The sequence below is a fragment of the Alloalcanivorax marinus genome (assembly GCF_016785095.1).
Classification (GTDB): Bacteria; Pseudomonadota; Gammaproteobacteria; order Pseudomonadales; family Alcanivoracaceae; genus Alloalcanivorax; species Alloalcanivorax marinus_A.
Genome location: NZ_JAEKJB010000002.1, coordinates 284,966 through 342,453 on the forward strand (window position 1 = coordinate 284,966; position 57,488 = coordinate 342,453).

Below are 57,488 nucleotides of genomic sequence, written 5' to 3' on the forward strand. Positions count from 1 at the left end.
GCCGCCAGTTGGCGCGTCGTTTCGGTGGCGTGCCCTCGGAAGTGAACGACCGGTTGGAGGCCGCCAGCCGTGGCGAGCTGGAAAACTGGATCGACCGTCTCTACGACGCCGCCACCCTTGATGAGGTGTTCCAGTAGCACGACATGGGGCTCGGCGTAAGCCGAGCCTGCGCAATGAGCCCATCCGCTCTGCAATTCTGATATATCAATATCGTTTCCTTTCCTCTTTGCTTGGTTCGCGCTTGAAAGCGCGGACCGCCCGTTCTTGAACGATAGGATTATTATGCTGAATGGACCTTTCCCGCCCTGGCCTTCCTTTAGCCAGGAAGAGGCGGACGCCGCCAGCGCGGTGCTGCTTTCCAATAAGGTGAACTACTGGACCGGCCAGGAAGGCCGCGAATTCGAGCGCGAGTTCGCCGCTTTCGCCGGCACCGAGTACGCCATCGCCGTGGCCAACGGCACCCTGGCGCTGGATCTGGCCCTGCGTGGTCTGGGCATCGGCCCCGGCGATGAGGTGGTGGTGACGCCGCGCACTTTCCTGGCCTCGGCCACGGCGGTGATCAACGCCGGCGCCACGCCGGTGTTCGCGGACGTGGACCGCGACACCCAGAACATCACCGCCGAGACCGTGGCCGCCGTGCTCACGCCGCGCACCAAGGCGGTGATCTGCGTGCACCTGGCCGGCTGGCCCTGCGACATGGACGCCCTGATGGCCTTGGCCGAGGCCCACGATCTGTTCGTGATCGAGGATTGTGCCCAGGCCCACGGCGCCACCTGGAAGGGCCGCTCGGTGGGCGGCTTCGGTCATGTGGGTTGCTGGTCGTTTTGTCAGGACAAGATCATGACCACCGGCGGGGAGGGGGGCATGGTTACCGTCAACGACCGTGATCTCTGGTCCCGCATGTGGAGCTTCAAGGATCACGGCAAGAGCTGGGAAGCGGTCTACGAGCGCGAGCACCCGCCCGGCTTTCGCTGGCTGCACGAGAGCGTGGGCACCAACTGGCGCCTCACCGAAATGCAGTCCGCCATCGGCCGGATTCAGCTTCGCCGGATGCCGGAATGGACCCGCCGGCGCCAGGCCCATTGCCAGGCCATCTGGGAAGCCGCCCGTGCGCTGCCCGGCCTGCGCGTGCCGGAGCCGCCGCCGGAGGCCGGCCATGCCGGCTACAAATGCTATGTGTTCGTGCGCCCGGAGACCCTGGCCCCCGGCTGGGATCGGGACTGCGTGATGAACCGCATTGTCGGCATGGGCGTGCCGTGCTTTTCCGGCTCCTGCTCCGAGGTGTACCTGGAGAAATGTTTCCAGGACCTGGGGCTGGCCCCCGACGAGCGCCTGCCCACCGCCCGCGAGCTGGGCGAGACCAGCCTGATGTTCCTGGTGCACCCGACCCTGGAGCCCGCCCACATCGAAAAGACCATCGCCGCCCTGCAGGCGGTCATGGCCCGCGCCACCCTCGCCTGACCGGACCTGATGTCCCTTCTCTCCCGCTTGCACACCGCGCTGCTTGCCGGCTTCCTGGCGTTGCTGCTGGTGGTGCCGTGGACCTATTACGCGGTGCCGCTGTTGGCGGCGGTACTGGTGCCCTGGGCGCTGGCGCGGCCCGCCGTGGCGCCGGCGCCGGATCGTGAGGATGGGCTTTGCCTGGCGGCGCTGCTGGTGTTCGGCGGGCTATGGTGCCTGGACGTGTGGCGCACCGGCTCCTGGCCGGTGGGGGAGGGCAACCAGGGCCTGTTCCTGCCGTTGTGGCCGTTTCTGGCGGCCTGGGTGGGGCTGGCCTGGCGGCGCGGGCCGCCGTCCGCCAACGGGCTTTGGGTGGGCGCCGCCCTGGGCGCGGCGCTGGCCGGCGGCATCGCTGGCTACGAGTTCGGCTGGCTGGGCCGGCACCGGGCCGACAGCGGCATTAACGCGATTCCTTTCGGCAACCTGGCGTTGTTGTTCGGCGGCCTTTCCCTGGTGGCTTTCCTGGCGCGGGGGCGCCGCCGTGGCTGGTTTCTGCTGGCCGGGGTATTGGGCGTGCTGGCGTCGGTGTTTTCCGGTACCCGGGGAGGCTGGGTGGTGTTCCCCCTGTTGTTGGCGGTGTTGGCCTGGGCGTTCGGCGAGGGCCTGCCGCGTCGCCGGCTGTGGCCGTTGGCGGGCGTGCTGGCCGCGCTGCTGATCGGTGGCGCGCTGTTGCCGCAAAGTGGCGTGCGTGAACGGGTGGATCAGGCCGTGGACAACCTGCAGGACTATGCCCGGGGTGACGCCGCGTCGTCGTTGGGGGCGCGGCTGGACATGTGGCGGGCCGGGCTGCGGCTGTTCGCGGAGCGGCCGGTACTGGGCTGGGGCGAGGGCCGGCTGGAGGCGCGCCGCGATCAATGGGTGGCGCGCGGTCAGTATTACGCGGGCATCAGCCGCTATGACCAGCTGCACAATGATTTGATCGATACCGCCGCCCGCCGTGGTCTGGTGGGGCTGGCGTCGTTGCTGGCGCTGTATGGCGTGCCGTTCGCGCTGTTCGCCCGGCACCTGCGCCGCCGCCAGGATCGGCGTGGGCGGGCCCTGGCGGCGGCGGGCTTGATGGTGATCACCGCCTTCGTGGGTTTCGGGCTAAGTCAGTCGATGCTGCGTGATGTGCGCGGGTTGTCCTGTTATCTGGGACTGTTGGTGGCTTGTTGGTGCCTGCTCAAGTCCACCGCGCCGGACCGTTCCCCCCCCCAATTGGGGGATGACGTCCCGGTGAATACTTCATCAATATCTGGTAACGTGATGTTCATCAAAAAACGCTACATCTCTCTCCTCCGGCTTCACGACAAGGAAAGGTCGTAATGTCTTCTTTTTCGGAACACCGGCTGCTGAACGCGGTTCTGGACAGCGCCCGCTGGCAGAAGCGCGCCATCATGCTGGCAGTGGATGGTCTGGGCCTGCCGCTGATGTTGTGGGCGGCCTACGCGTTGCGTTTCAGCACCCTGGACGTGGCCATCGAGCCCTGGTGGTTGCTGCCCGGCGCCGTGCTGATCTCTCTTGCCTGCCTGTACATTTGCGGTTTCTACCGATCGATCGTGCGTTACCTGGGCGCCGAGGCGGTGTGGTCCATCGTGTTCGGCATGGGCGCCGCCGTGGTCACCCTGGCGGGCATGGCCTACATGATGAACCTGGAAGTGCCGCGCTCGGTGTTCGTGATTTTCTGGGTGCTGTCGGTGTTGTACCTGGGGGCCAGCCGCTTCGTGGCCCGGCGGGTGCTGTTCCGGCTGGTGTCCGGTTACTTCAACCGCGAGCCGGTGGCCATATACGGGGCCGGCGCCGCAGGTGGCCAACTGGCCGCCGCCTTGCAGTCCGCCGGCGAGCTGCGCCCGGTGCTGATCGTCGACGACGAGCCGGGCAAGCAGAACATGCTGCTCTCCGGCGTGCCGGTAAGCGGGCGTGGGCGGCTGGCGGAGATGGTCCGCGAGGGCAGGGTGCGCACCGTGCTGCTGGCCATGCCTTCCATGCCGCGCCACCGGCGCATGGCGCTGGTCACCTGGCTGGAGAAGCTTGGCGTGCGGGTGCAGACCGTGCCCAGTTTCGTGGACATCGCCAGTGGCCGGGCGCGCCTGGAGGAAATCAAGGACGTGGCCATCGAGGATCTGCTCGGCCGTGATCCGGTGCCGCCCCGGCGGGATCTGCTCAGCCGCTGTATCGCCGGTAAGAACGTGCTGGTTACCGGGGCCGGCGGGTCCATCGGCTCGGAGCTGTGCCGGCAGATCATCAAGCTGGGGCCCTCTTCCCTGGTGCTGCTGGAGCAGAGCGAGGTGGCGCTCTACGACATCGAACGCGAGCTCAAGGCGGCGCTGCGTGCCGCCGACCTGGACATTCCCATCGTGCCGATGCTGGGTTCGGTGGTGAACCGGGGCTACGTGAAGCGCCTGTGCGAGAACCACGCCATCGACACCCTTTACCACGCCGCCGCCTACAAGCATGTGCCGATCGTCGAGGGCAACCCGGCCGCCGGCGTGCGCAATAATATTCTCGGTACCCTGGAAACCGCCCAGGGCGCGGAAGCCGCCGGGGTGAAGCATTTCATTCTGATTTCCACCGACAAGGCGGTGCGGCCCACCAACGTAATGGGCGCCACCAAGCGGTTCGCGGAAATGGTGCTGCAGGCGATGGCCGCCAAGGGCAGCGCCACGGTGTTCTCCATGGTGCGCTTCGGCAACGTCCTGGGCTCGTCGGGCTCGGTGGTGCCGCTGTTCCGCGACCAGATCGCGCGGGGCGGGCCGGTGACCGTGACCCACCCGGATGTGATCCGTTACTTCATGACCATTCCGGAGGCTTCGCAACTGGTGATCCAGGCCGGTGCCATGGCGCGGGGTGGGGAAGTGTTCGTGCTGGACATGGGCGAGCCGGTGCGCATCGTCGATCTGGCTTACACGCTGATCCGCCTGATGGGGCTCACGGTGCGTGACGAGAGTAACCCGGAAGGCGACATCGAGGTGGCCTTCACCGGCCTGCGCCCTGGCGAGAAGTTGTACGAAGAGCTGCTGATCGGCGAGTGCAGCACCCACACCGAGCATGAAATGATCATGCAGGCGAGCGAGGAAATGCTCGACCTGGAGGAGATGCTGCGCGCGCTGGAGGCGTTCCGGGGCGCCCTGGAGCGTGGCGACAGCGAGGGCATCAAGGCGCTGCTGCGCGCCTACGTCAACGGCTACATGCCCCGCCTGCCCGGCGACGAACCCGGCCCGCCCAGGAAGAGCCACACGCCGCTGCGTGAAACCGCCACCCTGGGCATGGCGCGGCCCGGCGACGCGGCCTCCATCGACAATACGCCCGGGTCCGTGCACTGACGCATGCCGCGTCCCGGCTCTCCCACCTGGCGTTGCCTGTGCCTGCTGTGCTGGGTGGTGGGCCTGGTCGGCATCTTCGCGCCACAGAGCACGGTGCGCCCGGTGGCGGAGCTGGGGCCGGACGTGTTGCTGCACGCCCTGGCCCTGGCCGCCATGGCCGGCACCGCCCGGCTGGCCTTGCCGGGGGCGCCGGCACGCTGGTTCTGGCCCTTGCTGCTGCTGATCGCGATTAACCTCGAGGTGTTTCAGCACCTGATTCAACCGTCCCGTTTTTTCAGTGTGTACGACCTGGTCGCCAACCTTGTGGGGGTGGGCCTGGCGGCCCTGGCGCTTGTCGTGCTCACGCGATTTTTCCGCTTTTCTGATAACTAAAAAATCTTCCTTCCTTTTTTTCTTTTCTGGGGTGTGTGATATGCAATTGATCGACCTCCTGGAGGGCGTGACGTTTATGCGTACGTCCTTCCACGGCGATGTGTTTCTGGATTGGCTGAAACAGGCCAAGGAAAAACCCAGCCTGATGGCCCTGATCAGCGGTTGCCTGCATCACCATGGGCCGGGCACCGATGCCGGTTGTGGCTGCACGGCGGCGACGCCGTTGTCCAGCTACCCGACCCCCTGCTTCATGGCCCTGGTTCGCTCCCAGGTGCTGCTGGCGGAGCTCGATCTGGGGCTGCCCTATCTGGAAGCCCACGCCGCCAACTATCTTCGCCGCCCCGGTCAGGACATCGAACAGGCTTTTATCGAGTGGCGCCACGAACGCCTGCGCGCCGGCCTGGCAACCCTCACCGGCTGGTGCGCCGCCCTGCATCAGACCGTGCTCACTCTCCCGTGCGAGGATTTCCCCATCAGCCGGGTTCAGGAACGCGACCTCGCCATCCTCAAACGTCTCAACGACATGGCTGCCTGATAACCTTTCTTGTTGCGATTCGTTTTTCTTTTATTGGTCCAATAACCCTTTGAATTTATTGAAAAAAATAAACAATGGGCTGGTAAGTCGCGGCGGCTGGAGGCATACTGCGCGGGTTTTCGGTTATCCGTGATTCGAGGAGTGTTCCATGAAAGGCCATCCGGACGTGATCGAGTGCTTGCGGGATCTGCTGCGCGGTGAACTGGCCGCCCGGGACCAGTATTTCCTGCATTCGCGCCAGTACGAGGACCAGGGCTACCAGCGTCTGTACGAGCGCATCAACCATGAGATGCAGGAAGAGACGGAGCACGCGGATGCCATTCTGCGCCGGCTGCTGTTTCTGGAAGGGGAGCCGGACATGACGCCCCACGCCATTGATCCGGGCCGCACTCTGATCGAGATGCTGGAATCGGACCTGCGCCTGGAGTACCAGGTGCGCGAGAACCTGGCCAACGCCATCGCGCTGTGCGAATCGGTGCGCGACTACGTGACCCGCGACATGCTGCGCCAGCAGCTTGAGGACACCGAGGAGGATCACACCCACTGGCTGGAGCAGCAGTTGCGGTTGATCAAGCACATCGGCGAGCAGAATTACCGGCAGTCGCAGATCTCCTGATCCGCTATTCCGCGAAGGCCAAGAAAAAGGCGCCCCAAGGGGCGCCTTTTTTGTTCGACACGATGGAGAATCGGTCGATGGGTCGGCGGTGCTCCCTTCCCTGCTGAGTCATGGACGCGCGACCTTAAGAGACTGCCGGGGGAGGGCGCCGGCGGCAATTGATAAAGGGAAATAATTTGTATACCGCCTGTTCACATGAAAAGGCGCCAGGAAGTGAGGCTCATGATATGCTCACGCCCGACTCACAACCTTAGGGTCAAGCTAGTAGCTTGATTCCCATGGGTTATATGTCACGTTTTTTCTGTGGCATTTGATCCATAGCAAAGGTTAATTCATGTAACCGGCGTTATGAATTGGTTAACGTGTGTACAACTACGGTGCTTTTCTGTAGGCTCTCGACCGTGAGCAAAATGTGAGCTATATCACAGTTTTTTCACTGTACCTGGCTGGCGGACTGAAAACGCAATGAACAGACAATATGACGAACAGGACGGTTTCAGGAGGAAAGCGGGGGAAAGGGATTTCAAAATCAGACCGGTAAGCGGCCGTCCTTCCCAAGCGGAAAGCGCGGCGCCCCGGGCATCCGGATGGACACTGCTGGATCAGGTGGCGGGTGGCGAGGGTGGGGACCCCGCTCCCAGTCCGCAGGTTCAGCACCGTGAGGAGCCGGCGCCGATGACGTCGCCGGCACCGATGGCCGCCGCCGAGCCGGCGCGGCCCCGGTTTCGTTCGCTGCTCTCGCGAGCCGCGGAGGAGGCCTCAACGGAGACGGTGGAAAATGCTTACAATGGCACGCCATTGAAAGCGCTGCTGCGGCGTATCGCCGAGCGGCAAGCCGTCAACCGTCCATTCGGAACCGATGCATGGCGCTGATTTCCGTTGATTCTCCCAAGGGTGGCGTGGGTAAGACTACTTGCGCCGCCAACCTGGCATACGGCATTCGCCGTCTCGGCTACCGGGTCGCGGTCATCGACTTCGACGCGCAGAACGCTTTGCGTCTGCATTTCGGGGTGTCGCTGACCGATGGCGCGGGCTATGTGCATTCCGCCGTGGACCAGGATGACTGGCGCCCGCTGGCCCGTTCCGTGGGGGATGGCATTCAGTTGCTGCCCTATGGCGAGGTGCCGCGTTTCGAGCGCCAGGTGTTTGATCGTGCGCTGGAAGAGCCCGGCTTTCTGAACCGCCCTCTGGGCTCCCTGGCCTCGACGCCGGGGACCGTGGTGATCGCCGACTTGCCGCCGGGGGATTCCAGCGCGCTGTGGGCGGTGAGCCGGCTGGCGGATCTGCGCATCACCGTGTTGCTGGCGGATTCAGCCTCTCTGTCGCTGCTGCCGCGGGTGGAATCCGGGGACTTCTTCCCGGAAGACGTGCCCGCCGGCAGCCGTCACGGGTTCATCCTCAACCAGGTGGACCCGCGCCAGCGTTTGAATACGGAAGTAAAGGAAATCATGGAACGGCGGCACGGTTCGGAACTCCTTGGCGAGATTCACCGTGATGAGGCCTTTCCCGAAGCCAACGCCCGGCAGCGCTCGGTGTTCGAGCAGGCGCCCCATTCCCGGGGCGCGGCCGACATGAAGCAGTGCGTGAACCGGGTACTACAACAATTGGCGGAAATCGGCGGCACCGCGGTGGAGGTGCCGGGCGGCGCTTCTTGAGGGGTTTTGATGGCGACAATTTCGGAGCGGCGTGGGGGTCTCCTGCGCGGGCGGATCATGCTTGTGTTGGCGCTGTTGCTCGCCATTCCACCTCTTTTTCTGTTCATCACCACCCCCATGGACGCCGAGCACCAGATGGCGCTCGGCATCGCCGGCGCCGTTCTGGCGATTCTGGCGCACCGGCTTAGCAACCCGGGTTCGCGGCGCGCCTCCCTGGGGCTGATCCTGCTGTCCATGGTGGTCTCCACCCGCTACCTCTATTGGCGCACCACCGAGACCCTGGTGTTCCAGACCGGCTTTGAATACGTGCTCGGTTATGGCCTGTTCGCCGCCGAGCTCTATGCCTGGACGATTATGTTCTTCGGCTACATCCAGACGCTTTTCCCGCTGGAGCGCCCGATCACGCCGATGCCGGAGAACATGGACGACTGGCCCACCGTGGACGTTTACATCCCCACCTATAACGAAGACCTGTCGGTGGTGATGGACACCGTGCTGGCCGCCCAGGAACTGGAATACCCGGCGGACAAGATGAAGATCTATCTGCTGGACGACGGTGGCCGGCAGGCGTTCGCCGCCTTCGCCGCCCGCGCCGGGGTGGGCTACATCGCCCGCGAGGAACACAACCACGCCAAGGCCGGCAACCTGAACAACGCCATGGGGCTCACCGACGGTGAGCTGATCTGCGTGTTCGACTGCGACCACATTCCCACCACCGGTTTCCTGCAGAGCACCGTGGGCGGTTTTTGCACCGACCCGGGCCTGTCCATGCTGCAGACCCCGCACTACTTCTATTCCCAGGACCCGTTCGAGCGCAACCTGGCGGTGGGCGATGACCTGCCCCGGGAAGGCGAGCTGTTCTACGGGCCGGTGCAAAAGGGCAACGACTTCTGGAACGCCACCTTCTTCTGCGGCTCCTGCGCGGTGATTCGCCGTGCCGCCCTGGACGAAGTGGAAGGCTTCGCCGTGGAGACCGTTACCGAGGACGCCCACACCGCCCTGAAGATGCAGCGCAAGGGCTGGCGTACCGCCTTCCTGGGCCTGCCGCTGGCCGCCGGGCTGGCCACCGAGCGGCTGTCGCTGCACATTGGCCAGCGGGCCCGTTGGGCGCGGGGCATGACGCAGATTCTGCGCCTGGACAACCCCTTGCTGGGGCGCGGCCTGACCCTGGCCCAGCGGCTGTGCTACCTGAACGCGGCGCTGCATTTCATGTTCCCGTTGCCGCGCGTGGTGTTCCTCACCGCTCCCCTGGCGTATCTGCTGATCGGCCAGAACATCATCGCCTCCTCGGCGCAGATGATCCTGGCCTACGCGCTGCCGCACCTGTTCCACGCCATCTACACCAACTCCCGGTTGAATGGCCGCTACCGGCACACTCTGTGGGGCGAGATCTACGAATCGTCGTTGTGCTTCCACCTGGTGAAGCCGACCCTGGTGACCTTCTTCAACCCCCGGCGCGGCAAGTTCAACGTGACCGAGAAAGGCGGCCTGCTCAACGAGACCTTCTTCGACGTGGACCCGGTGAAACCGCACCTGGTGGTGGCCTTCCTGTTGATGGCCGGGCTCGGCTGGGGCGTGGTACGCCTGTTCTGGCACGAATACTACGGGGTGCAGCCGGACGTCATGGCGCTGAACCTGTTCTGGGGCGGCTTCAGCCTGTTCATTCTGTTCGCCACCATCGCCGTGGCCCGGGAGCGCCGCCAGGTGCGTGGCTCGGTGCGCGTTAATCTGGATCTGCCGGCCACTCTCTATATGGTGGAGGGCCACACCCTGGCCACCCGCACGGTGGACATTTCCATGACCGGGGCGCGGGTGCGCAACCCGGGCGGCGAGCTGCCGGACCACGCGGTGGAGTTTCTCGAGGTGGGCATGAACGGCCGCACCGTGCTGCTGCCGGCGGAGACCATGGGCGGCGACCGGCGCTACCTGCGCCTGCGTCTTGGCGAGCTGGACATCAACCAGCGCCGTCAACTGGTGCGTATCGTGATGGGCCGGGCGGACGCCTGGCTGGCCGATGGCGAACGCCGTCAGGATCATCCCTTGAAGGCGTTCTGGCCGGTGCTGCGCTGCGTGCTGGGCCTGTTCCTGCCGGACCTGATGTCCCGGGACGCGGAGGAGCGCGAGGCCAACCGGGTATTCCACCAGGGCAAGCTGTGGCGCTGGATCATCCCCACCGCCATGTTGTTCCTGGTGGCGGTGCTGGTGCTGCTGGCGGTGCGCCCGGCCATGGCCCAGGCCCAGGTGGAGGCGGTGCCGATCAGCGAACTGGCGCGGCCGGTGCCGACGTCGGCCAAGGAGATGACCCTGGCGCAGCTTGGTCTGCCTGATGGACTGTCGCTCACCGGCGACGGGTCCCAGGCCGGGGTGGGCGTGTCCCTGCCCGCCGACGAAGTGGTGGTGGGGGCACGCATGAAGCTGCGTTTGCGCCACGATCCGGCCCTGGCCAACGGCAACGGCGAGCTGGTGGTCAACATGAACGGCGAGCCGGTGCAGCGTTTGATTCTGCGCGAGGGCGACGGCGAAGCGCACGACTACGAATTCGACATCAACCCTTCCCTGTTGGTGGACCACAACCGCCTCGGCTTCCGGCTGTACGGCATCGCCGACCAGACCTGCCCGAACCCGCTGGACCCCCGGGTGCACGCCGAGATCCTGCCCGGCAGCACCCTGCACCTGGCGGTGGAAGGCCTGCCCCTGGCCAACCGGCTGGATCTGCTGCCGGTGCCGTTCTTCGATCCGGATGCCTCCGGCCCGGTGACCGTGCGCCTGGCGCTGCCCAGCCCGGACGACCAGGATCAGGTGCAGGCCGCCGCGCTGATCAGTTCCTGGATCGGTTCGCTCAGCCGCTACCGGGAGGTGAGCTGGTCCGTGGACACCAACCTGCCCGACGGCCACGCCGTGGTGTTCACCACCAACGATGACCCCATGCCCGGCCTGCCGCCTGCGGCGCCCGTCACCGAGCCGGTCATCCGCATGGACGACAACCCCGGCGGTGGCAAGCTGCTGGTGATCGAAGCCCCGGACAGCGCCGGCCTGGTGCAGGCGGCGCGTTTCCTGATGCACCCGAAAACGCCGCCCTATGGCCGTAGCATGGTGGCGGAACCGGTGTCGACTCCGGTCAGCCGCCCCTACGACGCGCCACGCTGGAACGCCGGCGACGCGGTGCCCCTGCGTCTCGGGGATCTGGTCGAGCCGGACCAGTTGCGTGTCAACGGCATTACCCCCGCGTTGATCCGGGTGCCGTTCCGGGTGGCGCCGGACCTGGATCTGTGGCCCGGTGACACGGTACCACTGCGCATTCGCTACCGGTTCCCGGACGGCGAATGGCTGGACGCCGACAAATCGCGCCTGGACGTGGCGCTCAATGGCCAGTACCTGGGTTCACTGCCGGTGACCCGGCGCGGCCTGTTCGAGCACCTCTGGGGCCTGGTGGCCGGGCCGTTGCGTCAGGAGCAGGCGGTGCTGCCGGTGCCGCCGTCGCTGATCCACGGCCAGAACGAACTGACCTTCTATTTCAACCTGCGCTATCACTTTGACGATCCGTGCACCGTGACCCTGCCCACGGACGTGGTCAGCCAGGTGTACCCGGATTCCACCCTGGACCTCACCGACACCTGGCACCTGGCGGAGGTGCCGGAGCTGCGGCCGTTCCTGGCCGCCGGTTACCCCTTCACGGTGCGCGCGGACCTGTCGGAAAGCGCTCTGGTGCTGCCGGAGAAACCGTCCCTGTCGGCCCTCGATGGCGCCTTTACGTTGCTGTCCCGGTTCGCCGAAAGCACCGGGGTGACCGGTGACAAGCTGGCCGTGGTGCTTGGCCGCGATGGCCTTCGCAGTGTGGCGGATCGCCACTGGCTGGCGCTCACGTCTCTGGATGATCCATTGGCGCGCACCCTGTTGCAGCCGCCGTATTACTTCTACGAAAACCGCCTGCGGGTGCACCCGCCGGGGCTGTGGGAACGACTCAAGCTATGGGCCCTGTACGGCGACAATCTGGAACGTGACGAGGCCGACCGGGCCTTGAGCAGCCGCTCCCGGGTGCAGGCCCTGGTGGCCGCGCACTCGCCGCTGAACAACCAGCGTGAAATGGTGTTGCTGGCCACCAACGAGGCCAGCATGCTGGCATCACTGGCAGCGGAGCTGGGCGACGAGAAGGTGCGCGCCGAGGTGGGCGAGGACCTGTCACTGCTGGACGACAAGGAAGAAATCCGCAACTTCCGAATCCACCCGGTGAGCCCGGACAGTGACAACAACTACATGACCATGGTGCGGTGGGTGCTGGGGCAGCGGCCGGATATTTTGCTGCTTTGCGCGCTGTTCGTACTGATCCTGATTGCCGGCACCATGGTGCCCTTGTTGCGCGCCCGGGCGGCGCGGCGCCTGAACGAACACGGGGAACGGAAAAAGCGATGAAAGCGAAGCGCTTCAATGGATGGCTGGCCGCCGGCCTGCTCGGCTCGGCGCTGCTGGCGCCGGTGGCGCCGGTCCTGGCCCAGGAAACCGACGCCTCGGTGCAGCGGCTGCTCGATCAGGCGGAGTTCTGGCGTGGCAACAACCGCCCGGATCTGGCCGCGGACACCCTGCAGCGGGTGCTCAACGCGGACCCGGACAACCCGGCGGCGCTCTATCAGATGGCGATGCTGGAGATGGACCGCGACCCGGCCGCCGCGCAACGCTACGCCGACCGTCTGCGCCGGGTGGCCCCGGACAGTGACTACGCGCGCCGCTTGGCCGAGCGCAACCGCCGCCAGGGGCTGGATTCGGACCTGCTGCGTGAAGCCCGGCGGCTGGCCGCCGCCGGCAACCCGAAGGGCGCCGTGGCCCGCTACGAAGAACTGTTCGGCGACCAGCCGCCGCCCGGCGACCTGGCGCTGGAGTATTACCAGACCCTGGCCGGCGTGGAAGACCGCCGGGCCGAGGCCCGGCGCGGCCTGGAAGACATGGCCGCCGCGCGCCCCGGTGACCGGCGCATTTCCCTGGCCCTGGGCAAGGTGCTGACCTACGACGGCGGCACCCGGTTGCGCGGCATCGAACGCCTGCGCGGCCTCTGGACGCAGAAGCAGGACAAGGAAGTGGCCGCCGCCTGGCGCCAGGGCTTGCTGTGGCTGCCCGATCAGCCCTCCAGCGTGGCGCCGTTGCGTGCTTACCTGGAGAGTTTCCCCGAGGACAATGGCGTAAAAGCCAAGCTGGTGCAGGCCAACGACCAGGCCACCGCCGAGCGCGGCCGTGGCTACCAGGCCCTGGACGCCGGTCGGGCCAGCAATGCGGAGCAGGCGTTCCGCGCCGCCCTCAAGGACAACCCCAACGACGCCGAGGCGCTGGCCGGCCTGGGCCTGGCGCAACTGCGCCGCGAGAAGTTCCAGGACGCCGAGCGCTCCCTGGAGCGGGCCATCAAGATGAAGCCGGCCAAGGCCGCCGACTGGCGCCCGGCGCTGCAGAGCGCCCGCTTTTATGGCCGTCTCGCCACCGCCCGGGCCGCCTACCAGGCCGGTAACCTGGACCAGGCATTCCAGACCGTGCGCCCGCTCACCGAGACCGCCGGCAACCAGGGCCGCGACGCCAAGCTGCTGCAGGGCGAGATTCTGCTCGCCCAGGACCGGCCCCAGGTGGCGGAAACCCTGTACCGGGGCCTGCTGGTGGAGCGCCCGGCGCTGACCGAGGCCCGCGGCGGGCTGGTGCGCGCGCTGCTCGCCCAGGGCCGCTATGACGAGGCCGACGAGGTGTTCGCCCAGTTGCCGGCGTCCGCCCGCGAGGATCTGGCCTACCTGCGCCAGCAGCGGGTCGATGCCCTGCGCACCCGGGGCGAGGAACTGCTCGCCGGTGGTCGCCCTGGAGCCGGCGAATCCGCCCTGCGTGAAGCCATGGCGCTGGCCCCGGACGATCCCTGGACCCGGCTGTCCCTGGCCCGCTTCTACGACGACCAGGGCCAGCCGCGCCGGGCGCGCGCCCTGATCGAGCCGCTGCTGGATGACAAGCCGGGCGTGGATGACCTGCGCGTGGCCGCCTTGCTGGCCGAAAAGCAGGAGCGTTGGGAAGACGCCGAGGCGCTGCTGGCCGGCATCCCCGCCGGCCAGCGCGACGATGCCATCGACGCCCTGGCGGAGCGGGTGCGTGGTGGCGCCCGGGTGGCGCGCCTGCGCCGGGTGCTCTCCGAAGGGGATTCCTGGCAGGTGGAAAACGCCCTGGACGATCTGTACCGCAACCCGCCCCAGGACCCGGGCGAGCTGGGTCAGGTGGCCACCTTGCTGGTGGACCAGGGCGAAGACGGCCTGGCCCTGGCCCTGGTGCGCCGGGATCTGGATTTGCACCTAAATGACAGCAACGCGGTGGAGCCGTTTCTGAACCACGCCTCGGTGCTGTCGCGCACCGGCAACCAGCGTGAAGCGCGGCGCCTGATGGCGCTGCTCGACCGCCGCGCCGGTGACGACCCCCAGGCCCGCGCGGCCCTGGGCCGTACCCGCGACCAGCTTCTGCTCGATCAGGTGGTGGCGCTGCGTGACCAGGACCAACTGGCCCAGGCCTACGACGTGCTGGTGGCGGAACTGGAACGGCGGCCCCAGGCGCCGGCGCTGCTCCATGAGCTGGGCAGCCTGTACCTGCAGGGCAAGCGCTATGAAGACGCCCGCCGGGTGTTCGAATGGCAGCTCGAGCGGGACCCTAATGACATCGTCGCCCGCCGTGGCGCGGTGGCTTCCGCCCTGGGCGCCGGCGACGCCGACCGCGCCGAGGAACTGTTGCGCCAGGTGGCGCCGCTGGAAGATGGCGAGCTGCTGCTGCTGGCGGCGCGCACCGCCGAGGCCCAGGGCGACAAGCGCCAGGCGCTGAAATTCGCCGAGCAGGCGGAGAACGCCGAGCGCGGCGACAGCCCGGTGATCGCCGGGGTGGTGAACCCGTTCCGGGGTGCCGGCCAGGCCCGTGACGATGGCCGCTGGGCGGCCTTCGGCGGCGGCGGTGGCGACAGCAAGGGCGCCGGTGTATGGCTGCCCGGCCAGACCGAAACCGCCGGGCGCTGGCAGCCCGATGGCGAGGCCCGTGCCTACCTGAACCGCTCCTACGACGCCGAGCCGGTGACCCCGACCCCCGCCAGCCCCTACCACGGTGGCGGCGACGAGCAGTGGGCCGGCGACTGGCGGCGCCCGGACGAAGTGGCGCGCATGCAGGATTATGGCTACGGTGGCGGTTCCGGCGGCGGTTCCGGCGCCGGTGCCAGCAGCGCCCGCGCCGCCGCTCGCCAGGAAGCGCCCAAGCCGGCGCCCAGCCGCGAGCGGCTGGTGCGCATCGACGATCTGCAGGGTGATCTGCGCCAGGCGCTGTCGCCGAAGGGGCAGGGCGGTCTGTCGCTGCGCTTCCGCGACGGCGAATCCGGCCTTAGCCAGCTCACCGAGGTGCGCGGCGACATCGGCCTGTCCGGGGTGCCGTTCGGCGGCGGCCGCTTCACCGCCACCGCCTCCCCGGTGTACCTGAACGCCGGCACCCTCAGCGAGGACGCCGGTCGTCGCTTCGGCTCCACCGGCGCCACCTCCGACGCCGCCGAGGCGGTGGTGGAGCAGCTCAGCGGGGTCGGTGATCTGATCGATGAAATCGACGAGTTCGCCGATGACGTGGACGCCGCCCAGGGTGCCTTCGACACCGCCGACACCCAGCTCGGCGCCGCGCAAAGCAGCGTCGATACCGCCGAAACCAACCTGGCCGATGCCCAGCAGGAACTGCTCGACGCGGACGACCCCACCGATGAGGAACTGGCGGCCCTGCAAGCGGCGGTGGATACCCGCCAGACCCAGCTCGACCAGGCCGAGGAAACCCTCAACCAGCGTCAGAGCCAGTATGACCAGGCGGAAAATGATCTGACGGACGCCGAGGACGTGTTCGGCACCAACGTGACCCGCAACGTGCTGTTCGAATCCGGCATCGACCTGGATGCGCTCAACACCGAGCAACGCCAGTTCGTCAACGAGTACCTGGAGCGCGAATTCGGCACCAGCGACTTCTCCCTGGAAGCGGACAACGTGGCCGACTACCGGGCGCGCAGCGCCGCCGTGCGGCAACTGGTCAACGACGTGGCCGCCCGTGCCGGCGCCTACCAGCGCGCCGCCGCCTCCGGCAACCAGACCGACTCCGGCCTGGCGGTGGCGTTCGGTTACCGCGAAGGTGGTTTCAGCGCCGACATCGGCAGCACCCCGTATGGCTTCGAGGTCACCAACCTGGTGGGCGGTATTACCTGGGCACCGGAAGTGGCGCCGAACACCAACTTCCGGGTCACCGCTCAGCGCCGCGCGGTCAAGGACAGCCTGTTGTCCTACGCCGGCGTCGAGGACCCGGCCACCGGCGACCGCTGGGGCGGCGTGACCCGCACCGGCGCCGAGCTGGGATTGTCCTACGATAACGGCGAGGTGGGCACCTACGGCGACCTGGGCTTCTACAGCTACCAGGGCCACAACGTGGACGACAACCAGGAAGCGTCGTTCAACCTGGGCGCCTACGTGAAGCCGATCAACCAGCGCTGGCGGCAGCTGCAGACCGGCGTGCACCTCAACTATCGCAGTTTCGATGAGAACCGGGGCCAGTTCACCTATGGGCATGGCGGTTACTTCAGCCCGCAGGATTATGTGAGCCTGGCCTTCCCGATCACCTATCAGGAAAGCTATAACAAGGTTACCTGGAACGCCCGTGTGTCACCGGGCTTCCAGAGTTACAGCGTGGAAGAAGCGCCGTATTTCCCGACTTTGGGGGGGCAACAGCAGTGGTTGGATATACTGGTCGACGCCGGCGTCGCTCCTGCGTCGTACTACGAAGCAGAGAGCGAGAGCGGCTTCGGGCTGAATCTGGGCGCGGGGCTCGATTATCAGTTGTCACCGGCGTTCAGCCTGGGCACCAGCCTCGGGTACGATACGTTCGGGGATTATTCGGAAACGTCAGCGATGATCAACCTGCTTTACACCATGGAGCCGTGATCATGGATAAGAAGAGCGCGCATCAGGCTCGCAGCCTGGAGTACTTCCGGGGGCGGCAATTCAACGGCCAGTGGCGACTGTTCATCACCGCTCTGGTGGAAGAACTCAACGCCAGTGCCGGCAGCGACGAGATGCTGGCGTTCTTTGGTCACCTGGGCGCCAAGATCGCCAGCGACCTGCCCATCGACGAGCAGGACACCCTGGAGGGCCTGGAGGCGGCGGCCAACCGCCGCTGGAACCAGCTCGACTGGGGCTGGTGCCAGTTTTACAGTGAATCGGACATGATCGTGATCGTGCACGATGCCTGGCCGCGCCTGGAAGGCACGGTAGGTGATACCTGGGCCGCCGCGTTGGCGGCGATGCTGGCCGGTGCCTACAACGCCTGGCTGCGCGACCAGGGCGGGGACGGCACCGTGGAGGTGCAGATACTCAAGGCCAATCAGGATGGGCCGCTGGAATTCTGCTATGGCTGTTGACGATGATGACGTCGCGAGAGCGCCATCGGCCGCTTTCGCCCTTGTGCTGGCCCTGGTCTGGCTGGCACTGAGCGTGATCGGGGTGGCGCGCGCCGCCGACCCGGGCTGGCGGGCTTACCAGGCCCGCTTCATCAGCGAAGAAGGCCGGGTAGTGGACACCGGCAACGGCAACATCAGCCACACCGAGGGCCAGGGCTGGGGCATGTTGATGGCGGTCTACTTCGACGACGCCGACCGCTTCGAGAAACTGTTCCGTTGGACCAACGACCACCTGCACCGCAAGGTGGACAATCTCTACACCTGGCGTTTCGAGCCGGACGCCGACCCCGCCACCGTGGACCGCAATAACGCCACCGACGGTGATCTGCTGATCGCCTGGGCCCTGGAACTGGCCGGGCGCAAGTGGAAAGAACCCCGTTACGTGGTCGCCTCCATCGATACCCGCAATGCCATCCGCCGTTATCTGATCGCCGAGTACGGCGGTTACCTGGTGCTGCTGCCGGCCCGGGACGGTTTTCGCAAGGATGGCTACGTGCAGTTGAATCTCTCCTACTGGGTGATGCCGGCGCTGGACTTTTTCGCGCGGCTGGAGCCGGACGGCCCCTGGCGGCGCCTGATGTACGATGGCGTGCGCTTGCTCAACGTGTCACGCTTCGGTAAACACCAACTACCACCGGACTGGCTGCGGCTGGACGACAACGGCAACGTAAGCCCGGCGACGGAGTGGCCTACCCGCTTCGGCTTCGAGGCGGTGCGCGTGCCGCTCTATATGTACTGGTGGGGGCTGGGCGCGATGCCGGCCCTGGACGGCGTGCGCCGCTTCTGGCTGCAACCGAAGCCGCCGGCCTGGGTGGACGTGATCAGCGAGGAAGAAGCGGAATACCCGCTGTCCGCCGGTGGCATGGCGGTACGTGCCCTGATCCAGGGGCGCGCCGGGCGCATTGCCCTGGTGCCGCCGCGCGCCGAGGATTATTACAGCGCCTCCCTGCAGATGCTCAGCCGGATCGCCGCCGCCCCGGCGCCATTGCTGATCGGCCAGGACGGTAAAAAACTGTAATTAGGCCGGCGGGCGCGACCCCGGTTCGGAACGCATCCGGGCTTCCTGGTTCCATACAGGGGAGGGGCGACGGGCCCCGTGTTTTTTTGCTAAAGGAGTGTTCATGGTCAGGAAAGCGGTCATTCCGGTGGCCGGGTTCGGAACCCGCATGCTGCCGGCATCCAAGTCGATCCCCAAGGAAATGCTGCCGATCGTGGATCGGCCCGCCATTGATTACGTGGTGGAGGAGGCGGTCAACGCCGGCATCACCGAGATCATCCTGGTCAGCCATGGCAGCAAGACCGCCATCGAGAATTTCTTCGACGGCCACCCGGAATTGGAAGCCCAGCTTGAAGCCAAGGGCAAGACCGCGCTGCTGGAAACGGTGAGCAAGCCGCTGCCCGACGGCGTGCAGGTGATCAGCGTGCGTCAGGGCCCGCCCCTGGGCCTGGGTCACGCGGTCTGGCAGGCGCGCAACGCGGTGGCCGGCGAGCCGTTCGTGGTGATCCTGCCGGACGTGCTGGTGGACGACGATGGCCGAGGCAACGACCTGGCCAACATGATCCGCCGTTTCGAGGACAACGGCGCCGCCCAGATCATGGTGGAGAAGGTGCCCGACGAACTGGTGCACAAGTACGGCATCGCCGACCTGGACGGCGCGCCACCGGCGGCCGGCGAGAGCGCGCCGATGCGCGGCGTGGTGGAAAAGCCGGACCGCGAGGTGGCACCTTCCAACCTGTCCGTGGTGGGCCGCTATGTGCTGCCGCCGGTGGTCATGGACCTGCTCGCCAACACTCCGCCCGGGGCCGGTGACGAGATCCAGCTCACCGACGCCCTGGCCACCCTGATCGGGGACGCGCCGGTGGAAGCCTACGCCATGCTCGGCCGCACCTTTGATTGCGGCAGCAAGGAAGGTTACCTGGAAGCAATTCTGCATTACGCGCTCAAGCACCCGGAGATCGGTGGCGCCGCCCGCGATTTGATCGCCAAGGCGAATCGCGGCTAAAGCGGAACGCATTGCAAAGGAGCCATAAATGCGTATCGACATGTTTGGCGACACCCTGTGCGCCATGGTCACCGCCGCCGCCTTCGCGCAAAGCGGCCATCGGGTGCGCTGGTGGTTGCCACCCGGCCGGGTGGCAAGGGCTCTGGACGACGGCCGGGTGCTGTACCAGGAGCCCGGCCTGGCGGAGCTGGTCACCGCCCAGCGTCGCGCCGGGCGGCTGGACTGCCGTACCGACGAGCCGGGCCTGGCCGACCCCAATGGCGAACCGGCGGTGAGCGAACCCGCCCCGGTGGTGTGCCTGGCCCTGCAGCCCGGTGATTTCGACCGCGCCGAGCACCTGGCCGCCTGGGCCGGGCGCGGTGGCGCCCGCCTGCTGATCAATCAGAGCGTGTTCCCGGTGGGCAGCACCGAGCAACTGCAAAAAGGGCTGCGCGAGCAGGGCGCGGCCACCCCGGTGGTGTGCCTGCCGGATACCCTTCAGGAAGGCATGGCGCTGGCCTCCTTCACCCGCCCCCATCATCTTCTGCTCGGTTGCGACGACCGCGAGGGGGAAGTGACCATGCGCGAACTTCTGCGCCCCTATAACCGCCGCCGCGACGTGCTGCAGGTGATGCAGCCCCGCGAGGCGGAGTTCACCAAGGTGGCGATCAGCGGCATGCTCGCCACCCGGCTCAGCTACATGAACGACATGGCGCTGCTGGCCGAGGAACTGGGCGTCGACATCGACGTGATCCGCCAGGGCGTGGGCTCCGACCCGCGCATCGGCGAAGCCTATCTGTACGCCGGCTGCGGCTTCGGTGGCCCGGGTTTCAGCCGTGACGTGATGAACCTGACCGACACCCTGCGCCGGCGCCGGGTGGGCGCCAAGCTGCTTGAGCAGGTGCTGCAGATCAACGAGCGCCAGAAGGAAGTTCTGTTCCGCAAGTTCTGGCGCCATTACGAAGGCGAGGTGGACCGCCGCCGGGTGACCCTGTGGGGCGCCGCCTTCAAGCCCGGCTCCGACCGGGTTGATAACGGCCCGGCGCTGCGTCTGATCGAAGCGCTCTGGGCCCAGGGCGTGGACGTGCACGTGCACGATCCCCTGGCGCTGCCGGAACTGGCCGCCTGGGCCCGGGACAAGGGCACCCTGACCCTGCACGACGATCCCTACGACGCCGCCCGCGACAGCGATGCCCTGATGCTGGTCACCGAATGGAAAGCCTATTGGGGCCCGGACTGGGACGACCTCAAGAACGCCATGCACACGCCGCTGATCCTGGACGGGCGCAACATCTATGACCCGGCGTACGTGACGCGCCAGGGCTTCACCTACTACGGCATCGGGAGACGCTGATGAGTGGCATTCCCCTGCACGACGTTGACGCCGCCCGGGCCGCCGACCAGGCCCTGCGCGACCACGCCGGCCAGGCCCGCCACTGGCACCTGGCCGATCTGTTCGCCGAGGACGCGGAGCGTTTCCAGCGCCTGAGCCTGAGCGCCTGCGGGCTGCTGGCGGATTTCAGCAAGCAGCGTCTCAGTCCCGAGACCCTGGACAAACTGCGTGGGCTGGCCCACGCCCGGGGCCTGGACGCCTGGATGCGCTGCCTGTTCGAAGGCGGCGAGGTGAACTGGACCGAGGGGCGCGCCGCCATGCACTGGCGGCTGCGCGAACCGGGCCGGGAGGAGGGCGAGGACGATCCGGTGCGCGACCAGCTGGCGCGCATGGAACGCATGGTCACGCGGATTCTCTCCGGCCAGTGGCGTGGCTGCGAAGGCGACGCCATCACCGACGTGGTCAACGTGGGCGTGGGCGGCTCCGATCTGGGCCCGCTGATGGCCTCGGTGGCCCTGCACGAGCACCGGCCCGCCAACGGCCAGCGTCCGCGGCTGCACTTCGTGTCGTCCATGGACGGCAGCCAGATCGTGCCGCTGCTCGATGAGCTGAATCCGGCCACCACCCTGATCGTGCTGTCCTCCAAGTCGTTCACCACGGTGGACACCCTCAGCAACGCGGCCACCGCCCGCTACTGGCTGGAGCAGGCCTTCCCGGACCGCAACGGCGCGGTGCTGCGCTGCCACTTCATCGGCGTGTCCGCCATGCCCGAGCGCATGAGCGAGTGGGGCATCCACGAGGACAACCAGCTGCTGTTCTGGGAGTGGGTGGGCGGTCGCTATTCGCTGTGGTCCACCATCGGCCTGCCGATCGCGCTGACCATCGGCATGGACGGTTTTCGGGAGCTGCTGGCCGGTGCCCACGATCTGGACCGCCATTTCCGCGAGGCGCCCTGGGAGGCCAACCTGCCGGTGCTGATGGGCCTGGTGGATGTGTGGAACCTGAACTACCTGGATATCACCGCCCGCGCGGTGCTGCCCTACGATGGCCGGCTCAAGCACTGGCCCGCCTACGTGGAGCAGCTTGAGATGGAGTCCAACGGTAAATCCGTGGATCGGGACGGCGAACTGGTGGACTACCACACCTGCCCGGTGATCTGGGGCGAGGTGGGGCCCAACGCCCAACACGCTTTCTATCAGTTGCTGCACCAGGGCACCCAGCCGGTGGCCTGTGAGTTCATCGCCGCCGCCCGCCACGGCCTGGATGGCAACAGCGCCGAGCTGCGGCCGCTGGAGGAACAGCACTCCCTGACCCTGGCCAATTGCCTGGCGCAATCGCGGCTGCTGGCCCTGGGCGACCGGGCGCTGGACGATGATGGCGATACCCCGGCCTACAAGCGCTACCGGGGCAACCAGCCCAGCACCACGCTGCTCATGGACGAACTCACCCCCCGCCACCTGGGGGCCCTGGTGGCGCTCTACGAGCACAAGGTGTTCGTGCAGGCGGTGCTGTGGGGCATCAACCCCTTCGATCAATGGGGTGTGGAAATGGGCAAGAAAATCGCCAAGGATATGATTCGGGTGCTGGAAAGCGGTGAGGGCAGTGACGGCCTGGACGCTTCCACCCGGGCGTTGGCCGGTTATATCCGCGCCCAGCAAAGCTCCTGACTTCATGGATTCAAGGATTAAGGACATCCCATGACTGAACTGGCAGACACTCTGTTCCGCGCCTACGACATCCGCGGCATTTACGAGGACACCCTCACCGTGGACGCGGCCCGTCTGATCGGCCTGGCCATCGGCACGGAAGTGCGCGCCAAGGGCGGCGACACCGTGGCGGTGGGCCGCGATGGCCGGCTGTCTTCCCCGGCGCTGGTGGACGGCCTCGCCCGGGGCCTGCAGGCGAGCGGCTGCAACGTGGTGGAAGTGGGCCTGGTGCCCACCCCGGTGCTGTATTTCGCCACCCACCTTTACCACGACGCCGACTCCGGCGTGATGGTCACCGGCAGCCACAACCCGCCGGACTACAACGGCTTCAAGATCGTTATTCAGGGCACGGCGCTGTCCGGTGATGCCATCCAGGCTCTCAAGGCCCGCATTCAGCGCGGGGACTTCAGCGAAGGCGAGGGCACTCGCGAGCAACGGGACGTGCTGCCCGCCTACCTGAACGCCGTGCAACGCCGCCATCAGCTGGCGCGCCCGCTCAAGGTGGTGGTGGACTGCGGCAACGGCGCCGCCGGCGTTACCGCCCCGGAGGCACTGATGCTGCTCGGCTGCGACGTGGTGCCCCTGTACGCGGACGTGGACGGCACTTTCCCCAACCACCACCCGGACCCGGGCGACATTGAAACCCTCAAGGACCTGATCGCCACCGTTGGCGAGGAAAACGCCGACCTGGGGCTGGCCTTCGATGGCGACGGCGACCGGCTCGGCGTGGTGCTTCCCGATGGCGACGTGGTCTACCCGGACATTCTGCTCATGGCCCTGGCCGAGGACCTGGCCTCCCGGGTGCCCGGCGCCAAGGTGATCTTCGACGTCAAATGCACCGGCGAGCTGTTCGACGTGATCAAGAAGGCCGGCGGCGAGCCGGAAATGTGGCGCACCGGCCACTCGCTGATCAAGGCGCGCATGAAGGAAACCGGCGCCCTGCTGGCCGGCGAGATGAGCGGCCATATCTTCTTCGCCGAGGATTGGTACGGCTTTGACGACGCCACCCTGGCGGCGGCCCGGCTGCTGGGTATTCTCAGCCGCTATGACGGCGACGCGGTGAGCTTCTTCCAGCGCTTCCCGCGCCTGCACTCCACCCCGGAGATCCAGATCCAGGTTACCGAGGAGAACAAGTTCGCCATCATCGAGTACCTGCAGGAGCACGCCGACCTGGGCGAGGGCGAGCGCCGGGTCATTGACGGTATCCGCATGGATTACCCGGACGGCTGGGGTCTGTGCCGGGCCTCCAACACCTCGCCGAAGCTGGTGACCCGCTACGAAGCCCGCGACGACGCCACCCTGGCGCGTATCCGCCAGCGCTTCGAAGCCGCCATCGAGCAGGCCATTCAGGCGGTGGGCTGAGCCCACCGCTGCCACCTCCCTATCGCGACTGAAGTCGCTCCTACGGCGGTCTTTGATGCTGTAGGAGCGACTTCAGTCGCGATCCCCCCCAAACCCAATGGCACACCCCAACCCCTCTCTGCTATCCTCAAACCAAGCAAGCGCTTGGTTTATGGCGCACCCGATCAAAGCCCCCCGATTCGAGAACAAGGAGCGACCGTGGCCGACCTGTCCTATTTCAACGAAACCCACGAGATGGTGCGCGACACCGTGCGCAAGTTCGTGGAACGCGAGATCCTGCCCCAGGTGAACGACTGGGAGGAGGCCGGCGCCTTCCCCCGTGAGCTGTACAAGAAGGCGGCCGACGCCGGCATCCTCGGCATCGGCGCCCCGGAACGCTGGGGCGGCAGCGGCGAGGACGTGTTCATGAAGGTGGCCGCCTGCGAGGAAATCACCCGCTGTACCTCCGGCGGCGTGGGCGCCAGCCTGGGCTCCCTGGACATCGGCCTGCCGCCGGTGTGGAAGTGGGGCTCCGAGGCCCTGCAGGAGCGGGTGGTGCCGGCGGTGCTGGCCGGCGACAAGATCGCCGCCCTGGCGATCACCGAGCCCGGCGGTGGCTCCGACGTGGCCAACCTGCGCACCAAGGCCACCCGCGATGGTGACCACTATGTGGTGAACGGCGCCAAGACCTTCATTACCAGCGGCGTGCGCGCGGACTACTACACGGTGGCGGTGCGCACCGGCGGTGCCGGTTTCGGCGGTGTGTCCCTGCTGCTGGTGGAGAAGGGTACCCCGGGCTTCACCGTGGGCCGGGAGCTGAAGAAGATGGGCTGGTGGGCGTCCGACACCGCCGAGCTGTATTTCGAGGACTGCCGGGTGCCGGCGGAAAACCTGATCGGCCCGGAGAACGGCGGCTTCTACTGCATCATGAGCAACTTCCAGATGGAGCGGCTGATCCTGGCGGTGACCGCCAACATGACCGCCCAGGTGGCGCTGGAAGAGGCCATGGCCTACGCCAGGGAGCGCCAGGCCTTTGGCCGGCCCATCGCCGGCTTCCAGGTGACCCGCCACAAGCTGGCGGAGATGGCCACCCAGGTGGCCGTGAGCCGGGAATTCACTTACCGCACGGCGGCGCGCATCGCCAACGGCGAGGACTGCGTGCTGGACGTGTCCATGGCCAAGAACCAGGCCACGCAATGCGCCGACCGGGTGACCTGGGACGCGGTGCAGATCTTCGGCGGCGCCGGCTACATGCGTGGCACCGTGGTGGAGCGGCTGTTCCGGGACAACCGCATCCTGTCCATCGGCGGCGGCACCTACGAGATCATGAACGAGGTGATCGCCAAGCGGCTGGGGCTCTAGCCGCCCACGCCGCCATCGCGACTAAAGCGGAACGCCGCCCGGTCGCTCCTACAGAATATGGTAGTAGGAGCGACTTCAGTCGCGATCAGGCGTCAGCCGGCGGTGCACTCCGCCCGGGAGCTGTCGAGCTTGCAGCGGATCTTGCGCAGCAGGTCCAGCATGTCGCCGTCGTAGTAGCCTTCCTTGCGCAACTGGTCCCGGGAGTCCTGCATCATCAGCTCGTATTCGCGCTTGTCCTCGTCGGGGATGTCCACCCACCACTTGGGGTCGACCTGGTCCGACTCACGCTTGAGCTGCTCCAGTACCTTGTCCAGGTTGTCGTAAAAATACTCCCGGGACTTCTGCGCGATCTCCGCCGGGAACCGGTCTTCCTTGCCCACCAGCTGGATCGAGAGCTGCAACAGCGGGTAATCGATGATGCCACCGTCGGGCTGCAGGCCCTTGTACAGTTCCAGCACGTTGTAGGCCACCAGCGGCGCGGCGATCACGTCCACGGAGCCGTTGTTGAACTTGCCGGCGAAGTTGGTGATGTCCGAGGGTACCGGGGTGGCGCCGGCGGCGGCCACCATCTTGGCCTGGGTGGGGTCGAAATCGAGCACCGCCACTTTCTTGCCGGCGGCCTTGGCCAGGGAGTTGATCTCCCGGTCGTTGACGAACAGGTAGGCGGCGCCGATGGGGGCGATGCCGATCACCTCGTAGGAATTGGCGGTGAGCTGCTCGGCGCGGCTCGGGTGCGACAGCACGCGCAGGGCGAGCTTCATGTGCTCCATGGTGGGCAGGGCGCCGATGGAGTCCAGGGTGCCGGCGTACTTGTTGAACTGGCGGGCGCGCAGCCCGGTGATCAGGGAGGCATCGCACTGGCCGGCCTTGAGGTCCTCGGCGGCCACTTGCTCATTGGTGTAGACGCGCAGGTTGGCCTTCAGGCCCCAGTTCAGCGCGGCGGCGCGCCAGTCCTTCATGGCGGCCATGGTGGGGCCCATCTGGCCGGCGATATCGAATACGCAGATGTCGCGTTCGATCTGCTCCTGGGCCTGGGCGGCGCCGGCCAGCAACAGGGTGGCGGCGGCCAGGAGGGCGCTGAAGCGTTTTGTCATGGTTATGGTCCTTCATCCGGGTCTCTGTCCGGATGGTAGGCGGGTGGCGCCAGGACACAAAACCTTGGCGCCCGGGTGAGTGAGCGTTTCGGTCACCCGCCGGGCTGATCGTACCCCCACCGTAGGAGCGACTTTAGTCGCGATAGTCCGCCGGCCTAGAAGCTGTAATTCTTCAGCCGGTTGGCTTGCTGCCGGTAGAGACTCACCGGGTCGGTGCTCCACAGATCGTGCAGGCCGAGCACCTGGTTGACCTCGTCCAGGTGATTCATGCGGTAGTCATCGCGGATCACCATGCCCAGATGGCTGGAACAGCTGCTCACCAGGCCATCGTTGGGCTCGCCCAGGAACACGATGGACGTGGCCGCCAGGAACGGGTCGGACGGGTCGAGAACATTGGTAAGGGTCTTGGCGCCGCTCCAGGAGAAGTAGGAAACGCCGTTGGCGGCCTGCCGGGGCGCGTCGCCGCAGTAGCGGGCCGGTATGCCCTCCGGATACCGCTGGTTGAAGGCCACCGTATCGGCGGTGGTGAGCGCCTTGAGCGCGGCCAGGATGTCCTGCTCGTTGCCGCCGCCGGAGAACAGGTCGATAAGCCCGGCCAGGGCGTTGCCCAGGTAGCCGATCAGGTTGCCGGAGAAGGGCACGTTATCAACCACGCCCTGCAGCACGTCCGCCAGCCGGGCGCCCCAGTTGACGCCGCCGACGCTGGTCACCGAGGCCACGTACTCAGGGTACACCGAGGCCACGTAGCGGGTGGTGGGGCCGCCGTGGCTGTGGCCGATCAGGTTGACCCGCTCGGCGCCGGTGCTGGCGAGGATGGTTTCCACCTGGCGCGCCAGCTGCTCGCCGCGCACGGCGGTGTCCTCGGCGGCGCTCACCTGGGCCACGTAGACCTCGGCGCCGCCCTGGCGCAGTTCCTCGGGGATACGGTACCAGTAGTCCACGCCGGCGGCGGTGTCGAAGCCGAACAGGCCATGGACCAGAACGATGGGGTAACGGGTGGCGGTGTAATCGGCGATGGCCTGGGCCGGCACCGACAGCACCACGAGCATGAGGGCGCTCAGCAGCGCCTGGAGCAACGTTTTCATAAGCTTCCCTGTTTGTGTTGTTGTTGAATTGTTGGTTATGCGCCAAGGTCCTCTTGGCGGGAACCTTCCCGGGAAGTGAAGGTTCCTAGGGCCTGTTCACTCTACTTGCATCATGCCTGTTGTGGCTAAAAATCCACCCATCTAGGCACGAGGAGAGAAGTTTGGTGGCTCCAAATGAACGACGAGTAACGCGGAGGGGTGGATTTTTAGCCACAACCCGAAGGGCTGGCCCCCTTTTGGCCACCAGCGTCGTTGTCGGTCGCTTATTTGGACTGACCAAACGGCGCTCCCTCCGCCTAGCTGGAGGCCAAAATGACATCCAGCAGGCGTGATGCAAGTAGAGTGAACAGGCCCTCAGACTAGCGCCGCTCTTGCCGGTGTTGCACTAATAAAAAAGTCGTAATCCGATCAGCGGTGATAACAATAAGACGGAGTACAGGGATGAGAATCATGATCGTGGCGCTGAGCGCGCTGCTGCTGGTGGCCGGCGCGGCCTGGTGGTGGCGGGACGGTGCGGGTGGCCCGGCGCGCCCGGCGGTGGCCGCCGCTTCCACCGGGGCCCCCGCCGGACCGGCCTTCCAGGGGGGCTCGGATTTCGCCACCTTCGCCGCCCGGGGCGCCCGGCTGGAGAGCGAGCCGGCCAGTTGGCGCGGCACCGAGCCGGACGGTGCCCTGCGGGTGGACGACAACGGCGACTTGATCGTCACCGAGGAGGTGCGGCGGCGCTTCGATTACTTCCTTTCCGCCCTCGGCGAGGAGGATCTCAACGTGCTGCGCGCCCGGGTGGCGGCACACCTGGACGCGGCGCTGCCGCCGGCGGCGGCGCGCCAGGCCTGGGATTTGTTCGAGCGCTACACCGGCTACCGGGCGGCGCTACGCGGGCTCGACAGCCCGGATAACGACACCGCCGCCCTGCGCCGCAGCCTGGAGGAGCGGCGGGCGCTGCGTCGGCGCTGGTTCGACGCCGAGGCCCGGGAGGCATTCTTCGGTTTCCGTGACCGCTATGACAGCTTCGCCCTGGACCGGCGCGCCATTCTTGAGGACCCGGCCCTGAGCGCCGAGGAGAAGGCGGCCCGGGTGAGCGCGTTGGAGGCCGACCTGGCGCCGCGGTTGCGCGCCATGGTGGAAGCCACCCGGCGCCCGGTGTCGGTGGCGGCGCAGGTGGACCGGCTGCGCGAGCAGGGCGCCTCGGAGGCGCGGGTGTACCAGCTGCGTGAGCGGGAACTGGGCGCCGAGGCGGCGGAGCGGCTGGCGGATCTGGATCATCGGCGGGCGGAATGGGAGCGGCGCTATGATGAGTACCGCGAGCAGCGCGAGGGGATTCTGCACAGTGGCCTGGCGCCGGAGGACCGGGACGCCCAGGTGCGGGCCCTGCGCGCGCGCCTGTTCGACGAACAGGAGCAGCGGCGGGTGCAGGCGTTGGATCGTATCCGGTGACGCCGGGTGATCGCGACTGAAGTCGCTCCTACGTCGTAAATTCTGCCGTAGGAGCGACTGGGCGGCACTCCACTTCAGTCGCGATTCGACTCAGCCTTTGGTCTGGTTGGCCACCGCCTCGGCGGCCTTGGCGGCGGCTTCCTCGTCGCCCAGGTAGTAGTTCTTGATCGGCTTCAGATCGTCGTCCAGCTCGTAGACCATGGGAATCCCGGTGGGGATGTTGAGCTTGACGATGTCCTCGTCGGAAATGCCGCTCAGGTGTTTCACCAGGGCGCGCAGACTGTTGCCGTGGGCGCAGATCAGCACCTGCTTGCCGGCCCGCACCTGGGGCTCGATTTCCGCCTGATAGTAGGGCAGGAAGCGGGCGACGGTGTCCTTGAGGCTCTCGGACAGCGGAATCTTGCTCTCGTCCAGGTCCTTGTAGACGCGCAGACGGCCGGCGTAACGCTCGTCGTCGCGGTCCATCTTGGGCGGCGGCGTATCGTAGCTGCGGCGCCAGATCAGCACCTGCTCGTCGCCGTACTTCTCGGCGGTCTCCGCCTTGTTGAGCCCTTGCAGGGCACCGTAGTGGCGTTCGTTGAGGCGGTAGTCCCGGGTCACCGGAATCCACATCTGGTCCATGCCATCGAGGATGGTCCACAGCGTGCGGATGGCGCGCTTGAGCACCGAGGTGTAAGCCATGTCGAACTCAAAGCCGGCTTCCTTCAGCAGCTCGCCGGCCTGACGCGCTTCCTCGCGGCCCTGCTCGGTGAGATCCACGTCCTTCCAGCCGGTGAAGCGGTTTTCCTTGTTCCAGACGCTCTGGCCGTGGCGGACCAGTACCAGTTTGGTGCTCATGGGCGGTTCCTGTGCGGTTTCCGTGATCGTGACGGCGGCGAATGGTACCAGAAACCGGCCCGCGCGTTGTAGGCCGGTCGGCCGCGTTTCGGGGGGCGGCTCCGATCCGTATAATGCGCGGGATCATTGGCAAGCCATGGATCGACATGACCTATATCTGGTGCGACAGCGCCGAGGCGCTGGGGGAATGGACCGCCCGCCTGCCCGCCGGGGCGCCGCTTTATCTGGACACGGAATTCATGCGCGAGCGCACCTACTACCCGCGTCTGGCGCTGGTGCAGGTGCACGACGGCGAGGCGATCCGCCTGATCGACACCACCCGGGTGGCGGCGGCGGATCTGGCGCCGGCGCTGGCGGAGCGGCCCCTGGTGATGCATGCCTGCTCCGAGGATCTGGAGGCCCTGGCGGCGTTTTCCGGGGCCTACCCGGCGGCGGTGGAGGACACCCAGATCGCCGCCGCGCTGATCGGCGAGGACATGCAGCTCAGCTATCAGCGGCTGGTGGAGGGGCGGCTGGGAGTGAGTCTGCCCAAGGGGGCGACCCGCACCGACTGGCTCAAGCGACCGCTCAGCGAGGAGCAGTTGCGCTACGCCGTGGACGACGTGAAATACCTGCCGGAGCTGACCGATGGCCTGCGCGAGGCACTGGCGCGGCTGGGCCGGGAGGCCTGGTGGCGCGAGGAGTGCGCGCGGTTGCGCGAGGATGCGCTCAAACGCGCCGAGCCCGGCGACGCCTGGCGTCAGGTGAAGGGCGCGGGTACCCTGCGCGGCCAGGAGCTGGCGGTGCTGGAGGTGCTTGCCCAGTGGCGCGAGGATACCGCCCGGGAACGGGATCTGCCCAAGGGGTTCGTGGTGCGCGACAATACCTTGCTGGATCTGTGCCGGGCCGGTTCGCTGTCCCGGGAGCGGCTGCGCGAGCTGGGTATGCATCCCAAGGCGATCCGCCGCGATGGCGACACCCTTCTGGCGTTGGCCGCCGACGCCGCTGGCGCGACGCCGCCGGCGCCGTTGCCGGGCCCCTTGGAGCCGGCCCAGCGCCAGACCGTCAAGAGGTTGCGCGAGGCGGTGTCGCGGATCGCCGACGATCTGGGCCTCAAGCCCGATGTGCTGGTGCGCCGGCGCTGGCTGGAGGCGCTGGTGCGCGATCCCGGGCGGTTGCCCGAGCCGCTGACCGGCTGGCGCCATGATCTGGTGGCCCGGCCCCTGCTCGAATTGCTGTGAGAGACCGATGACCCTGGAAGGCAAGCTGTTCTGTTCCATTTACAAGAGTCCGCGCCGCGAGGGCATGTACCTGTACGTGGAGCGCACCAAGGGGCTCAAGGATCTGCCCGAGGCGCTGATCAGCCAGTTCGGCGCGCCGCGCCATGTGACCGACATGATCCTTACCCCGGAGCGGCCCCTGGCCCGCGTCGAGGTGGATCAGGTGATGGCGCGCATCCGTGAGCAGGGCTTTTATCTGCAGATGCCGCCGCCGCCGGATGAGGACCTGTACCTGGCCAATGGCCACCCGGACCGTCCGCGCCATGCGTGAGCGTTTCTGGGAACGACCGCTGGAAGAGCTGGACGAAGCGGAGTGGGAAGCGCTTTGCGATGGCTGTGGACGCTGTTGTCTGGTTAAACTTCAGGACGAGGACAGCGGCGAGGTGGCCTTCACCAACGTGGCCTGCGCTTATCTGGACGATGCCGGCTGCCGGTGCACCGTTTACCCTGAGCGCCAGCGCTACGTGCCTGACTGCATGCCGGTGACCACCGAGGTGGCCCGGCATTTTGACTGGTTGCCGGCCACCTGCGCCTACCGCCGCCGCGCCAACGGCCAGCCGTTGGCTTCCTGGCACCCGCTGATTTCCGGTCGCGCCGACTCCGTGCGCGAGGCGGGCATCAGCGTCAGTGGCAGGGTGGTGTCCGAACGGGGGGTGGCCGAGGACGACCTGGAAGAGCATATTGTTCACTGGGTGGGCTGACGCCGCCCCGACCGAATCTTGGAGTAATCGTGACGACGAAAGCCTATATGTGGGGATGGTTCGCCTATTTGCTGGGTAGTGTGGGGGTGCTGTTCGTGCTGTGGTACATCACCCGGCCGTTCATGACTTCGCTGCGCCTGCCGTTGCGCGCGGTGGGCGCGGCCCTGCTGCTGACGCCCTGGTCGGTGTCGCCGGAACACGGCCAGTTGGCGCCGGCCTGGGTGGCGGCGCTGTTCGATGGTCTGTTCCAGGAAGAGATGAGTTCCTGGCGCGCCGGCGGGCCCTTGCTGGCCATCGTGGTGGTGGCGTTGCTGGTGGCCCTGGCGGAGCTGTGGCGACGCCATCGCAAGTACGGCGGCTATCACGACGATGGTGACGCGGAGGTGGAGTGAGCGATTGCGTCTTTTGTCGCATCCTCGCCGGTGAGCTGCCGGGCAGCGTGGTCTACCGCGATGAGCGGGCCATGGTGCTGCTGGACCTGTTTCCGGTGCGCGAGGCGCATTGCCTGGTGATTCCGGTGGAGCACCATGTGCTGCTGCAGGAGCTGTCGCCGGAGCTCACCGCGCACCTGTTCGAGCTGGCGCGGCGTACCATCCGTGCCCAGAAGCTGGCCGGCCTGGACGTGCTGGCGCACAACGTGATCGTCAACGACGGCCGCGAGGCCAACCAGCACGTGCCCCATGTGCATGTGCATGTGATTCCGCGCCGGGGGGGCGACACCCTGGCCACCGCCCTGACCTGGGGCACCCGCATGATGAATATCTTCGGGCTGGCCAAGCGCCGCCATCGCCTGGACCGGCTGGCCGGGCTGCTCGCCGAGCATTTCCCCAAGGCCTGAATCGCGACTGAAGTCGCTCCTACAAAGGCCCGCGCTCCTACAGAGGCCCGCACTGTAGGAGCGACCGGGCGGCGTTCCGCTTCAGTCGTGATGATGCCGGCACGGCGCCTCTACCGCGATCAGAAAGGTATGGCGGTTATTTCATGCGGTAGGAGCGACTTCAGTCGCGATGATGCCGGCACGGCGCCTCAAGGCCGCGCGCAGCAGCGCAGCCGCAACGGCCAGCGCACGGTCCTTTCCTGTTCGCCCCAGCGTGCCCGCAGCAGCGGCAGAAACGCCGCCAGCGGGTCCTCGCCAGCGGCGCGGGCCTTCACCAGCGCGGACCAGGTGTCCAGGTAGCCGGCCATGTCGCGCCAGCGCCAGCGGCGTTCGATATCGCCGGGGTTGGGCACCGTGCTTTCCGGCCAGGGCAGGGTCACCCGTCGGTAGCCTTCGATCACTTGCCAGCGCGCCGCCGGCCACCAGGGCCGCAGCTCCCGGTCGTGGAAATCCTCGATCAGCCCATCCAGTCCGTCCACGCTGCACAGTCCGTAACTGATGATCGCCAGCAGCCCGCCGGGGCGCAGCACCCGCCCGGCTTCATGGAAGAAAGCGGGCAATGGGAACCAGTGCAGGGCCTGGGCCACGGTGATCAGATCCAGGTTGGCGTCGGCCAGGGGCAGGGCATCGGCGCGCGCCACCAGGTAACGGCTGGCGCCGGCGGGGGCGGCGCTTACCTGCTCCAGGCTCACGTCGATGCCCAGCACCTGCTGGAAATGGGGTTCCAGCGCCCGGCAGGCCTGGCCGCTACCACAGCCCAGATCCAGCGCGCGGCGCCGGCCGGGGCTGCGTTCGGCGAGCCCGGCGAACAACGCCGGCGGGTAATCCGGGCGGTGGTTCTGGTAGTGGTCGCCGCGTTGGAACAGGGGGCCGCCGGAGGCGTTGTTCATGGCCGGTCCGAGCCTTCGAAGCGGGCTTCCCAGGCCTGGCCGTCACTGCGCTCCAGGTCCAGGGCGATGCCGGCGCGCCATTGTCCCAACGGCGCGGCGCACCAGGCCACGGTGCCGAACAGGTGCAGCGGCGCGGCCTGGTCGGGCAGGCTCACCCACAGTTCCACATCGGTGTCCGGGTGGATGGCATGGGGAAAGGTGACCCCCAGGCCGGTGCGGGATACGTCCCGGCATAGCAGGTGCAGAGGCTCATCGTCGCCGGTTTCCCGGCGCAGAGTCAGGGCCACGCCGGTGGGGGCGTGATGACGAGGGTGATGGCGATGTTCTTCCCGGGACGCCATGGGTCAACCGTAGATCAGGCGGTCCACCACCGCGGCGGCCACGGCGATGCCGGCGGTAACCAGGAACAGTACGCCGAGCAGCGTCAGGGCCGGTTTGAAGGATTTGGGCAGGGGCTCGGTGGGGCGGCCTCCGGCGCGCTGGGGTTGCGGGCGGTTCATGGTGACCTCGTGTCGGCTGGATGACATTGTCACGAGAGTATCCAATATCCCCGGGCCGGAGAAAACCCGCCGGGCGTTCCGTTTTAGCCGCGAAACGCCCGCTCAGCGGCCGCGATGGCTTCAGCCCGCCTCGATGCGCTGGAACAACCAGCCGTGCACGCTATCGGAAATCAGCGGCAGGAAGGCGATGATCAGCAGCGCGGTGAGCATCACGCTGATCGGCAGCAGGAATTTCTCGTAACGGCGGAAGAAACTGCCGGTCTTGAGCTTGGCGCTCTCCACCTCGTCGTCGCCCACCACCTGCCGCGTCAGCAGATGGTTGAGCGCCACCGGTGGTGTCAGGTAACCCAGCTCGAAGGCGACCAGGGCGATCATCCAGAAGTGCAGCGAGCTGATGCCGTTGGCCTCGGCCATGGGCGCCATGGCGGCGTTGACCAGAATCACCGCGCCCAGCGGGTCGATGAACATGCCCACCAGCACCAGGGCCACCACGAAGAAGCCGGCGGCGATCCAGATCGAGCCGAAGGTTTCCGGCAGCGCCTCCAGCACACCGGAGCGCTCGATAATGCCGGCGGCGCCCATGGACATGGCCATCAGCATCAGCAGCGCGCCGATGTGGCCGGTGGTCTCGGAAGTGGCGAAGCGCATGGAGCCTTCGAAGTTTTCCGCCACGCCTTGTTCCGGCGCGTAGTGCGGGTCCTTGTCGCCGGGCACCAGATAGGTGACCAGCAGGAACACCATGAACATCAGGTTGCGCCAGAAATCCCCCCACAACATCGCTTCCAGTTCCTGGGGGGCCATATTCCCGGGTAGAGGGTTTCCCGGCGGAGAGGCGGCGCCGGCGGTGAGCGCCTGGTAGCCGTGCCACACTTCCTGCCAGGACAGCACCAGCATGGCGGCCATGAACAGGGCGAACAGATGCACCACATGGCGGCTCAGTTTTTCGTAGATAAGGATCGCCAGCAGCATCACCGGAAGGATGATGGGCGCGGAGAACTCGTCCAGCTGCCGGTCCAGCAGGTCGTTGAAGAACAGCGCCACGGCGCCCACCACGATGCCGTAGGGCATCAGTGGCACCATGCGCTTGAGGCTGGCCGGCAGCGCCTGCGCGAAGGGCGCGATGCGCGCCGGCGTGGTACGCGCGAACTGGCTGTAAATGAAGAACACCAGCAGGCTGAGCGCGAATACCTTGCCGCCGGCGGAGAACATTTCCGCGGTGGTCACGTTCTTGTTGAGCGCGGCGATCACCACCACGATCAGGCAGGGCCGCAGCACCACGCCCATGGAGCCGGACATGGCGGTGGCGGCCAGAGCCAGTTGCTTGCGCGCGCCGACCCGGATCAGCTCGCGGTAGATGGTGGCGCCGGCGGCGATCACGAAGATGCCGGAGGCGCCGGTATAGGCGGTGAGCACGGCGGCGAAGGCGAGCACCACCACGCTCATCAGTTCCGGTGACAGATTCCACGGCCGCATCACGTCGAAGACGATGTGGGTGAGCCGGGTCTGTTTGAGCATCATGCCGATCCAGATGTACAGCGCCAGATTCAGGAACAGGGTGGAAAGCTCCATCATCATGTTCATGTACACGCTGACGCCGTGGAAATAACCCTGGCCGTAGAACTGCATCGAGGCGGAGATGCACATGAAGCTGAACAGCGGAATGGTGAGGAACGCCTTGCCCCAGGAGCCGCCTTCTTCCAGATCGCGGGGCGGACGCACCAGCTGGTAAACGGCGGCGGCGGTGAGGATGGCGAAACCGGCGATCCACACCGAATGCAGATAGAGGGCATCGACGGTGACACCCGCCTGGGCGGCGCGCAGGTCGGAGGCACGATAAACCAGCGCCGACACCAGCAGCAGCGAATTGGAGGCCACCTGGGCGAGGTTGGAAATCAGATGGTCCTTGCGGGTTCGCGATGGTCGCAGGGCGATATGGTGGCGCTGGAAGGTGGTGGTGGTGGCGCAGATCAGCAGTAGCAGCGCCAACAGCAGGCGCTTGTAGTCGCCCAGGGTGGCCACCAGCGCGGCCAGGCCGCCCTCGATGTTGCGGAAGGTCACCACGCTGGGCGTGACCTTTTCCTCAACGGTTTGATAGCGGTCCCACTTGTCGCGGCAGTTGGCGCGGGCGGCGAGCAGGGAGTCGCGAATCGCGTCGCGGTTCACGGCGCCGCCGCCAAGCAGATCGCCGAGCGGGTCGGAATCCGCTTCCGCCTTGCGTCTCTCGGCGATCTCGTTGACGCGCTGGTCGATGTTCGGGTCGCGATCGCACTCCGGTGCCGGGGTCAGGCCGGCGGTGCGCAGCAGAAAATATTCCTCCCAGGTGGCTTCGCCGATTTTCAGCAATTGGGAATGAATGATCTGCCCGGATGACAGAAACACAACCAACACCAGCAACAACAGAACGGGCAGCGTCGACAGCCATTCTTGCGGCGAGCGGTGGAGCAGGGCGGAGGGCCGTTTCCCCATGATCGTTATCCTTGTTTTTATCGTTATTGGTTTTGTCGTTTTCACAATGTGTACAACTATAAACATTCATGCTATAGCTTCGACCCCGGTGCCGCAATGAAGTGATTGACCGAGTGATCCCCCGGCGCCCGTTTACACGGTCAACAACATCCACGACAAAGAATAAGAAGGGGAAACGCCATGCCTCATGGGGACGTCATTACCTTGCCCAAACTGCTCACCAAGGTGCCCGAGGTGGTCGGTAATCTGCCCGGCCTGATCAAGGGCGCGCGCATGGGTAAACTCACCGACACCCGGCGACCGGTGGGCCTGGGGGTGGCGTTCGAGCGGGCGGCGTCGGAACATCCGGCCGGCATCGCTTTGATCCAGGATGAACGGGCCTTCACCTACGCCACCCTGAACGGCTGGGCCAACCGCGTCGCCGACTACCTGGCCTCCATCGGTTTGAAAAAAGGCGACACCGTGGCGGTCAACCTGGAGAACCGGCCGGAGTTGCTGGCCACGGTGATCGGTTGCGCCAAACTGGGGGTGTGCGCGGCGCTGCTGAATACCGCCCAGCGCGGCAAGGTGCTGGTGCACAGTTTCAACCTGGTCGCCCCCAAGGCGGCCATCATCGGCGGTGAACAGCTCACCGCGGTGCAGGCGGTGCGCGACCGCCTGGACCTCCGGGAGCACTTTCTTTATTTCGCCGACCAGGACACCCTGGCGGACCCGGGCGAGGCGCCGGAAACCTACGTGAACCTGGCCGAGGCGATCAAACGCCGTTCCAGCGCCAACCCGGCCAGCAGCCAGCGGACGTTTTTGCGCGATCCGCTCTTTTATATTTATACCTCCGGTACCACCGGCCTGCCCAAGGCGGTGGTGTTCAATCATGGCCGTTGGGAAAAAGCCTACGGCGGGTTCGGCTTCTCCTCCGTGCGCCTGGACGCCCACGACCGGCTCTACTGTACCCTGCCGTTCTACCACGCCACCGGGCTGGTGGTGTGCTGGGCCTCGGTGATCGCCGGGCGCGGCGGGCTGGTGCTGGCGCGGCGCTTTTCGGCGAGCCGCTTCTGGGGGGACGTACGCCGCCACGACTGCACCGCTTTCGGCTACGTGGGTGAGCTGTGCCGCTACCTCCACGAGCAGCCCGAGAAACCGGACGATGCCGACAACCCGGTGCGCACCATCGTCGGCAACGGTCTGCGCCCGAGCATCTGGAAAGCGTTCAAAAAGCGCTTCGATATCGACCGGGTGGCGGAGTTCTACACCGCCTCGGAAAGCAATGTGGCGTTCACCAATGTGTTCAACTTCGACAACACGGTGGGCTTCTCGCCGGTGGGCTATGCCATCGTCCAGTACGACAAGGAAGCGGACCAGCCGGTGCGTGACGCCCGTGGTTTCATGCGCCGGGTGCGCAAGGGCGAGGCCGGCCTGATGCTCGGCGAAATCACCGACAAAACGCCGTTCGACGGCTACACCGACCCGGAAAAAACCGAAAAGGCGATCTTCCGAAACGTGTTCAAGAAAGGCGATGCCTGGTTCAACACCGGCGACATGATGCGTGATATCGGCTACCGCCATGCCCAGTTCGTCGACCGACTCGGCGACACCTTCCGTTGGAAAGGCGAAAACGTCTCCACCACCGAGGTGGAGCAGATCCTGGACGGCTTCGAGCAGATCGTGGAATCCGTGGTCTACGGCGTGGAGATCCCTGGCACCAATGGCCGCGCCGGCATGGCCGAGCTACGCCTGGACCGCCCCCACGGCGAAGCGGATTGGGCCGCCCTGAGCGCCTGTCTGGCCCGCGAACTGCCGCCCTACGCGGTCCCGGTGTTCCTGCGCGTCACCGACGGCGGCGTGGAAACCACCGGTACCTTCAAGCACCAGAAGAACACGCTGAAGGAAGAAAAGTACGACCTGGAGCGCGTCAACGATCCGGTCTACGTGCTGCTGCCCGGCGAACACCGTTACCAGCCCCTCACCCCGGAGATCCAGCAAGCCATCGATGGTGGTGAATACCGCTTCTAGAACGCCGGGCCCACGCCGGGACGCGTCCATGATGGAGGACTCGGCCGCTAATACCCGATAAGCCATAAAAAAAACGCGGGCCGGAGCCCGCGTTTTTTTGTCCGTGGGTGGGGCAGGGATCAACCCGCCTGGATCTTCTGGAACAGCCACTCGTGCAGGCCGTCGGAGATCAGCGGCAGGAAGGACACGATCAGCAGCGCCGTCAGCATCACCGCGATCGGCAGGATGAACTTCTCGTAGCGGCGGAAGAAGCTGCCGGTATGAATCCTGGCGCTTTCCACCTCGTCGTCGCCCACCACCTGTCGCGTCAACAGATGGTTCAACGCCACCGGTGGCGTCAGATACCCCAGTTCGAAGGCCACCAGCGTGATCATCCAGAAATGCAGTGGCGCGATACCGTTATCGAACGCCACCTGTGCGATGGTGGCGTTGACCAGAATCACCGCCCCGTAGGGGTCCATGATCATGCCGATGATCACCATCGTCACCACCAGGATGCCCATCGCGATCCAGATCGACGGGAAGGTCTCGGGCAGCATTTCCAGCAAGCCGGAGCGCTCGATGATGCCACCGGTACTCACCGACAGAGCCATCAGCATGAGCAGCGCGCCGATGTGGCCGGTGGTCTCGTTGGTGGCCAGCCGCAACGCGCCTTCCATCTTCTCGGACACGCCTTTTTCCGGTTGGTAATGCGGGTCCTGGTCGCCGGTCTTGACCAGATAGTGGACCACCATGAAGGTGCCCAGTACCAGGTTGCGCCAGAACTCACCCCAGAGGATGCCCTCCAGCTCCACCGGAGACACGCCGGCTGGCGTGGTGCCGGTGCTGAGCGCGTGGTAACCCTCCCAGATGCCCTGGAACGACAGGAACAGCATCGGTACCAGGAACAGGCTGAACAGATGCAGCAGGTGCTTGCTGAATTTCTCGTAAAGCAGTACGGCAAGCAGCATTACCGGCAGGATGATGGGCGCCGAGAACTCATCCAGGTGGCGGCCCAGCAGATCGCTGAACAGCACCAGCACCGAGCCCACGATGATGCCATAGGGCATCAGCGGTACCAGCCGCTTGAGGCTGCGCGGCAGCGCCTCGGAGAACGGCGCGATGCGCGCCGGCGAGGTGCGCGCGAACTGGCTGTAGATGAAGAACAGGAACAGGCTCAGGAAGAAAATCTTGTAGCCGGAGGCGAACAGCTCGGTGGTGGTCACGCTCTTGTTGAGCGCGGCGATGATCACCACCAGCAGGCAGGGCCGCAGCACCACGCCCATGGAGCCGGACATGGCGGTGGCCGCCAGCGCCAGTTGCTTGCGCGCGCCGACGCGGATCAGTTCCTGATAGATGGTGGCGCCGGCGGCGATCACGAAGATCCCGGAGGCACCGGTGTAGGCGGTGGGAATGGCCGCCACGGCCAGCACCACGAAGCACATCAGCTCCGGCGACATCTTCCAGGGCCGCAGCACGTCGAACACCAGGTGCGCCAGCTTGGTCTGCTTGAGCAGCATGCCGATCCAGATATAGAGCGCCAGGTTCAGGAACAGGGTGGACAGCTCCATCATCATGTTCAGATAGACGCTGATGCCATGGTAGTAACCCTGCATCATGAACTGCACCGACGCGGTCAGGCACATGAAGGTGTACAGCGGAATGGTGAGGAACGCCTTGGGCCAGGAGCCGCCGTCCTCGAGATCCTTGGGCGGGCGGAAAAGCTGCAGCAGCGAGGCGGCGGTAAGCAGGGCGAAGCCCGCCACCCAGAAACCGTGCAGGTAGAAATTGCCCACCGTGACGCCGGCGTCCATGGCTTCCACGTCCTTGGCCCGGTACACGGCGGCGGACATCAGCAACAGGCCATTGGCGCACAACTGCGCGATGGTGGAGATGTAGTGGTCCTTGCGGGTACGTGACGGTCGCAGGGAGATGTGATGCCGGGCCAGCGTGGCGGTGGCCGCGCAGATGATCACCAGCAGACACAGCAGCAACCGCTTGTAATCACCCAGGGTGGACACCACCCGGGCCACGGTGCCTTCCACGTTGCGGAACATGATCACCCCGGGGGTGACCTTCTCCTGCACCGTCTGGTAGCGCTCCCACTTACCCTGGCAGTTGGCGCGGGACGCCTCCAGGGAGTTGCGGATGGCGCCTTCATCCACTTCCGAACCGCCGAGAATGTCGGCCAGCGGGTCGTCCTTGGCTTCGGCGCGACGCTGCTCGGCGATCTCGCGTACCCGCTGGTCGATGTCCGGGTCCGGGTTACAGGTGGGCTCGGGCACCATGCCCGCGCCGCGCAGCAGGAAATATTCGTCCCAGGTCGCTTCACCAATTTTCAGCAACTGGGAGTGGATGATCTGGCCGGAAGAAAGAAAAATGACGATCAGGAGAATAAAAAGGGTAGGCAGGGAGGAGAGCCATTCACCCACCGATCTCCTGGCCACGGTAAAAGTCGGTTTATCCATTGTTCACCCGGTTTGATTCTTGCCGCCAGTGGCGGAATCGTGGCGCCTGGGCGCCGGTTGGTCCGTTCGCGGCAGCGCTATCCGCGGTACGGAGTAAGGGGAAAGAAAAGCGGGGCCCGGAGGGGCCCCGCGGGTCGGTGATCGGAGGCGATCACAGAGTGCACTCGGCCCGGGAAGGTTCGTACTTGCAACGCACCTTCTTGAGCAGGCCAACCAGTTCCTTGCTGTAGATACCGTCCTGGGTCATTTCCAGCCGCGCCTCACGCAGCATTTCGTCGTAGCGGAGCCGGTCCTGTTCCGGGATGTCGATCCACCACTTCTTGTCGACCTCGTTCTCCGCGTTGCGGATCACGTTCATGGCGCGGTCGAACTGGCCAAGCATGAACTTGCGGGAGTTGAGGGCGAACTCCTCGCTGAAGCGGTCCTGGCGCAGCACGATCTGGGTGGTGAGCTGGCCCAGGGTGTAGCGGATGATGCCGCCGTCGGGCTGCATGCCCTTGTAGAGCTCCAGGGCGGAGTAGGCCACCACCGGCGCGAAGCAGATGTCCACGGAGTTGTTGTTGAAGCGGCCCGCGAAGTTGGTGATGTCGGACAGCACCGGCGACATGCCCACTTTGGAAGCCATTTCGGCCTGGGCCGGGTCGTATTCCATCACCGAGATGGATTTGCCGGACAGTTCGCCGACGGTGTCGATGGACTTGTCCTTGACGAACAGATAGGCCGCGCCCATGGGGATCATGCCGCCCATGATGTAGGAACCGGACTTCATTTTGTCGGTGATGGAGGGGGCGTCGCTGGCCAGCACCCGCATCACGGTCTTCAGTTCCTCGTAGGTGGGGATCGCGCCGATCGCCTCCATGCTGCCGGCGAAGCTGTTGAACTGACGTACGCGCAGGCCGGTGAGCACGGCGGCGTCGCACTGACCGGCCTTGAGATCCTCGGCGGCGATCTTCTCGTCGGTGTAGGGTTTGAGCTTGAGGTCCACGCCCCAACCGGCGGCCTGGGTCTTGAGGTCCTTCATGACGTTGTACACGTCACCGTTGGCGCCAATGATATCGAATACGCAAAGGCTGCGTTGCTCCGCCGCCTGGGCGGAAACCGCGCCCAGGCCCAGCGAGGCCACCGCGGCCAGGGCAAAAGTCTTGAAAACGCGCATCACGGTTCTCTCCTTGCAGATACTTCTTGTGGAATGGGAGCGGGACGGGCTCGGGAAAGCGTCCCGCTCCTAAAGGCATTGGAGCTTACAGCAGGTCGTTGATGTCCATTTCCGGTTCGTCCGGCTGGTCGTCCCAGAAGGTACCCAGGCCGCTCAGCGGAGTGCGCTTGCCGGTGTTCTCGGTCCACAGCCGGTCGGACAGGCCGGTCACCAGGAGGCCGGCGATGGTGTCGATCATGGCGTAGTCCGGATTCAGGTTCTGGTCGTTGGCGGCGAAGTTGCGGATCGCCTCGCGCAGACGCTGATTGTCGCCTTTGCTGTAGGCGCTCATGGCGTACAGCGCGCTGCTCAGGCGAACGCCCTGTTCGAAGCCCAGCTTCTCGGACTGTTTGAGGGTCTGCCAGGGCTGGGCGCCTTCCGGAGCCAGCTGCGGCAGGATCGACCAGATGGTGGCGCGCACGGCCATGGGGGCGCCCCACCATTTTTCGTTGTCCAGGCACTTCATGCGGCGCTCGACCTTGGCGACGATGTCACGCGGCACGCCCACGGTACCGTCGGCGACGCCGTCGGCCACCAGGGCCTGCACGCCGGCCACGTTGCCGACCAGCCACACCAGTTCGTCGAAGTCCTTGCGCAGACGCGGGCACTGGCCTTCCTCGAGGGGGCCGTACTTCTCGTCCATGATGCGGAAGGATTTGTAGAGACGCTTGGCGGCGACGGCGGACAGGCGTTTCTGGGCGATGCGCGCGTCCTGGGCGGAGGAAACGTTGCCGGCGCGTACTTCACGCTGGTAACGAAGTTCTTCTTCCAGGGCCATCTGCTCGACGCAGACAGCGGCGGTGGTGAAGGTCATTACCCCCAGTTTTTCCGGCCAGGAGCCCACTTCCTCGAAGGACATCAGAAGCGGGGTCTGCGCCTCGCCGGTGATGCAACCCATGCGGATATCGTCGTAGGCGAGAAGGTGAGGCGCCATTTCGGCCTCACCGAAGGTGACCAGGATATCACCGGTGCTTTTCCAGATCATGGCACAGCCGGAAAGCACGGTGATCATCCCCCCCGCCAGGATAAGACGTGAGGAACGAACAAGTTTATCGACTAGAGAACGCATTCCTTGAGCTCCTTTTTATTGTTCTCTCGGCGCGAGCACCGGTTCAGAGCAACATACAGAACGGCTCTGAGTTGGCACAAGCGCCACTTACATAAATGCCTGTAAGTCATTACAAACATGATGCTAGCCTTGAGATCATGAGTTTGAGGCCCGCTGGTGATAATGACCCTGGGTCGCGGCTCTGATGTCAAAACAGCCAATGCCTTCAAGGAACTTGTCGCGGAGTTCGGAAATAGTGATGACCAAGGAACCCGGCCCCGAGGCGGGGCGCGCGGACCTGTCCCGGGAACGGCAAGGCCTGGCGCTGGTGCGCAATACCGCCCGGGGCGCGCTGCGTATTATCGAAACCCTGAGCGTGGTGGGCCGGCAGGGCGCCGGCTGGCTGCTTGGCGACCGGGACGCCTTGCCCCGGCGCCTGCGCCACACCTTTGAATCCCTGGGCGCCACCTACATCAAGCTGGGCCAGTTCATCGCCAGCTCGCCGTCTCTGTTCCCCGAGGAGTATGTCCAGGAGTTCCAGAAGTGCCTGGATCGCACGCCGCCCATGCCATTTCACTATATCCGCGAGATGGTGGAGAGCGAATTGGGCAAACCCCTGGCGGAGGCCTTTGAATGGGTGGATCCGCAACCCCTGGCCAGTGCCTCCATCGCCCAGGTGCACGCCGCCCGGCTGCACAACGGCGCCGAGGTGGTGATCAAGGTGCAGCGTCCCGGGGTGCGCAATGTGCTGCTCACCGATTTCAATTTTCTCTATGTTTCGGCCCGGGTGATCGAGTCCCTGGCGCCGGGATTGTCCCGATCGGCATTGTCCGGGGTGGTCGAGGAACTGCAGGCGGGCATGATCGAGGAATGCGATTTCCTGCAGGAGGCCCGCAATCTGGAGGCGTTCAATCGTTTCCTGGCGGAAAGCGGCAATACCGCCGTGGTGGCGCCGCGGCCGATCAGCTCCCATACCACCGCCCGGGTGCTCACCATGGAACGCTTCCACGGCGTGCCGCTCACTGACCTGGAGGTGCTGCGCGCCTATACCGACGACCCCGCCGGTACCCTGGTCACGGCCCTGAACACCTGGTTCTCCAGCCTGATGCTGTGCGATTTCTTCCACGCCGACCTGCACGCCGGCAACCTGATGCTGCTGGAGGACGGGCGTGTCGGGTTCATCGACTTCGGCATGGTGGGGCGCATCCGCCGGGAGACCTGGTCGGGGATGATGGAGTTGTTCGATGCCATCGGCAATGGTGACGTGAACGCCATGGCGCGGGCCATGGCCATGGTCGGCATGACCCGCGAGGAAGTGGACGTATCGGCCCTGGCCCGGGACATCGGCGCCCTTCAGGAGCGGCTCACCGAGGTGGACGCCAGCGCTCTGGTGCAGGCGGACCGCAACGACCGCGAGGTGAACCAGCTGCTCACCGAGCTGGTGCGCATCGGTGAGGGGCACGGTATCCGGTTTCCCCGGGAATTCGCCTTGCTGCTCAAGCAGTTCTTGTACTTCGACCGTTATGTGCAGGCGCTGGCGCCGGAGCTGGACATGTTCAACGATCAGAGGGTGGATATGTTCGGCGCCCTGGATCAGTTGCCCGGTGGCGACGAGCCGTTGCATTGAGCGTTGGCGCGCGTCGCGACTGAAGTCGCTCCTACGACAGGCCGCTGTAGGAGCGACTTCAGTCGCGATCAACGGCCACCGATTTCACCGCTTGATGTCGGAGCACTCCGCCCGGGTGTTGTCGAGCTTGCAGCGAATGCGCTTCTGCAATTCCAGCATGTCGGCGCTGTAATAGCCGCGCCGCTCCAGTTCCTGCCGCGCCTCGCGCATCATCACCTCGTACTCCCGTTTGTCGTCCTCGGGAATCTCCACGAACCAGTGCTCCGGCACCACCCTGGTTTCCCGGCGCACGCGACCGAGAAAGTCGTCGTAGCTTTCGAAGAACAGCTCCCGGGTGATCTGCGCCAGCTCCGGGGTGATGCGGTCCTTGTGCCCCACCAACTGAAGGGTGATCTGCGCCAGCGGGTAGTTGATGATGCCGCCGTCCGGCTTCATGCCCTTGTACAGCTCCATCAGCTGGTAGGCGGCCAGGGGCGCGGCCAGGACGTCCACCACGCCGTTGTTGAACAACCCCGGCGCGTGGACGATGTCGGTGGGCACCGGGGCGGCGCCCAGGTCGCCCACCATTTCCGCCTGCACCGGGTCGTAGTCGAGCACCGCCACTTTCTTGCCGGCGGCCTTGCCCAGGGTATTGATGCGTTTGTCGTTAACGAAGATATAGGCGCCACCGGCCGGCGCCACGCCCAGCACCACGTAGTCGCCCTGGGTCATGCGCGGCGCCGAGCGCGGGTCGGCCAGCACCTTGAGCAGCATACGAAGGTGTTCCTCGGTGGGCAGGCCGCCGATGGAATCGATGGTGCCGGTGTACTGGTTGAACAGGCGCGCGCGCATGCCGGTCATCAGGGCGGCGTCGCAGCGCCCCGCCTTGAGGGTTTCCACCATGACCCGCTCATCGGTGTAGGGCTCCAGGTTCACCTTGATGCCATACTTCAGAAAGCGGGTGGTCTGGTCCCGGGCGGCGCTGAAGATGGGGCCGTTGCGTCCCACCAGGTCCCAGATGCAGATGCTGACCTCGCGGCGGTCGGCGAGGCGTTCGCGCAGCGGGCGGTCGTCGGCGCCGGCGGGTGCCGCCAGGGCGCCGGCCAGAATCAGCAGGGCGGCGAACAGCGGGCGCTTCATGAGCCGCCCCCGGCGCATTCGCCCCGGGACGAGTCGAACTTGCAGCGGATGCGACGCTGCAGATCGAGCATGTCGCCGCTGTAGTAATCTTCCTGGCGCAGCACGTTGCGGGCGTCCTGCATCATGCTTTCATACACCCGTTTCTCGTTATCGGGGATGTGAATCCACCAGCGTTTCGGTACCCGGTCTTCCTCGATTTTGACCCGGTCACGAACCCGGTCGTAGGCCTCGAAGGAGGCTTCGCGCACCAGTTGCGCGATCTCGTTGGGGAATTTATCCAGCCGGCCCACCAACTGCATGCTCAGTTGCGCGATCGGGTAATCGACGATGCCACCGTCCGGCTCCATGCCTTTGTACAGTTCCAGCAGCTCATAGGCCACCAGCGGCGCGGCGAGAATGTCGACCACGCCGTTGTTGAATTTGTTGGGGGCGCTGACGATGTCCGACGGCACCGGGGTGGCGCCGATGCCGGCCACCATTTCCGCCTGGGTCTGGTCGTAGTCGAGTACCGCTACTTTCTTGCCGGCGGCCTTGGCCAGGGAACTGATTTGTTTGTCGTTGACGAAGATGTGCACGCCGCCACCGGAGAACATGCCCATGATCACGTATTCGCCCTGCACCATCTTGTCCGCCTGGCTGGGATGGGCGAGCACCTTGAGCAGGGTGCGCATGTGCTGGTTGTCCGGCACGCCGCCGATGGAATCGATGGTGCCGGTGTACTTGTTGAACAGGCGCGCGCGGAAGCCGCTCATCAGCGCCGCGTCGCAGCGCCCGGCCTTGAGCTCCTCGACCATCACGGTTTCGTTGGTGAACGGCACCATTTCCAGGTTGATGCCGTATTCCTGGGCCATGGCGCGCTGGTCCATGGCGGCCTGGAACACCGGGCCGGCCCGGCCGGCGATGTCCCAGATGCAGATCTTGCGACTCAGGGCGGTGCCCGGCGGCATCTGGTCGATGCCCACCAGCTTGCTGATCGCCTTCAGGCGCACCCGCACCGGCATGTCGCGGGAATAATAAATATCGGCCAGGCCCTGCACCACGCGGTCGTCGATGGTGACGCCGGGGAGCAGTTTCTGCATCGCCTGACGTTGTTCGTTGTTGAGTTGCATTTGCTGCGCGCCGACCGCGCAAAACGATGACAGAATCAGTGCAATTAAAATCAGGGTAAAACGACGCATAATAATCCCTGCTTTTGTTTTTAGAGGGGTTTTAAGCGAGTTAAACACGGGGCGCTGAGCGTGAAGATGCCGGCTTGACGGTGGCGGGTGGCGCCGGGGCCAAGGGGGCGCTACCTTGGAGCGCCCCGATGGGACCGGGTGGTGGTTATTTCGGTTGGGCGTCCAGGGACACGCCGTTGATGTCGCGGCTGTCCGGGCCGAGCAGGAACAGGTAGGGCGCCACGATGTCCGCCGGGGTCTTGAGAGTGGCCGGGTCCTCGCCGGGGTAGGCGAGGGCGCGCATGTCGGTGCGGGTGGCGCCCGGGTTGAGGGTGTTGGTACGGATCGGGCTGATGTTCTCGAGCTCGTCGGCCAGGGTTTGCGCCAGGTTCTCGGTGGCCGCCTTGGAGGCGGCATAGGCGCCCCAGAAGGCCCGGCCGCGCCGGCCCACGCTGGACGAGGTGAACAGGATGCGGCCGTCGTCGCTGTTGCGCAGCAGCGGCAGCAACGCCTGGGTGAGGTGGAAGGCGGCGTTGACGTTGACACGCATCACCGATTCCCAGGTGTCGGCGCCATAGCGGTCCAGCGGGGTGATGTCGCCGAGCACCGAGGCATTGTGCAGCACGCCGTCCAGGCGCCCGAATTCCTTCTCGAACAGGCCGGCCAGTTCCCGGTAGTCCTCCGGGCGGGCCACTTCCAGATTGACCGGCGCCAGGGCCGGCTCCGGGCCGCCGGCGGCCTTGATCTCATCGTAGACCGCTTCCAGCTTGGCCTGGGTGCGGCCCAACAGGATCACGGTGGCGCCGTGGGCGGCCAGGGCCAGCGCCACGGCGCGGCCGATGCCGGCGCCGGCGCCGGTGACCAGGATGATGCGGTCCTTGAAGGTGTCCGCCGCGCATTGGTAGTTCACGGCGCGATCGTTGATTGCCTTGATGTCCATGTCTTAAGAATCCTGGTTGAGGCTGCGCAGCAGGGCGGGCAGGTCCTCGCCCCGTTCCAGATAATGGTCCGCCGGCCAGGCGCGCGGGTTGTCGTCGGCGTCCACGTAGCCGAAGGCGGCGGTGGCGGTGACCATTTTCGCATTGAGGCCGGCCTGGATGTCACGCAGGTGGTCGCCCACGTACAGACAGTGCACCGGGTTGGCGCTGGCGGCGGCCGCCGCCATCAGCAGGCCTTCCGGGTGCGGTTTGCGTTCCGCCACCTGATCCGGGCAGATCACCGCCACGGCCCGCTCCAGCAGCCCGAGCCCGGCCAGCACCGGGCGGGTGAAACGCTCCGGCTTGTTGGTGACCACGCCCCAGGGCAGGCCGTTGCTTTCCAGCCAGGCCAGGGATTCCGGCATGCCCTCGAACAGCCGGGTATCCACGTCCAGGCGCCGGCCATAGGCTTCCAGCAGATCGTTGAGGCGCTGGTCGAAGCCTTCGTCGCCGGGGGCCAGGCCGAAGCCCAGCTCGGTGAGCGCGCGGGCGCCGTTGGAGACGGTGGCGCGCACCGCCTGGTAGCTCACCGGCGGATGACCGTGGGCCTCCAGCACTTGGTTGAGCACCACGTAAAAATCCGGAGCGGTGTCCACCAGGGTGCCATCGAGATCGAAGAAAACCGCCTCAAGCACGGCGCACCGCGTGCATCAGATAGTTCACGGAGACATCCCGGTTGAGTTTGTAGACCTGGGTCAGCGGGTTGTAGGTCATGCCGGTGGTGTCGCGCACCTCCAGGCCCGCGTCGCGGGCCCAGCCGGCCAGCTCCGACGGGCGGATCAGCTTGGCGTATTCGTGGGTACCCCGGGGCAGCAGGCGCAGCACGTATTCGGCGCCGACGATGGCGAACAGGAACGCCTTGGGATTGCGGTTGATGGTGCTGAAGAACACCTGGCCGCCGGGTTTCACCAGGGTGGCGCAGGCGCGGATCACCGAGGACGGGTCGGGCACGTGCTCGAGCATTTCCAGGCAGGTGACGGCGTCGTACTGGCCGGCGCGCTCGGCGGCGATGTCCTCGGCGGGCACCTGACGGTACTCCACGTCCACGCCGCTTTGCTCGGCGTGCAGCCGGGCCACGGCCAGGGGCGCCTCGCCCAGGTCGATGCCGGTGACCTCGGCGCCGCGCCGGGCCATGCCCTCGGAGAGCAGGCCGCCGCCGCAGCCGATGTCGATCACTTTTTTGCCGGGCAGGTCGAGGCGTTCGTCGATGTAGTTCAGCCGCAGGGGGTTGATGTCGTGCAGCGGGCGGAACTCGGAATCCGGGTCCCACCAGCGCTCCGCCAGGGCGTTGAATTTGGCGATCTCGGCGCTGTCGACGTTGGCTTGGCTCATTGCTCGTTCTCCGGTGAGTGGTCGGCCCGGGCGATCTTGTCGCGCCATTCGCCGGCGGTCTTGGCGATCAGGGCGGTGTTCAGGGTGGTCAGGCGGCGTTCTTCCATCAGGCAGCGGCCGGCCACCCAGCTGTGTGTCACCTGGTCACGGGTGGCGGCGTACACCAGTTGCGCCACCGGGTCGTAGACCGGCTGGGTCTCCAGCGCGCCCAGGTCCACGGCGACCATATCCGCCTGCTTGCCAATTTCCAGTGAACCGACGCGGTTTTCCAGCCCCAGGGCGCGGGCGCCATTGAGGGTGGCCATGCGCAGCGCCTGGCTGGCGGACACCGCGTCGGCGCGCTGGCTGACGCCCTTGGCGAGCAGGGCGGCGGTGCGGGTTTCGCCGATCATGTCCAGGTCATTGTTGCTGGCGGCGCCGTCGGTGCCCAGGGCGACGTTGATGCCGGCGTCCAGCAGCCGCTGCACCGGGCAGAAGCCGCTGGCCAGTTTGAGGTTGGATTCCGGGCAGTGCACCACCTGGGTACCGGTGTCCGCCACCCATTGGATCTCCTCGTCGAGCAGCTGGGTCATGTGCACCGCCATCAGCCTCGGGCTGAGCAGGCCGAGCTGCTTGAGCCGGGCCAGGGGGCGCTCGCCGTTGGCCTCGACGGCGGAGTGAATCTCGCCGGCGGTTTCGTGCACGTGCATCATCACCGGCGCGTCCAGCTCCTCGGCCAGGGTCAGCACCTGGCGCAGCGGGCCGTCGGAGACGGTATAGGGGGCGTGGGGGCCAAAACCGATGGTGATGCGCGGCTCGTGGCGCCAGGCGTCGGCGGCCTGGGTGGTCAGGCGCAGATAGTCCTCTGGGCCTTCGCCCATGGGCGTGGGGAAATCCAGGATCGGCGCGAACAGGGCGGCGCGCAGGCCCGCTTCCATGACCACCCGGGCGGCGGTTTCCGGGAAGAAATACATGTCGCCGAAGCAGGTGGTGCCGGAGCGGATCATCTCCGCCGCCGCCAGGCGGGTGCCGTCGCGCACGAACGGCTCGCCGATCCAGCGCCCCTCGGCGGGCCAGATGTGCCGCTCCAGCCAGGTCATCAGGGGCAGGTCGTCGGCCAGGCCGCGGAACAGGTTCATGGCGGCGTGGGTATGGGCGTTGACGAGCCCGGGAATCAGCAGGTGGCGGTCGAGGGTCACGGTGTCGTCGGCGACCCATTTCCGCGCCGCCAGGGCGCTGGGCAGCAGGTCGACGATGGCGCCATCGCGCACCACCAGGGCGTGGTCGGCGAGGGCGCCGCTGTCCGGCGCCACCGGCGCCACCCAGCGCGCCTGGACGATCAGATCCGCGCGGTTGTCGGTCATGAAAGGCTCCCTGTTCGGTCAGGCCGCGAGTATAGCCGCGTGGCGATACGAGTTGTAGGAGCGGCTTCAGCCGCGATCGCGCGGGTGTGGCCATCGCGGCTGAAGCCGCTCCCGCGGTGTGCTGGAAGCGGTCCCCGCGCGGGGGGAGGCGTCGTGGTCGTCCGTATCGCCCGGCGAGGCGCCGCTGTGCTATCATCCCGAGCTTTCCCGGACTGTCCCTGGACCCCATATAAAGGAACGCCATGACGGACCTCGCCAAAGAAGTCACGCCCGTCAATATCGAGGACGAGCTCAGGCAGTCGTACCTGGATTACGCCATGAGCGTGATCGTCGGCCGCGCCCTGCCGGATGTGCGCGACGGCCTCAAGCCGGTACACCGGCGCGTGCTGTTCGCGATGCACGAGCTGAGCAACGACTGGAACAAACCCTATAAAAAATCCGCCCGGGTGGTGGGTGACGTAATCGGTAAATACCATCCCCACGGGGACTCCGCCGTATACGACACCATCGTGCGCATGGCGCAGCCGTTCTCGCTGCGCTACATGCTGGTGGACGGCCAGGGCAACTTCGGTTCCATCGACGGCGACTCGGCGGCGGCCATGCGGTACACCGAAGTGCGCATGTCCAAGATCGCCCATGAACTGCTGGCCGACCTGGACAAGGAAACCGTCGATTACGTCGACAACTACGACGGTACCGAGCGCATTCCCGACGTCATGCCGACCCGGGTGCCGAACCTGCTGGTGAACGGCTCCTCGGGCATCGCCGTGGGCATGGCCACCAATATCCCGCCGCACAACCTGCGCGAGGTGGTGGATGGCTGTCTGGCGCTGATCGAGGATGACAGCCTCACCCCGGACGACCTGATGGAATACATCAAGGGCCCGGATTTCCCCACCGCCGGCATCATCAATGGTCGCGCCGGTATCGTGCAGGCCTACCGCACCGGCCGTGGCCGCATCTATGTGCGCGCCCGCGCCGACATCGAGCAGATGGACAAGGGCGGCAAGGAAGCGATCATCATCCATGAGCTGCCCTACCAGGTGAACAAGGCGCGGCTGATCGAGAAGATCGCCGAGCTGGTCAAGGACAAGAAGATCGAGGGCATCACCGAGCTGCGCGACGAGTCCGACAAGCAGGGCATGCGGGTGGTGATCGAGCTGCGCCGGGGCGAGAACGCCGAGGTGGTGCTCAACAACCTCTATCAGCAGACGCAGATGGAGTCGGTGTTCGGCATCAATACCGTGGCCCTGGTGGACGGTCAGCCCAAGACCCTGAACCTGCGCGAGCTGCTGGACGCCTTCCTGCGCCACCGCCGCGAGGTGGTCACCCGGCGCACCGTCTATGAGCTGCGCAAGGCCCGTGAAAAGGCCCACCTGCTGGAAGGTCTGGCGGTGGCGCTGGCCAACATCGATCCGGTGATCGAACTGATCAAGGCGTCGCCGAGCGGCGCCGAGGCCAAGGAAAAACTGCTGGCCCGGGGCTGGGCGCCCGGCGACGTGCTGACCATGCTGGAGCGCGCCGGCGGCGAGAACGCGGCGCGCCCGGACGGTCTCGACGACGCCTATGGCCTGCACGACGGCCTTTATCACCTGAGCCCGGAACAGGCCCAGGCGATTCTCGACCTGCGCCTGCAGAAGCTCACCGGCCTGGAGCGCGAGAAGCTGGTCACCGATTACCAGGAGCTGCTCGACCAGATCGCCGAGCTGATGCTGATCCTGGCGGACCCCCAGCGCCTGATGCAGGTGATCCGCGACGAGCTCACCGCGGTGCGCGACGAATACGGCGACGACCGTCGCTCCGAGATCCAGACCTCCCGTCTGGACCTGAGCATGGAAGATCTGATCGCCGAGGAAACCGTGGTGGTGACCCTGAGCCACGGTGGCTACGCCAAGATTCAGCCGATCGACACCTACCGGGCGCAGAAGCGCGGTGGGCGCGGCAAGTCCGCCGGCCAGCTCAAGGACGAGGACTACGTGGAGCACCTGCTGGTGGCGGGCACCCACGATACCCTGTTGTGCTTCACCAACGTGGGCAAGGTGTACTGGCTGCGGGTGTTCGAGCTGCCCCAGGGCGGTCGGGCCTCCCGGGGCAAGCCGATCGTCAACCTGATTCCCGCGCTCAAACCGGAGGAGCGGATCACCGCGATCCTGCGCCTGGACGCCGAGCAGGTGCGCCAGCGCGGCAGCGGCGACGATGAGGAAGAGAGCGACGCCGAGGTGGTGGACGTGGCCGAGGACGCCGACGGCGCCGAGGCGGAAGTGGACGCCCCGGCGGTCGCCGGCCCGTTCATCTTCATGGCCACCTCCAGCGGCGTGGTCAAACGCACCGAGCTGGCGCGCTTCGCGCGGCCGCGCAGCAGCGGCCTGATCGCGGTGCGCCTGCAGGACGGCGAGGACCTGGTCAACGTGGCCATCACCCAGGGCGACGAGGACGTGGTGCTGGTGGCGGGCAACGGCAAGGTAGTGCGCTTCCAGGAATCCCGGGTACGGGTAATGAGCCGTATCGCCCGGGGCGTGCGCGGCATGAAGCTGGCCGAGGGCGAGCAGGTGATCGCGCTGATCGTGCCCCAGGAAGGCGGCCAGATGCTGGCGGCCTCGGAGAACGGCTACGGCAAGCGAACCGACCTGAGCGAGTTCCCCACCAAGGGGCGTGGCACCCAGGGTGTCATCGGCATGGTGGTCAACGAGCGCAACGGTCCCCTGGTGGGCGCCACCCAGGTGTTCGGCGGCGAGGACGTGATGCTGATCTCCAACCAGGGCACCCTGGTGCGTACCCGCGTGGACGAGGTCAGCCATCTGGGCCGTAACACCCAGGGCGTGCGCCTGATCCGGCTCGGCGACGGCGAGGCCCTGTCCGGGCTGGCGCGGATTCCGGAGCTGGACGGCGACGACGACCCGGAGGTCGAGGGCCCCGAAGGCGACCAGGACGCTCCGGTCGAGGGCGGTGAGGAGAATAATGAATGAGCCGCGCGTATAACTTCTGCGCCGGGCCGGCGGCGTTGCCGGAAGCGGTCCTGAACCGGGCCCGCGAGGAAATGCTGGATTACCAGGGCACCGGCATGTCGGTGATGGAAATGAGCCACCGCGACTCGGTGATCGTGGAGATGGCCGAAAAAGCGGAACGCGACCTGCGCGAGCTGCTCGGTCTGTCCGACGACTACGTGGTGCTGTTCCTGCAGGGCGGTGCCAGCGCCCAGTTCGCCATGGTGCCCCTGAACCTGCTCGGCGACGCCGGCAAGGCGGACTACGTGAACACCGGCCAGTGGTCCAGCAAGGCGATCAAGGAAGCGCGTCGTTTCTGCGAGGTCAACGTGGCGGCGTCCAGCGAGGACGCCAACTTCACCTACGCCCCGGCGCAAAGCGAGTGGCGGCTGTCCGACGATGCCGCCTACGTGCATTACTGCCCCAACGAGACCATCGGTGGCCTGGAGTTCGATTTCGTGCCGGAGGTGGACAAGCCGCTGGTGGCGGACATGAGCTCCACGATCCTGTCGCGGCCGCTGGACATCGACCGCTTCGATCTGATCTACGCCGGTGCCCAGAAGAACATCGGCCCGGCGGGCCTGACCCTGGTGATCGTGCGCAAGGACCTGCTGGGCCGCGCCGGTCCCACGGTGCCGTCCATGCTCAATTACCAGATCCACGCCGACAACGGCTCCATGTACAACACGCCGCCCACCTTCGCCTGGTATCTGGCCGGCCTGGTGTTCGAGTGGCTCAAGGAGCAGGGTGGGGTGGCCGCCATGGGCGAGATCAACCGCCGCAAGGCCGGCAAGCTGTATGATTTCATTGATGCCAGCGACTTCTACAGCAACCCGGTGCGTCCCACCCAGCGCAGTTGGATGAACGTGCCGTTCGTGCTCGCCGACAGTGCTCTGGACAAGGATTTCCTGGTCGCGGCGGATGCCGCCGGCCTGCGTAACCTGAAGGGCCACCGCAGCGTGGGCGGCATGCGCGCCAGCATTTACAACGCGGTGCCCGAGGCGGCGGTGGACGCCCTGATCGGGTTCATGTCGGACTTCGAGAAACGGAAAGCCTGATGAGCGACAAACCCAGCCTCGATACCCTGCGCGAACGGATCGACAGCCTCGATCAGCGCCTCCAGGACCTGCTCAACGAGCGCGCCGACCTGGCTCACCAGGTGGCCGAGGTAAAGCGCGCCGAGGACCCGGCGCCGGTGTTTTACCGGCCCGAGCGCGAGGCCCAGGTGCTGCAGAGGGTCAAGGAACGCAACACCGGCCCCATCGACGCCGAGGACATGGCGCGTTTATTCCGCGAGGTGATGAGCGTGTGCCTGGCCCTGGAGCAGCCCATGCGGGTGGCGTTCCTGGGGCCCGAGGGCACCTTTACCCAGCAGGCGGCGATCAAGCATTTCGGCCATTCCGTGGAGAGCGTGCCGCTGGGCGCCATCGACGAGGTGTTCCGCGAAGTGGAGGCCGGCGCCGTGCACTTCGGCGTGGTGCCGGTGGAGAATTCCACCGAGGGCATGGTCAACCATACCCTGGATTCATTCATGAATTCGGATCTGAAAATCTGCGGCGAGGTGGAGCTGCGCATCCATCACCACCTGCTGTCCGGCCCCCATACCCGCCGCGACAAGGTCACGCGCATCTATTCCCACCAGCAGACCCTGGCCCAGTGCCGCCAGTGGCTGGACGCGCACATGCCGGCGGTGGAGCGCATCGCGGTGAGTTCCAACGCCGAGGCGGCGCGCCGCCTGCGCGATGAATGGAACGCCATGGCCATCGCCGGCGACATGGCCTGCGAGCTCTACGAGCTGGAAAAGGTACAGATCAACATCGAGGATCGGCCGGACAACACCACCCGGTTTCTGATCATCGGTCGCCAGGACACGCCGCCCTCCGGTCGTGACAAGACCAGCCTGCTGGTGTCCGGCAAGAACCGCCCGGGGCTGCTGTCCGACCTGCTGCGCCCGTTCCGCGACAGCGGCATCAACCTGACCCGCCTGGAAAGCCGGCCCTCGCGTATCGCCAACTGGAGCTATGTGTTCTTCATCGACTGTGAAGGCCACAAGGAGGACCCGGCCCTGACCAGGGTGCTGGAAGACCTGGACGCGGACGGCAATACCATCAAGGTGCTGGGCTCCTACCCCAAAGCGGTGCTATAAACGGCTTGCACGCTGGCACGCTTCACGCTCGCACGCACCACGTCGAGCCGGGCGTGCCAGCGTGAAGCGTCAAGCGTGAGAGCGAATATGAGCTGCGATTACATCCAATTGGCCAACACCGGCGTGCAACGGCTCAAACCCTACGAGCCCGGCAAGCCCATCGAGGAACTGCAGCGCGAGCTGGACATCCACGACGTGCTCAAGCTGGCCAGTAACGAAAATCCCCTGGGTCCCAGCCACAAGGCCCTGGACGCCGCCCGCCACGCGCTGGAACGGGTCCACCTGTACCCGGACGGCGCCGGCTTCGAACTGAAAGCCGCCCTGGCCGGGCAACTGGGCGTGGACAGCGACCGGCTGGTGCTGGGCAACGGCTCCAACGACGTGCTGGAACTGGTGGCGCGGGCCTACCTGCAGCCCGGCGACGAGGCGGTGTTTTCCGAGTACGCCTTCGCGGTTTACCCACTGGTGACCCTGGCCTGTTCCGCCAAGCCGGTGCAGGTGGAGTCGCATCTGTATGGCCATGATCTGGCGGCCATGGCGGACGCCATCACCGAGCGCACCCGCATCGTGTTCCTGGCCAACCCGAACAATCCCACCGGCACCTGGTTCAACGACCACGCCCTGGACGCCTTCCTGGAGCGGGTACCGGAAGAGGTGCTGGTGGTGCTCGACGAGGCCTACTTCGAGTACGTGGAGGAAAGCCATTACCCGGATGGTCTGACCCGGATTCAGCGTTACCCCAACCTGGTGGTGACCCGCACCTTCTCCAAGATCCATGGCCTGGCCGGCCTGCGGGTCGGCTATGGCGTGGCCCATCCCCAGGTGGCGGACGTGCTCAACCGGGTGCGTCAGCCGTTCAACGTGAACATTCCGGCGCTGGCCGCCGCCCAGGCGGCCCTGGGCGACAGTGATCACATCGAGAACTCGAAAAGCGAGAACGCCGCCGGCCTGGCGCAGCTCGCCGAGGGGCTGGCGGAGCTGGGCCTGGAGCAGATTCCCTCGGTGGCCAATTTCGTTACCTTCGATTGCGGCGGCGACTGCCTGCCGGTGTACCAGGCGCTGCTGCGCGAGGGCGTGATCGTGCGCCCCCTGGGCGGCTACGGCCTGCCCAATCATCTGCGCGTCACCGTCGGTACGGCCCCCGAGAACGAGCGCTTCCTGAAGGCCCTGGGTCGGGTTCTGTCACGCTGATGGCGGAGCAACCCATGTTCCGGCGGGTGGCGATCATCGGCCTGGGGCTGATCGGCGGTTCCTTCGCCGCCGCCCTGCGCGCCCAGGGCCTGGCCGCCACCGTGGTGGCCGGCTCCCGCTCGGCGCGTACCCTGGAGCAGGGTCTGGCCCTGGGGCTGATCGACGAGGGCAGCCAGGATCTGGCGCTGGCGGTACGGGGCGCGGATCTGGTGTTCGTGTCCACGCCGGTGTCCGCCATGGAAACGGTGCTCACCAAGCTGGCTCCGGGCCTGAGCGAGCGCGCCCTGATCACCGACGGCGGCAGCGTCAAGGCAGCGGTGATCGACCAGGCGCGGCGCGCCCTGGGCGCCCACTTCACCCGCTTCGTGCCCGGCCACCCGATTGCCGGCAAGGAAAAAAGCGGCGTGGAAGCCGCCGACGCGGATCTGTACCGCCACCACCGGGTGATTCTCACCCCGGTGGTGGACACCGATCCGGACGCCGCCCGGCGGGTCAGTGAATTGTGGACCGCGCTCGGCGCCGAGGTACTGAGCATGGCCCCGGACCACCACGACCAGGTGCTGGCGGAAACCAGCCATCTGCCGCACCTGCTGGCGTTT

The 57,488-nt window shown here is 66.3% G+C and carries 47 protein-coding genes (2 of these 47 running past the window's edge); 31 read left to right on the forward strand and 16 right to left on the reverse strand.

Annotated features, from left to right (window positions below; translation table 11 throughout):
- The 18 genes from JF515_RS03065 to JF515_RS03150 form a co-directional block, all read left to right on the forward strand.
- Window positions 1-137 carry the 3' portion of an Rpn family recombination-promoting nuclease/putative transposase gene (locus JF515_RS03065; RefSeq protein ID WP_203100903.1) on the forward strand. The gene continues 808 nt to the left of window position 1, outside the view, so only the last 137 of its 945 coding nucleotides appear in the window; its start codon lies beyond the left edge, outside the window; the stop codon is at window positions 135-137.
- Between the two features lie 145 nt (window positions 138-282).
- Window positions 283-1,461 (forward strand): DegT/DnrJ/EryC1/StrS family aminotransferase, encoded by a 1,179-nt coding sequence (locus tag JF515_RS03070; protein WP_203100904.1) that lies wholly within the window; start codon window positions 283-285, stop codon window positions 1,459-1,461.
- A 9-nt stretch (window positions 1,462-1,470) separates the two neighbouring features.
- Entirely contained in the window at window positions 1,471-2,805 is a 1,335-nt protein-coding gene (locus tag JF515_RS03075) for an O-antigen ligase family protein (RefSeq protein ID WP_203100905.1), read from the forward strand.
- Complete coding sequence (locus JF515_RS03080; RefSeq protein ID WP_238400809.1) at window positions 2,805-4,802, forward strand: polysaccharide biosynthesis protein; 1,998 nt, start codon at window positions 2,805-2,807, stop codon at window positions 4,800-4,802. The genes JF515_RS03075 and JF515_RS03080 overlap by 1 nt, the downstream gene beginning before the upstream one ends.
- Window positions 4,803-4,805: 3 nt before the next feature.
- Entirely contained in the window at window positions 4,806-5,174 is a 369-nt protein-coding gene (locus JF515_RS03085; RefSeq protein ID WP_203100906.1) for a hypothetical protein, read from the forward strand.
- Window positions 5,175-5,214: 40 nt separating this feature from the next.
- Window positions 5,215-5,709, forward strand: coding sequence for a hypothetical protein (locus tag JF515_RS03090; RefSeq protein ID WP_203100907.1), 495 nt, complete (start codon window positions 5,215-5,217; stop codon window positions 5,707-5,709).
- Between the two features lie 148 nt (window positions 5,710-5,857).
- The gene (gene bfr, locus JF515_RS03095; protein WP_203100908.1) at window positions 5,858-6,325 is read left to right on the forward strand and encodes a bacterioferritin; all 468 of its coding nucleotides are present in this window, start codon (window positions 5,858-5,860) and stop codon (window positions 6,323-6,325) included.
- A gap of 465 nt (window positions 6,326-6,790) precedes the next feature.
- Window positions 6,791-7,198 (forward strand): hypothetical protein, encoded by a 408-nt coding sequence (locus JF515_RS03100; protein ID WP_203100909.1) that lies wholly within the window; start codon window positions 6,791-6,793, stop codon window positions 7,196-7,198.
- The gene (gene bcsQ / locus JF515_RS03105; protein WP_203100910.1) at window positions 7,189-7,980 is read left to right on the forward strand and encodes a cellulose biosynthesis protein BcsQ; all 792 of its coding nucleotides are present in this window, start codon (window positions 7,189-7,191) and stop codon (window positions 7,978-7,980) included. Before JF515_RS03100 ends, bcsQ begins: the two co-directional genes overlap by 10 nt.
- Before the next feature lie 57 nt (window positions 7,981-8,037).
- Window positions 8,038-12,390, forward strand: a complete 4,353-nt coding sequence (gene bcsA / locus JF515_RS03110) for a UDP-forming cellulose synthase catalytic subunit (protein WP_203100912.1) — start codon at window positions 8,038-8,040, stop codon at window positions 12,388-12,390.
- Window positions 12,387-16,928 (forward strand): cellulose synthase subunit BcsC-related outer membrane protein, encoded by a 4,542-nt coding sequence (locus JF515_RS03115; RefSeq protein ID WP_203100914.1) that lies wholly within the window; start codon window positions 12,387-12,389, stop codon window positions 16,926-16,928. Before bcsA ends, JF515_RS03115 begins: the two co-directional genes overlap by 4 nt.
- Window positions 16,929-16,930: 2 nt before the next feature.
- Window positions 16,931-17,404: a cellulose biosynthesis protein BcsD gene (gene bcsD / locus JF515_RS03120; RefSeq protein ID WP_203100916.1), complete on the forward strand. Its 474-nt coding sequence runs from the start codon at window positions 16,931-16,933 to the stop codon at window positions 17,402-17,404.
- Complete coding sequence (locus JF515_RS03125; protein ID WP_203100918.1) at window positions 17,394-18,461, forward strand: glycosyl hydrolase family 8; 1,068 nt, start codon at window positions 17,394-17,396, stop codon at window positions 18,459-18,461. The genes bcsD and JF515_RS03125 overlap by 11 nt, the downstream gene beginning before the upstream one ends.
- Window positions 18,462-18,564: 103 nt before the next feature.
- On the forward strand, window positions 18,565-19,446 hold the full coding sequence (locus JF515_RS03130; protein WP_203100920.1) for a UTP--glucose-1-phosphate uridylyltransferase: 882 nt from the start codon (window positions 18,565-18,567) through the stop codon (window positions 19,444-19,446).
- A gap of 28 nt (window positions 19,447-19,474) precedes the next feature.
- Window positions 19,475-20,779 (forward strand): UDP-glucose dehydrogenase family protein, encoded by a 1,305-nt coding sequence (locus tag JF515_RS03135; RefSeq protein ID WP_203100922.1) that lies wholly within the window; start codon window positions 19,475-19,477, stop codon window positions 20,777-20,779.
- Window positions 20,779-22,425 carry a glucose-6-phosphate isomerase gene (gene pgi / locus JF515_RS03140; protein WP_203100924.1) on the forward strand — a complete coding sequence of 549 codons (1,647 nt, stop codon included), beginning with the start codon at window positions 20,779-20,781 and terminating at the stop codon, window positions 22,423-22,425. The genes JF515_RS03135 and pgi overlap by 1 nt, the downstream gene beginning before the upstream one ends.
- A 30-nt stretch (window positions 22,426-22,455) precedes the next feature.
- Window positions 22,456-23,826, forward strand: a complete 1,371-nt coding sequence (locus JF515_RS03145; RefSeq protein ID WP_203100926.1) for a phosphomannomutase/phosphoglucomutase — start codon at window positions 22,456-22,458, stop codon at window positions 23,824-23,826.
- 198 nt (window positions 23,827-24,024) lie between these two features.
- On the forward strand, window positions 24,025-25,167 hold the full coding sequence (locus JF515_RS03150; protein ID WP_203100928.1) for an acyl-CoA dehydrogenase family protein: 1,143 nt from the start codon (window positions 24,025-24,027) through the stop codon (window positions 25,165-25,167).
- A 92-nt stretch (window positions 25,168-25,259) separates the two neighbouring features.
- On the opposite strand, the gene JF515_RS03155 is transcribed toward JF515_RS03150, so the two are convergent.
- Window positions 25,260-26,261 carry a putative solute-binding protein gene (locus JF515_RS03155; RefSeq protein ID WP_203100929.1) on the reverse strand — a complete coding sequence of 334 codons (1,002 nt, stop codon included), beginning with the start codon at window positions 26,259-26,261 and terminating at the stop codon, window positions 25,260-25,262.
- A gap of 155 nt (window positions 26,262-26,416) precedes the next feature.
- The gene (locus tag JF515_RS03160; RefSeq protein WP_203100930.1) at window positions 26,417-27,346 is read right to left on the reverse strand and encodes a lipase family alpha/beta hydrolase; all 930 of its coding nucleotides are present in this window, start codon (window positions 27,344-27,346) and stop codon (window positions 26,417-26,419) included.
- Between the two features lie 441 nt (window positions 27,347-27,787).
- On the opposite strand from JF515_RS03160, the gene JF515_RS19570 reads away from it, so the two are divergent.
- On the forward strand, window positions 27,788-28,783 hold the full coding sequence (locus tag JF515_RS19570) for a lipase secretion chaperone (RefSeq protein WP_203100931.1): 996 nt from the start codon (window positions 27,788-27,790) through the stop codon (window positions 28,781-28,783).
- Window positions 28,784-28,873: 90 nt separating this feature from the next.
- Here JF515_RS19570 and gpmA read toward each other — a convergent pair whose 3' ends face one another.
- Window positions 28,874-29,620, reverse strand: a complete 747-nt coding sequence (gene gpmA, locus JF515_RS03170) for a 2,3-diphosphoglycerate-dependent phosphoglycerate mutase (RefSeq protein ID WP_203100932.1) — start codon at window positions 29,618-29,620, stop codon at window positions 28,874-28,876.
- Window positions 29,621-29,766: 146 nt separating this feature from the next.
- Here gpmA and rnd point away from each other — a divergent pair, with 146 nt between their 5' ends.
- Genes rnd through JF515_RS03195 form a run of 5 tightly spaced genes read left to right on the forward strand, consistent with a single transcriptional unit; the run spans window position 29,767 to window position 32,418 of the window.
- On the forward strand, window positions 29,767-30,840 hold the full coding sequence (rnd, locus tag JF515_RS03175) for a ribonuclease D (RefSeq protein ID WP_203100933.1): 1,074 nt from the start codon (window positions 29,767-29,769) through the stop codon (window positions 30,838-30,840).
- Between the two features lie 7 nt (window positions 30,841-30,847).
- A complete protein-coding gene (locus tag JF515_RS03180; RefSeq protein WP_203100934.1) occupies window positions 30,848-31,150 on the forward strand; it encodes a YcgL domain-containing protein in 303 nt (100 codons plus the stop codon).
- Window positions 31,119-31,580 (forward strand): YcgN family cysteine cluster protein, encoded by a 462-nt coding sequence (locus JF515_RS03185; protein WP_238400810.1) that lies wholly within the window; start codon window positions 31,119-31,121, stop codon window positions 31,578-31,580. The genes JF515_RS03180 and JF515_RS03185 overlap by 32 nt, the downstream gene beginning before the upstream one ends.
- A gap of 29 nt (window positions 31,581-31,609) precedes the next feature.
- Window positions 31,610-31,972 carry a hypothetical protein gene (locus JF515_RS03190; protein ID WP_338015162.1) on the forward strand — a complete coding sequence of 121 codons (363 nt, stop codon included), beginning with the start codon at window positions 31,610-31,612 and terminating at the stop codon, window positions 31,970-31,972.
- The gene (locus JF515_RS03195; protein ID WP_203100935.1) at window positions 31,969-32,418 is read left to right on the forward strand and encodes an HIT domain-containing protein; all 450 of its coding nucleotides are present in this window, start codon (window positions 31,969-31,971) and stop codon (window positions 32,416-32,418) included. The genes JF515_RS03190 and JF515_RS03195 overlap by 4 nt, the downstream gene beginning before the upstream one ends.
- Before the next feature lie 188 nt (window positions 32,419-32,606).
- Here the strand turns inward: JF515_RS03195 and JF515_RS03200 are convergent, their stop codons facing one another.
- From JF515_RS03200 to JF515_RS03215, 4 genes are all read right to left on the reverse strand, one after another.
- Window positions 32,607-33,347 (reverse strand): class I SAM-dependent methyltransferase, encoded by a 741-nt coding sequence (locus JF515_RS03200; protein WP_203100937.1) that lies wholly within the window; start codon window positions 33,345-33,347, stop codon window positions 32,607-32,609.
- A complete protein-coding gene (locus tag JF515_RS03205; RefSeq protein WP_203100947.1) occupies window positions 33,344-33,688 on the reverse strand; it encodes a PilZ domain-containing protein in 345 nt (114 codons plus the stop codon). The genes JF515_RS03200 and JF515_RS03205 overlap by 4 nt, the downstream gene beginning before the upstream one ends.
- 3 nt (window positions 33,689-33,691) lie before the next feature.
- A complete protein-coding gene (locus JF515_RS03210) occupies window positions 33,692-33,847 on the reverse strand; it encodes a hypothetical protein (protein ID WP_203100949.1) in 156 nt (51 codons plus the stop codon).
- Window positions 33,848-33,967: 120 nt separating this feature from the next.
- A complete protein-coding gene (locus tag JF515_RS03215) occupies window positions 33,968-36,313 on the reverse strand; it encodes a TRAP transporter large permease subunit (protein ID WP_203100951.1) in 2,346 nt (781 codons plus the stop codon).
- Between the two features lie 180 nt (window positions 36,314-36,493).
- Here JF515_RS03215 and JF515_RS03220 point away from each other — a divergent pair, with 180 nt between their 5' ends.
- Window positions 36,494-38,323: a long-chain-acyl-CoA synthetase gene (locus JF515_RS03220; RefSeq protein ID WP_203100953.1), complete on the forward strand. Its 1,830-nt coding sequence runs from the start codon at window positions 36,494-36,496 to the stop codon at window positions 38,321-38,323.
- Window positions 38,324-38,442: 119 nt separating this feature from the next.
- Here JF515_RS03220 and JF515_RS03225 read toward each other — a convergent pair whose 3' ends face one another.
- The 3 genes from JF515_RS03225 to JF515_RS03235 form a co-directional block, all read right to left on the reverse strand.
- Window positions 38,443-40,770, reverse strand: a complete 2,328-nt coding sequence (locus tag JF515_RS03225) for a TRAP transporter large permease subunit (protein ID WP_203100955.1) — start codon at window positions 40,768-40,770, stop codon at window positions 38,443-38,445.
- Window positions 40,771-40,921: 151 nt separating this feature from the next.
- Entirely contained in the window at window positions 40,922-41,926 is a 1,005-nt protein-coding gene (locus tag JF515_RS03230; protein ID WP_203100957.1) for a putative solute-binding protein, read from the reverse strand.
- Window positions 41,927-42,011: 85 nt separating this feature from the next.
- Window positions 42,012-42,977, reverse strand: a complete 966-nt coding sequence (locus JF515_RS03235) for a hypothetical protein (protein WP_238400811.1) — start codon at window positions 42,975-42,977, stop codon at window positions 42,012-42,014.
- A gap of 295 nt (window positions 42,978-43,272) precedes the next feature.
- Between JF515_RS03235 and JF515_RS03240 the strand changes: the two genes are divergently transcribed.
- On the forward strand, window positions 43,273-44,640 hold the full coding sequence (locus JF515_RS03240; protein ID WP_203100961.1) for an ABC1 kinase family protein: 1,368 nt from the start codon (window positions 43,273-43,275) through the stop codon (window positions 44,638-44,640).
- Window positions 44,641-44,724: 84 nt separating this feature from the next.
- Here the strand turns inward: JF515_RS03240 and JF515_RS03245 are convergent, their stop codons facing one another.
- From JF515_RS03245 to JF515_RS03270, 6 genes are all read right to left on the reverse strand, one after another.
- A complete protein-coding gene (locus tag JF515_RS03245) occupies window positions 44,725-45,759 on the reverse strand; it encodes a putative solute-binding protein (RefSeq protein WP_203100963.1) in 1,035 nt (344 codons plus the stop codon).
- Complete coding sequence (locus JF515_RS03250; RefSeq protein WP_238400812.1) at window positions 45,756-46,868, reverse strand: putative solute-binding protein; 1,113 nt, start codon at window positions 46,866-46,868, stop codon at window positions 45,756-45,758. Before JF515_RS03250 ends, JF515_RS03245 begins: the two co-directional genes overlap by 4 nt.
- A gap of 214 nt (window positions 46,869-47,082) precedes the next feature.
- Window positions 47,083-47,856 carry a YciK family oxidoreductase gene (locus JF515_RS03255; protein WP_203100967.1) on the reverse strand — a complete coding sequence of 258 codons (774 nt, stop codon included), beginning with the start codon at window positions 47,854-47,856 and terminating at the stop codon, window positions 47,083-47,085.
- Between the two features lie 3 nt (window positions 47,857-47,859).
- Window positions 47,860-48,528, reverse strand: a complete 669-nt coding sequence (locus JF515_RS03260) for an HAD-IA family hydrolase (protein ID WP_203100969.1) — start codon at window positions 48,526-48,528, stop codon at window positions 47,860-47,862.
- Window positions 48,521-49,225 carry a bifunctional 2-polyprenyl-6-hydroxyphenol methylase/3-demethylubiquinol 3-O-methyltransferase UbiG gene (gene ubiG / locus JF515_RS03265; RefSeq protein ID WP_203100971.1) on the reverse strand — a complete coding sequence of 235 codons (705 nt, stop codon included), beginning with the start codon at window positions 49,223-49,225 and terminating at the stop codon, window positions 48,521-48,523. The genes JF515_RS03260 and ubiG overlap by 8 nt, the downstream gene beginning before the upstream one ends.
- A complete protein-coding gene (locus JF515_RS03270) occupies window positions 49,222-50,568 on the reverse strand; it encodes a TRZ/ATZ family hydrolase (RefSeq protein ID WP_203100973.1) in 1,347 nt (448 codons plus the stop codon). The genes ubiG and JF515_RS03270 overlap by 4 nt, the downstream gene beginning before the upstream one ends.
- Before the next feature lie 242 nt (window positions 50,569-50,810).
- On the opposite strand from JF515_RS03270, the gene gyrA reads away from it, so the two are divergent.
- The 5 genes from gyrA to JF515_RS03295 form a co-directional block, all read left to right on the forward strand.
- Window positions 50,811-53,534, forward strand: coding sequence for a DNA gyrase subunit A (gene gyrA / locus JF515_RS03275; protein WP_203100975.1), 2,724 nt, complete (start codon window positions 50,811-50,813; stop codon window positions 53,532-53,534).
- Complete coding sequence (serC, locus tag JF515_RS03280; protein WP_203100977.1) at window positions 53,531-54,610, forward strand: 3-phosphoserine/phosphohydroxythreonine transaminase; 1,080 nt, start codon at window positions 53,531-53,533, stop codon at window positions 54,608-54,610. The genes gyrA and serC overlap by 4 nt, the downstream gene beginning before the upstream one ends.
- Entirely contained in the window at window positions 54,610-55,698 is a 1,089-nt protein-coding gene (pheA, locus tag JF515_RS03285; protein ID WP_203100979.1) for a prephenate dehydratase, read from the forward strand. The genes serC and pheA overlap by 1 nt, the downstream gene beginning before the upstream one ends.
- An 87-nt stretch (window positions 55,699-55,785) precedes the next feature.
- Entirely contained in the window at window positions 55,786-56,889 is a 1,104-nt protein-coding gene (gene hisC / locus JF515_RS03290) for a histidinol-phosphate transaminase (protein WP_203100981.1), read from the forward strand.
- Window positions 56,889-57,488, forward strand: the 5' end (the start) of a protein-coding gene (locus JF515_RS03295; protein WP_203100983.1) for a bifunctional prephenate dehydrogenase/3-phosphoshikimate 1-carboxyvinyltransferase. Its footprint extends 1,659 nt past the window's final position; the window shows 600 of its 2,259 coding nt (coding positions 1-600); it begins with the start codon at window positions 56,889-56,891; its stop codon lies off the right edge, out of view. Before hisC ends, JF515_RS03295 begins: the two co-directional genes overlap by 1 nt.

What these genes read in the sequence shown, in the direction of transcription:
- JF515_RS03070 (WP_203100904.1), top strand. Translation starts at nt 283, where the DNA reads ATGCTGAATGGACCTTTCCCGCCCTGGCCTTCCTTTAGCCAGGAAGAG.
- JF515_RS03075 (WP_203100905.1), top strand. Translation starts at nt 1,471, where the DNA reads ATGTCCCTTCTCTCCCGCTTGCACACCGCGCTGCTTGCCGGCTTCCTG.
- JF515_RS03080 (WP_238400809.1), top strand. Translation starts at nt 2,805, where the DNA reads ATGTCTTCTTTTTCGGAACACCGGCTGCTGAACGCGGTTCTGGACAGC.
- JF515_RS03085 (WP_203100906.1), top strand. Translation starts at nt 4,806, where the DNA reads ATGCCGCGTCCCGGCTCTCCCACCTGGCGTTGCCTGTGCCTGCTGTGC.
- JF515_RS03090 (WP_203100907.1), top strand. Translation starts at nt 5,215, where the DNA reads ATGCAATTGATCGACCTCCTGGAGGGCGTGACGTTTATGCGTACGTCC.
- bfr (WP_203100908.1), top strand. Translation starts at nt 5,858, where the DNA reads ATGAAAGGCCATCCGGACGTGATCGAGTGCTTGCGGGATCTGCTGCGC.
- JF515_RS03100 (WP_203100909.1), top strand. Translation starts at nt 6,791, where the DNA reads ATGAACAGACAATATGACGAACAGGACGGTTTCAGGAGGAAAGCGGGG.
- bcsQ (WP_203100910.1), top strand. Translation starts at nt 7,189, where the DNA reads ATGGCGCTGATTTCCGTTGATTCTCCCAAGGGTGGCGTGGGTAAGACT.
- bcsA (WP_203100912.1), top strand. Translation starts at nt 8,038, where the DNA reads ATGCTTGTGTTGGCGCTGTTGCTCGCCATTCCACCTCTTTTTCTGTTC.
- JF515_RS03115 (WP_203100914.1), top strand. Translation starts at nt 12,387, where the DNA reads ATGAAAGCGAAGCGCTTCAATGGATGGCTGGCCGCCGGCCTGCTCGGC.
- bcsD (WP_203100916.1), top strand. Translation starts at nt 16,931, where the DNA reads ATGGATAAGAAGAGCGCGCATCAGGCTCGCAGCCTGGAGTACTTCCGG.
- JF515_RS03125 (WP_203100918.1), top strand. Translation starts at nt 17,394, where the DNA reads ATGGCTGTTGACGATGATGACGTCGCGAGAGCGCCATCGGCCGCTTTC.
- JF515_RS03130 (WP_203100920.1), top strand. Translation starts at nt 18,565, where the DNA reads ATGGTCAGGAAAGCGGTCATTCCGGTGGCCGGGTTCGGAACCCGCATG.
- JF515_RS03135 (WP_203100922.1), top strand. Translation starts at nt 19,475, where the DNA reads ATGCGTATCGACATGTTTGGCGACACCCTGTGCGCCATGGTCACCGCC.
- pgi (WP_203100924.1), top strand. Translation starts at nt 20,779, where the DNA reads ATGAGTGGCATTCCCCTGCACGACGTTGACGCCGCCCGGGCCGCCGAC.
- JF515_RS03145 (WP_203100926.1), top strand. Translation starts at nt 22,456, where the DNA reads ATGACTGAACTGGCAGACACTCTGTTCCGCGCCTACGACATCCGCGGC.
- JF515_RS03155 (WP_203100929.1), bottom strand. Translation starts at nt 26,261, where the DNA reads ATGACAAAACGCTTCAGCGCCCTCCTGGCCGCCGCCACCCTGTTGCTG.
- JF515_RS03160 (WP_203100930.1), bottom strand. Translation starts at nt 27,346, where the DNA reads ATGAAAACGTTGCTCCAGGCGCTGCTGAGCGCCCTCATGCTCGTGGTG.
- JF515_RS19570 (WP_203100931.1), top strand. Translation starts at nt 27,788, where the DNA reads ATGAGAATCATGATCGTGGCGCTGAGCGCGCTGCTGCTGGTGGCCGGC.
- gpmA (WP_203100932.1), bottom strand. Translation starts at nt 29,620, where the DNA reads ATGAGCACCAAACTGGTACTGGTCCGCCACGGCCAGAGCGTCTGGAAC.
- rnd (WP_203100933.1), top strand. Translation starts at nt 29,767, where the DNA reads ATGACCTATATCTGGTGCGACAGCGCCGAGGCGCTGGGGGAATGGACC.
- JF515_RS03180 (WP_203100934.1), top strand. Translation starts at nt 30,848, where the DNA reads ATGACCCTGGAAGGCAAGCTGTTCTGTTCCATTTACAAGAGTCCGCGC.
- JF515_RS03185 (WP_238400810.1), top strand. Translation starts at nt 31,119, where the DNA reads ATGGCCACCCGGACCGTCCGCGCCATGCGTGAGCGTTTCTGGGAACGA.
- JF515_RS03200 (WP_203100937.1), bottom strand. Translation starts at nt 33,347, where the DNA reads ATGAACAACGCCTCCGGCGGCCCCCTGTTCCAACGCGGCGACCACTAC.
- JF515_RS03205 (WP_203100947.1), bottom strand. Translation starts at nt 33,688, where the DNA reads ATGGCGTCCCGGGAAGAACATCGCCATCACCCTCGTCATCACGCCCCC.
- JF515_RS03210 (WP_203100949.1), bottom strand. Translation starts at nt 33,847, where the DNA reads ATGAACCGCCCGCAACCCCAGCGCGCCGGAGGCCGCCCCACCGAGCCC.
- JF515_RS03215 (WP_203100951.1), bottom strand. Translation starts at nt 36,313, where the DNA reads ATGGGGAAACGGCCCTCCGCCCTGCTCCACCGCTCGCCGCAAGAATGG.
- JF515_RS03220 (WP_203100953.1), top strand. Translation starts at nt 36,494, where the DNA reads ATGCCTCATGGGGACGTCATTACCTTGCCCAAACTGCTCACCAAGGTG.
- JF515_RS03225 (WP_203100955.1), bottom strand. Translation starts at nt 40,770, where the DNA reads ATGGATAAACCGACTTTTACCGTGGCCAGGAGATCGGTGGGTGAATGG.
- JF515_RS03230 (WP_203100957.1), bottom strand. Translation starts at nt 41,926, where the DNA reads ATGCGCGTTTTCAAGACTTTTGCCCTGGCCGCGGTGGCCTCGCTGGGC.
- JF515_RS03235 (WP_238400811.1), bottom strand. Translation starts at nt 42,977, where the DNA reads ATGATCACCGTGCTTTCCGGCTGTGCCATGATCTGGAAAAGCACCGGT.
- JF515_RS03240 (WP_203100961.1), top strand. Translation starts at nt 43,273, where the DNA reads ATGACCAAGGAACCCGGCCCCGAGGCGGGGCGCGCGGACCTGTCCCGG.
- JF515_RS03245 (WP_203100963.1), bottom strand. Translation starts at nt 45,759, where the DNA reads ATGAAGCGCCCGCTGTTCGCCGCCCTGCTGATTCTGGCCGGCGCCCTG.
- JF515_RS03250 (WP_238400812.1), bottom strand. Translation starts at nt 46,868, where the DNA reads ATGCAACTCAACAACGAACAACGTCAGGCGATGCAGAAACTGCTCCCC.
- JF515_RS03255 (WP_203100967.1), bottom strand. Translation starts at nt 47,856, where the DNA reads ATGGACATCAAGGCAATCAACGATCGCGCCGTGAACTACCAATGCGCG.
- ubiG (WP_203100971.1), bottom strand. Translation starts at nt 49,225, where the DNA reads ATGAGCCAAGCCAACGTCGACAGCGCCGAGATCGCCAAATTCAACGCC.
- JF515_RS03270 (WP_203100973.1), bottom strand. Translation starts at nt 50,568, where the DNA reads ATGACCGACAACCGCGCGGATCTGATCGTCCAGGCGCGCTGGGTGGCG.
- gyrA (WP_203100975.1), top strand. Translation starts at nt 50,811, where the DNA reads ATGACGGACCTCGCCAAAGAAGTCACGCCCGTCAATATCGAGGACGAG.
- serC (WP_203100977.1), top strand. Translation starts at nt 53,531, where the DNA reads ATGAGCCGCGCGTATAACTTCTGCGCCGGGCCGGCGGCGTTGCCGGAA.
- pheA (WP_203100979.1), top strand. Translation starts at nt 54,610, where the DNA reads ATGAGCGACAAACCCAGCCTCGATACCCTGCGCGAACGGATCGACAGC.
- hisC (WP_203100981.1), top strand. Translation starts at nt 55,786, where the DNA reads ATGAGCTGCGATTACATCCAATTGGCCAACACCGGCGTGCAACGGCTC.